This is a genomic window from Pseudomonas sp. GM_Psu_1 (assembly GCF_026544185.1).
Lineage (GTDB): Bacteria > Pseudomonadota > Gammaproteobacteria > Pseudomonadales > Pseudomonadaceae > Chryseomonas > Chryseomonas oryzihabitans.
On sequence record NZ_JALNUX010000012.1, the window covers coordinates 56,474 to 113,314 of the forward strand.

51 protein-coding genes (2 of these 51 only partly in view) are annotated in these 56,841 nt (G+C 62.3%); 34 read left to right on the forward strand and 17 right to left on the reverse strand.

What is annotated here, in order from left to right; genetic code table 11:
* The 19 genes from OXS31_RS18690 to OXS31_RS18780 all read left to right on the forward strand — a co-directional run.
* On the forward strand, positions 1–1,371 hold the 3' portion of the coding sequence (locus OXS31_RS18690) for an amidase family protein (protein WP_267401313.1). The gene continues 60 nt to the left of window position 1, outside the view; the window shows 1,371 of its 1,431 coding nt (coding positions 61–1,431); the start codon falls outside the window, past its left edge; its stop codon occupies positions 1,369–1,371.
* A gap of 234 nt (positions 1,372–1,605) precedes the next feature.
* Positions 1,606–2,364 (forward strand): DeoR/GlpR family DNA-binding transcription regulator, encoded by a 759-nt coding sequence (locus OXS31_RS18695; protein WP_074585150.1) that lies wholly within the window; start codon positions 1,606–1,608, stop codon positions 2,362–2,364.
* Positions 2,342–3,622: a Zn-dependent hydrolase gene (locus tag OXS31_RS18700; protein WP_074585151.1), complete on the forward strand. Its 1,281-nt coding sequence runs from the start codon at positions 2,342–2,344 to the stop codon at positions 3,620–3,622. The genes OXS31_RS18695 and OXS31_RS18700 overlap by 23 nt, the downstream gene beginning before the upstream one ends.
* An 11-nt stretch (positions 3,623–3,633) precedes the next feature.
* Positions 3,634–4,575: an aminoglycoside phosphotransferase family protein gene (locus OXS31_RS18705; RefSeq protein ID WP_267401314.1), complete on the forward strand. Its 942-nt coding sequence runs from the start codon at positions 3,634–3,636 to the stop codon at positions 4,573–4,575.
* 5 nt (positions 4,576–4,580) lie between these two features.
* Positions 4,581–5,516 carry a choline kinase family protein gene (locus OXS31_RS18710; RefSeq protein ID WP_267401315.1) on the forward strand — a complete coding sequence of 312 codons (936 nt, stop codon included), beginning with the start codon at positions 4,581–4,583 and terminating at the stop codon, positions 5,514–5,516.
* Positions 5,517–5,742: 226 nt separating this feature from the next.
* The gene (locus tag OXS31_RS18715; RefSeq protein WP_017638722.1) at positions 5,743–5,988 is read left to right on the forward strand and encodes a hypothetical protein; all 246 of its coding nucleotides are present in this window, start codon (positions 5,743–5,745) and stop codon (positions 5,986–5,988) included.
* Positions 5,985–7,523 carry a sodium:solute symporter gene (locus OXS31_RS18720; protein WP_017638721.1) on the forward strand — a complete coding sequence of 513 codons (1,539 nt, stop codon included), beginning with the start codon at positions 5,985–5,987 and terminating at the stop codon, positions 7,521–7,523. The genes OXS31_RS18715 and OXS31_RS18720 overlap by 4 nt, the downstream gene beginning before the upstream one ends.
* Positions 7,524–7,589: 66 nt before the next feature.
* A complete protein-coding gene (locus OXS31_RS18725) occupies positions 7,590–8,249 on the forward strand; it encodes an HAD family hydrolase (RefSeq protein ID WP_115946955.1) in 660 nt (219 codons plus the stop codon).
* Between the two features lie 345 nt (positions 8,250–8,594).
* On the forward strand, positions 8,595–10,220 hold the full coding sequence (locus tag OXS31_RS18730) for a methyl-accepting chemotaxis protein (RefSeq protein WP_267401316.1): 1,626 nt from the start codon (positions 8,595–8,597) through the stop codon (positions 10,218–10,220).
* A 447-nt stretch (positions 10,221–10,667) separates the two neighbouring features.
* Entirely contained in the window at positions 10,668–12,455 is a 1,788-nt protein-coding gene (gene atzF / locus OXS31_RS18735) for an allophanate hydrolase (RefSeq protein WP_267401317.1), read from the forward strand.
* A gap of 26 nt (positions 12,456–12,481) precedes the next feature.
* On the forward strand, positions 12,482–13,591 hold the full coding sequence (locus tag OXS31_RS18740; protein ID WP_267401318.1) for a BMP family ABC transporter substrate-binding protein: 1,110 nt from the start codon (positions 12,482–12,484) through the stop codon (positions 13,589–13,591).
* Between the two features lie 7 nt (positions 13,592–13,598).
* On the forward strand, positions 13,599–14,711 hold the full coding sequence (locus OXS31_RS18745; RefSeq protein WP_267401320.1) for an ABC transporter permease: 1,113 nt from the start codon (positions 13,599–13,601) through the stop codon (positions 14,709–14,711).
* Positions 14,704–15,624 (forward strand): ABC transporter permease, encoded by a 921-nt coding sequence (locus tag OXS31_RS18750; protein WP_007162800.1) that lies wholly within the window; start codon positions 14,704–14,706, stop codon positions 15,622–15,624. The genes OXS31_RS18745 and OXS31_RS18750 overlap by 8 nt, the downstream gene beginning before the upstream one ends.
* Positions 15,625–15,636: 12 nt before the next feature.
* Positions 15,637–16,644 carry a formamidase gene (locus OXS31_RS18755; RefSeq protein WP_267401324.1) on the forward strand — a complete coding sequence of 336 codons (1,008 nt, stop codon included), beginning with the start codon at positions 15,637–15,639 and terminating at the stop codon, positions 16,642–16,644.
* Between the two features lie 3 nt (positions 16,645–16,647).
* Positions 16,648–17,337, forward strand: a complete 690-nt coding sequence (locus OXS31_RS18760) for an isochorismatase family cysteine hydrolase (RefSeq protein WP_267401325.1) — start codon at positions 16,648–16,650, stop codon at positions 17,335–17,337.
* 3 nt (positions 17,338–17,340) lie between these two features.
* A complete protein-coding gene (locus OXS31_RS18765) occupies positions 17,341–18,873 on the forward strand; it encodes an ATP-binding cassette domain-containing protein (RefSeq protein WP_267401326.1) in 1,533 nt (510 codons plus the stop codon).
* The gene (locus OXS31_RS18770) at positions 18,870–19,544 is read left to right on the forward strand and encodes an isochorismatase family cysteine hydrolase (RefSeq protein ID WP_267401327.1); all 675 of its coding nucleotides are present in this window, start codon (positions 18,870–18,872) and stop codon (positions 19,542–19,544) included. The genes OXS31_RS18765 and OXS31_RS18770 overlap by 4 nt, the downstream gene beginning before the upstream one ends.
* Positions 19,541–19,948 carry an oxalurate catabolism protein HpxZ gene (gene hpxZ, locus OXS31_RS18775; protein ID WP_108576163.1) on the forward strand — a complete coding sequence of 136 codons (408 nt, stop codon included), beginning with the start codon at positions 19,541–19,543 and terminating at the stop codon, positions 19,946–19,948. The genes OXS31_RS18770 and hpxZ overlap by 4 nt, the downstream gene beginning before the upstream one ends.
* 3 nt (positions 19,949–19,951) lie before the next feature.
* Positions 19,952–20,656 (forward strand): GntR family transcriptional regulator, encoded by a 705-nt coding sequence (locus OXS31_RS18780; protein ID WP_267401329.1) that lies wholly within the window; start codon positions 19,952–19,954, stop codon positions 20,654–20,656.
* A gap of 990 nt (positions 20,657–21,646) precedes the next feature.
* On the opposite strand, the gene OXS31_RS18785 is transcribed toward OXS31_RS18780, so the two are convergent.
* Positions 21,647–22,228, reverse strand: a complete 582-nt coding sequence (locus tag OXS31_RS18785) for a hypothetical protein (protein ID WP_267401330.1) — start codon at positions 22,226–22,228, stop codon at positions 21,647–21,649.
* Between the two features lie 333 nt (positions 22,229–22,561).
* On the opposite strand from OXS31_RS18785, the gene OXS31_RS18790 reads away from it, so the two are divergent.
* Both OXS31_RS18790 and OXS31_RS18795 read left to right on the forward strand, forming a co-directional pair.
* Positions 22,562–23,692 (forward strand): serine hydrolase domain-containing protein, encoded by a 1,131-nt coding sequence (locus OXS31_RS18790; protein ID WP_267401331.1) that lies wholly within the window; start codon positions 22,562–22,564, stop codon positions 23,690–23,692.
* 293 nt (positions 23,693–23,985) lie between these two features.
* Complete coding sequence (locus OXS31_RS18795) at positions 23,986–24,627, forward strand: TetR/AcrR family transcriptional regulator (protein ID WP_267401332.1); 642 nt, start codon at positions 23,986–23,988, stop codon at positions 24,625–24,627.
* Between the two features lie 6 nt (positions 24,628–24,633).
* Here the strand turns inward: OXS31_RS18795 and OXS31_RS18800 are convergent, their stop codons facing one another.
* The 4 genes from OXS31_RS18800 to OXS31_RS18815 all read right to left on the reverse strand — a co-directional run bounded on the left by OXS31_RS18800 (position 24,634) and on the right by OXS31_RS18815 (position 30,437).
* Complete coding sequence (locus OXS31_RS18800) at positions 24,634–28,197, reverse strand: molybdopterin cofactor-binding domain-containing protein (protein WP_267401333.1); 3,564 nt, start codon at positions 28,195–28,197, stop codon at positions 24,634–24,636.
* Positions 28,190–28,699: a (2Fe-2S)-binding protein gene (locus OXS31_RS18805; RefSeq protein WP_115946969.1), complete on the reverse strand. Its 510-nt coding sequence runs from the start codon at positions 28,697–28,699 to the stop codon at positions 28,190–28,192. The genes OXS31_RS18800 and OXS31_RS18805 overlap by 8 nt, the downstream gene beginning before the upstream one ends.
* A 129-nt stretch (positions 28,700–28,828) precedes the next feature.
* Positions 28,829–29,281 carry a MarR family winged helix-turn-helix transcriptional regulator gene (locus tag OXS31_RS18810; protein ID WP_115946970.1) on the reverse strand — a complete coding sequence of 151 codons (453 nt, stop codon included), beginning with the start codon at positions 29,279–29,281 and terminating at the stop codon, positions 28,829–28,831.
* Between the two features lie 103 nt (positions 29,282–29,384).
* Positions 29,385–30,437, reverse strand: coding sequence for a 2,5-dihydroxypyridine 5,6-dioxygenase (locus OXS31_RS18815; RefSeq protein ID WP_267401335.1), 1,053 nt, complete (start codon positions 30,435–30,437; stop codon positions 29,385–29,387).
* A gap of 313 nt (positions 30,438–30,750) precedes the next feature.
* On the opposite strand from OXS31_RS18815, the gene OXS31_RS18820 reads away from it, so the two are divergent.
* The 6 genes from OXS31_RS18820 (at position 30,751) to OXS31_RS18845 (ending at position 35,982) form a co-directional block, all read left to right on the forward strand.
* Positions 30,751–31,899, forward strand: coding sequence for an FAD-dependent monooxygenase (locus tag OXS31_RS18820; protein WP_267401337.1), 1,149 nt, complete (start codon positions 30,751–30,753; stop codon positions 31,897–31,899).
* Positions 31,896–32,705 carry an alpha/beta hydrolase gene (locus OXS31_RS18825; RefSeq protein ID WP_267401338.1) on the forward strand — a complete coding sequence of 270 codons (810 nt, stop codon included), beginning with the start codon at positions 31,896–31,898 and terminating at the stop codon, positions 32,703–32,705. Before OXS31_RS18820 ends, OXS31_RS18825 begins: the two co-directional genes overlap by 4 nt.
* A 15-nt stretch (positions 32,706–32,720) precedes the next feature.
* On the forward strand, positions 32,721–33,473 hold the full coding sequence (locus tag OXS31_RS18830) for an Asp/Glu racemase (protein ID WP_267401339.1): 753 nt from the start codon (positions 32,721–32,723) through the stop codon (positions 33,471–33,473).
* Between the two features lie 10 nt (positions 33,474–33,483).
* Positions 33,484–34,110, forward strand: a complete 627-nt coding sequence (locus OXS31_RS18835; RefSeq protein ID WP_267401340.1) for an N-carbamoylsarcosine amidohydrolase — start codon at positions 33,484–33,486, stop codon at positions 34,108–34,110.
* A gap of 144 nt (positions 34,111–34,254) precedes the next feature.
* Positions 34,255–35,532 (forward strand): MFS transporter, encoded by a 1,278-nt coding sequence (locus OXS31_RS18840; RefSeq protein ID WP_267401384.1) that lies wholly within the window; start codon positions 34,255–34,257, stop codon positions 35,530–35,532.
* Positions 35,533–35,805: 273 nt separating this feature from the next.
* On the forward strand, positions 35,806–35,982 hold the full coding sequence (locus OXS31_RS18845; RefSeq protein ID WP_267401341.1) for a hypothetical protein: 177 nt from the start codon (positions 35,806–35,808) through the stop codon (positions 35,980–35,982).
* A gap of 147 nt (positions 35,983–36,129) precedes the next feature.
* On the opposite strand, the gene OXS31_RS18850 is transcribed toward OXS31_RS18845, so the two are convergent.
* The 4 genes from OXS31_RS18850 to OXS31_RS18865 form a co-directional block, all read right to left on the reverse strand.
* Entirely contained in the window at positions 36,130–37,059 is a 930-nt protein-coding gene (locus OXS31_RS18850) for a PfkB family carbohydrate kinase (protein WP_267401342.1), read from the reverse strand.
* Positions 37,049–38,515, reverse strand: a complete 1,467-nt coding sequence (locus tag OXS31_RS18855) for a cytosine permease (protein WP_267401343.1) — start codon at positions 38,513–38,515, stop codon at positions 37,049–37,051. The genes OXS31_RS18850 and OXS31_RS18855 overlap by 11 nt, the downstream gene beginning before the upstream one ends.
* 68 nt (positions 38,516–38,583) lie before the next feature.
* A complete protein-coding gene (locus tag OXS31_RS18860; RefSeq protein ID WP_267401344.1) occupies positions 38,584–39,624 on the reverse strand; it encodes an ADP-ribosylglycohydrolase family protein in 1,041 nt (346 codons plus the stop codon).
* A complete protein-coding gene (locus OXS31_RS18865; protein WP_267401345.1) occupies positions 39,621–40,334 on the reverse strand; it encodes a GntR family transcriptional regulator in 714 nt (237 codons plus the stop codon). The genes OXS31_RS18860 and OXS31_RS18865 overlap by 4 nt, the downstream gene beginning before the upstream one ends.
* Positions 40,335–40,865: 531 nt before the next feature.
* Here OXS31_RS18865 and OXS31_RS18870 point away from each other — a divergent pair.
* A complete protein-coding gene (locus OXS31_RS18870) occupies positions 40,866–41,234 on the forward strand; it encodes a hypothetical protein (protein ID WP_267401346.1) in 369 nt (122 codons plus the stop codon).
* Between the two features lie 1,207 nt (positions 41,235–42,441).
* Here OXS31_RS18870 and OXS31_RS18875 read toward each other — a convergent pair.
* Entirely contained in the window at positions 42,442–42,819 is a 378-nt protein-coding gene (locus tag OXS31_RS18875) for a histone-like nucleoid-structuring protein, MvaT/MvaU family (protein ID WP_267401347.1), read from the reverse strand.
* Between the two features lie 509 nt (positions 42,820–43,328).
* On the opposite strand from OXS31_RS18875, the gene OXS31_RS18880 reads away from it, so the two are divergent.
* The 3 genes from OXS31_RS18880 (at position 43,329) to OXS31_RS18890 (ending at position 45,695) form a co-directional block, all read left to right on the forward strand.
* Entirely contained in the window at positions 43,329–43,469 is a 141-nt protein-coding gene (locus OXS31_RS18880; protein ID WP_267401348.1) for a hypothetical protein, read from the forward strand.
* Positions 43,470–44,542: 1,073 nt separating this feature from the next.
* Entirely contained in the window at positions 44,543–45,271 is a 729-nt protein-coding gene (locus OXS31_RS18885) for a hypothetical protein (RefSeq protein ID WP_267401350.1), read from the forward strand.
* Positions 45,272–45,278: 7 nt separating this feature from the next.
* A complete protein-coding gene (locus tag OXS31_RS18890; RefSeq protein WP_064306999.1) occupies positions 45,279–45,695 on the forward strand; it encodes a hypothetical protein in 417 nt (138 codons plus the stop codon).
* A gap of 147 nt (positions 45,696–45,842) precedes the next feature.
* On the opposite strand, the gene OXS31_RS18895 is transcribed toward OXS31_RS18890, so the two are convergent.
* Both OXS31_RS18895 and OXS31_RS18900 read right to left on the reverse strand, forming a co-directional pair.
* Positions 45,843–47,492, reverse strand: a complete 1,650-nt coding sequence (locus tag OXS31_RS18895; RefSeq protein ID WP_267401353.1) for a J domain-containing protein — start codon at positions 47,490–47,492, stop codon at positions 45,843–45,845.
* A gap of 8 nt (positions 47,493–47,500) precedes the next feature.
* Positions 47,501–49,192, reverse strand: coding sequence for a molecular chaperone HscC (locus tag OXS31_RS18900; RefSeq protein WP_267401354.1), 1,692 nt, complete (start codon positions 49,190–49,192; stop codon positions 47,501–47,503).
* Positions 49,193–49,453: 261 nt separating this feature from the next.
* On the opposite strand from OXS31_RS18900, the gene OXS31_RS18905 reads away from it, so the two are divergent.
* Together OXS31_RS18905 and OXS31_RS18910 are read left to right on the forward strand one after the other, a co-directional pair.
* A complete protein-coding gene (locus tag OXS31_RS18905) occupies positions 49,454–50,086 on the forward strand; it encodes an SOS response-associated peptidase family protein (RefSeq protein ID WP_267401355.1) in 633 nt (210 codons plus the stop codon).
* A gap of 547 nt (positions 50,087–50,633) precedes the next feature.
* On the forward strand, positions 50,634–51,143 hold the full coding sequence (locus tag OXS31_RS18910; RefSeq protein WP_267401356.1) for a GNAT family N-acetyltransferase: 510 nt from the start codon (positions 50,634–50,636) through the stop codon (positions 51,141–51,143).
* Here OXS31_RS18910 and OXS31_RS18915 read toward each other — a convergent pair.
* A complete protein-coding gene (locus OXS31_RS18915; protein WP_267401358.1) occupies positions 51,126–52,532 on the reverse strand; it encodes an ISNCY family transposase in 1,407 nt (468 codons plus the stop codon). The genes OXS31_RS18910 and OXS31_RS18915 overlap by 18 nt on opposite strands.
* A gap of 1,454 nt (positions 52,533–53,986) precedes the next feature.
* Here OXS31_RS18915 and OXS31_RS18920 point away from each other — a divergent pair.
* The gene (locus tag OXS31_RS18920) at positions 53,987–54,139 is read left to right on the forward strand and encodes a hypothetical protein (RefSeq protein ID WP_267401359.1); all 153 of its coding nucleotides are present in this window, start codon (positions 53,987–53,989) and stop codon (positions 54,137–54,139) included.
* Positions 54,140–54,148: 9 nt separating this feature from the next.
* Here OXS31_RS18920 and OXS31_RS18925 read toward each other — a convergent pair whose 3' ends face one another.
* The 4 genes from OXS31_RS18925 to OXS31_RS18940 form a co-directional block, all read right to left on the reverse strand.
* Positions 54,149–54,385, reverse strand: coding sequence for a hypothetical protein (locus OXS31_RS18925; RefSeq protein ID WP_267401360.1), 237 nt, complete (start codon positions 54,383–54,385; stop codon positions 54,149–54,151).
* 140 nt (positions 54,386–54,525) lie between these two features.
* Positions 54,526–55,383: a PfkB family carbohydrate kinase gene (locus OXS31_RS18930; protein ID WP_267401361.1), complete on the reverse strand. Its 858-nt coding sequence runs from the start codon at positions 55,381–55,383 to the stop codon at positions 54,526–54,528.
* Positions 55,384–55,385: 2 nt separating this feature from the next.
* Positions 55,386–56,243, reverse strand: coding sequence for a MurR/RpiR family transcriptional regulator (locus tag OXS31_RS18935; RefSeq protein ID WP_267401362.1), 858 nt, complete (start codon positions 56,241–56,243; stop codon positions 55,386–55,388).
* On the reverse strand, positions 56,243–56,841 hold the 3' portion of the coding sequence (locus tag OXS31_RS18940; RefSeq protein WP_267401363.1) for an ABC transporter permease. The gene runs 373 nt beyond the window's last position; 599 of the gene's 972 nt are visible here — the last part of the coding sequence; its start codon lies beyond the right edge, outside the window — the gene reads right to left on this strand; it ends in the stop codon at positions 56,243–56,245. The genes OXS31_RS18935 and OXS31_RS18940 overlap by 1 nt, the downstream gene beginning before the upstream one ends.

A 56,841-nucleotide genomic window follows, 5' to 3' on the forward strand; every position in this document is an offset into this window, starting at 1 on the left:
CGCGAAGGTCAACTGACGTCGGTCACGCTTGTGCAGGCCTGCATGAAGTCCATAAAAGCCACCAATCCAACGCTTAGGGCTTTTGGAGACGTCTACGTTGATCATGCGTTGAACCAGGCACAGCTGCTAGATGCCGAGGCGCGTGAAGGACGCTTCCGCGGCCCGCTGCATGGCGTGCCTTTCGGCATCAAGGACCTGTTCCACACCGCTGGCCTGCGGACGACCCGGGGGTCGCTCACGGCGCTCGACTATGTACCGACCCAGGATGCTCCTATCATCCAGCGCCTCAAGGCGGCGGGTGGGATAGTGCTGGGCAAGACGGCGACCACCGAATTCGGCTGGACCGGCGCCAGCACCTCGCGGGTATTTGGCGACGGCTGCACGCCGTGGAATACAAGTTTGACCAGCGGTGGTTCGAGTTCCGGCTCCGCCATCGCCACGGCGGCGTTCATGGTGCCGGCGGCCCTGGGCTCGGATGGGGGTGGTTCGGTCCGGATCCCCAGCTCCTTTTGCGGCACCTTCGCCCTGAAAGGCTCTCTCGGCCGCATTCCTACCTGGCCGTGGTCGGCGACGGAAACGCTCAGCCACGCGGGGCCCATCACCCGTACCGTGCGGGACAGCGCCTTGCTGTTCGATGTGTTGTCCGGGCCGGATGCGCTCGATCACCAGGCGCTTCCGGCGCCGACGGAGTCCTACCTGGCGCGCTGTGATCAGCCATTATCCCCGCTGCGCGTAGCCTATTGTCCGACGCTGTTCGAGACCCCCGTCCATCCAGAGGTGGCCGCTGGCGTGGACGCGGCAGTGGACACCCTGGCACGCCAACTACCGCTCGAGGTCGAGCGTCTGACCCTGGACTGGCGCGATCCGCTGGCGACCTTCGAGACGCTCTGGGTAGCAGGGCGCGGCATCGCCTATGGCAAGACCCTGGGCGGCCGACTGGGCGAGCTCGATCCCGGCTTCGCCACCTTGATCGAGAAGGCGCGTCAGTACGATCTCGCCGACTATCTTGCGGCTTCCCAGCAGCGAGCGATGTTTGCCAACCAAGTCCACGCGTTGTTCGAGTCCTACGATCTATTGCTGCTGCCGACCTTGCCGATTTTGCCTTTTCCCGCCCACCTGACCGGGCCGGAGGAGGGCTTCGAGGCAGCTGGCAGCGGCACCCCTTGGGCGCGCTGGACCCCCTTTACCTATCCCTTCAACCTGTCGGGAAATCCTGCGGCGAGCCTGCCCTGTGCCTGGAGTGCCGACGAGTTGCCCATTGGCCTGCAGGTGGTGGGGCCCCGGCATGCGGATGCCGCGGTCCTGCAGTTCTGCGCCGCCGTCGAGGCCCTGCTGCCTTGGGCTCATAGAGTACCACCCCTGCTGCGTTGACCTGATACACACGGCGCTCGCCCGCTAAAGAGGCTGGCCCGTTGCACCACCTTTCCAACCTGCCTTTCACCGCTCCATCCGTGAAAGGAACGTTCCATGGCTTCACCCGTCCCGCTATCGCCTCGCCTGTTCTCGCCGCCCAAGGTCGCGGCGAGGCTGCACGCACGCCGCGCGAAATCAGCCGGAGCAGCCCGTTACACTGAGCGCTTCTCTCTGTTGCGGACGACTCCTGCCATGCTGAACCAGCCTCGCCTTGACGAAATCTTGCGTCTCATCAACCTGCAGCAGCGCGTCAAGGCCGCAGACCTGGCGCAAGCCATGCAGGTATCGGAAGAGACGATCCGGCGTGATCTCAAGCACCTTGAGGAGGCCGGCAAGCTGCGTCGGATCCATGGCGGTGCGGTGCTGCCCAAGCCCAACGAAGAGCAACCCCTGCAGGTGCGTAGCCGCATCCAGACGCGCGCCAAGACCCGTCTGGCGGCCTGTGCGGCGGAACTGGTCCAGGACGGCATGGCGCTGTTCCTGGACACCGGTACGACGACCCTGGCGCTCGCGCAGCAGCTCACCCGGTTCAAAGCCCTGCGGGTGGTGACCAACTCCCTGGATATTGGCCTGCTGCTCACACAGCACAGCGCCAATCAGGTGCTGATGACCCCTGGGGATATCCGCCGCAACGATAACGCCCTGATCGGCCCGCATACCCTGGCGTTCGCCGCGGGCTTTCACTACGACATCGCCTTCATGGGGATCGGCGCGGTGGATGCCGAGCTGGGGCTCATGGACTACGAGGAACCCGAGGCGCATCTGCGTCGCACGCTGACGGTGAACTGTCGCCGCAGCGTCATCCTGGCGGACGACGCCAAGTTCGGTCACCGCACCTTCATCAACACCCTGCCGCTCTCGGCGGTGGATACGCTGGTCAGCAACCGGCCGCCATCCGCCGAGTTCGTGCGCTGTCTGGAGTCAGCCGATGTCGAGCTCGTTTACCCGTGACTTTCCCGTTGCCGACGCGGCGGACCTCGATGCCTTCGATGCGTTGTTCGCGCAGAGTTCGGCCATCGGTGCCACCGCCAACGGCGGCCTGCAGCGCCTGGCCGCATCCGCAGAGGATGGCGCCATGCGCGATGTTTTCAGCACCTGGCTCCGCGCCCATGGTTTCACGGTGCAGGTCGACGCCGTCGGTAACCAGTTTGGCCTGATGACCTTCGACCCTGCAGCGCCCTATGTGCTCTGCGGCTCCCATCTGGATACCCAACCCAAGGCCGGTCGTTTCGATGGTGTCTATGGCGTGCTCGCCGGTGCGGTCGCCATCGCCAGCGTGGCTCGCCAGCTCGAGGCGCGCGGTGAAGCGCCGGTCTTCAATCTCGCCGTGGTGAACTGGACGAACGAGGAGGGCGCGCGCTTTCAGCCCAGTCTCATCGGCAGCAGCGCCTTCATCGGGAGTCTCTCGGTCGACGAGGCCTGGGCCAGCCGCGACGGCGCCGGGGTGACGCTGGGGGAAGCCCTCGCGCAGATCGGCTATCGCGGTGAGGCGATGCTGGACCTGCCCGTCGCCGCCTACCTGGAAATGCATGTCGAGCAGGGCGTTCAGTTGGAAAGCCAGGGTCTTGCCATTGGTGTGGTACGGCGCACCTGGGCCGCCTTGAAATGGCGGGTTCGTTTCGACGGCGAGCAGAACCACACCGGTCCGGCGCCCATGGCGGTGCGTCGCGATGCCCTCCTGGCGGCGGCCGAGGCGATCGTGGCTGTCAGGGCCGAAGCCGAGCGGCATGGCCTGGACATGCACACCTCGGTAGGCCGCCTGGAACTCGAGCCCAACTCCCCCAACGTGGTGCCGGCATTGACGCGGCTGTGGGTGGAGTTTCGTTCGCCGTCCATGGCGCTGCTGGTGGAGGCCGAAGAGCGCTTCCGTGCCAGCCTCGATTCGATCGCCGCCCGTACCGGCACCACCTTCACGCTCGAAAGCGAGCAACTGCGCCAACCCAGCCACCTGCACGAAGGACTGGCTGACCTGGCGCGACTGACCTGCGCGGCGCTGGGGGTGCCCGCCGGCGATAGCGCCACCGTCGCCGGGCACGACGCCATCAGCCTGGGGCGTCGCTATCCCGCGGCGCTGTTGTTCGTACCCAGCCAGGGCGGACTGTCGCACAACGAAGCGGAATTCTCGGCTACCTCCGATCTGCACCAGGGATTACGCATTCTCACGGCCTTGCTGTATCGCACCTGTTGCCAACCTGAGCTGTACCTCTGAGGTCCTGCGCCATGACGTCCACCCTTGAATTCGATCGTTTGCAACATGCGTTGGCCGCAGCAGGCCTGACCGCCCTGCAGATCACACCGGGCATCCCGGGCGTGGCCTCGCCAATCCGTTTGGCCTGTGAGTGGGCGGGTTTCCACGTGCACAGTGACCAGGGCGCCTTCTATGCCAAGGTGCTGTACGACGACATGCGGCCACTCATCGATTTCGCCCAGAGCGTCGAGGCGACCCGCTGCGCGGCCGCGGCCGGGGTCACGCCGGCGGTGCGGCTCGCGGATGCCGACGAGGGTGTCATGCTGCTCGAGCGCCTGGCGCCAGAGGACTGGCATTGGGCACGCCTCGACCGACTGCAGCCGGAGCTCAGCCTGGAGGTTCTCTGGCGGCTCAAGCGAGCGGTGCAGGAGGGGCCGGCACCGGCCTTCGAGCGATCGCCCTGGGCCGATCTCGAAAAGCTCCGCACGCTCTGCCGCCAGCAGGGAGTGGCCTTGCCCGCCGACCATGCCTGGATCGATGACTGTGTCGACCAGGCGTGGCACGCCCTGCGCCAGCATCCCGGCGAGGCGCGCCCGCTGCACGGCGATGGCCTCGCCGGCAATGTAATGGTCAATGCTGCAGGCAAATTCCGGCTGCTGGATTTCGATCGGGGCGGTTGCTTCGATCCCTGGTACGACGTCGCCGTCACCCTCAATGAGCTCTATCCCTTCGAGCCGCAATGGCGCGCCGGTATCGCTCGTTGGAGTGCGACGGCGAGCGACGGGGACTACGCCCGCTGCCGCCTCTACGGTCTGCTCGATGACTGGTACTGGACGCTGTGGGGCCTGTGGGCCGGCGTCGCCTCGGCGCGGCCGCTGGAGTTCTCCAAGGTCGGCCAGTGGACCCTGTTGCGCTGCCGCATGACGATTCAGGAGTCGCGCTTCGAAAGCTGGCTCCGTCAGGTACGAGGATGAGCGAGATGAAGCGACTAGGCGAAGCGAGTACTCAGGCGGAGCGGCAGCTCGAGAAGGCGATTCTCGCTCATGAGCCCTGGGCCGGCTGCACGGCCTACTATGCCCCGGTCAGTGGCGGCATTTCCAACACCAACTGGCGGGTGCAGATCGAGGGGGCGCCGACGGCGTTCTTCCTCAAGGTACCGGGGCAGGGCACGGAGCTCTTCATCGACCGGCGTACCGCCCACGATGCCAGCCTCAAGGCCGCGGCCACCGGTTATGGCGCCCCGGTGGTGGCCTTTCTCGAGGCACACGGCGTGGAGGTCTTCGAGTTCATGGATGGCTGGCGCGCCTCGTCCAATCGTGACTTCCTCGATCGCGACGTCCGCCACCGGGCGCTGCGTGCACTCAAGGCCTTCAACGACCAGCCGTTGCTGATCCAGACCAAGACGGCCTTCGACATGATCGACGAGCACCAGCGCCAGGTGCATGAGCTGGGCGGGCAATGGCCCGATGACCATGCCTGGCTCGACCGCCAGTATCGCCGTGCCCGGCAGGCACTGGAGGCGTCCGGGGTCGATCTGGCGCCCTGCATGAACGACACCCTGGCCGGTAATTTCATGCTCAACGCCGCGGCCGAGGTGCGGCTGGTGGACTTCGAATATGCCTCCAACAATGATCGTCACTATGAACTGGCGCTCTGGTTCGGCGAGATGTTCTTCGCCCCGGACATGGAATTGGCCTTGCTCGAAGACTATTTCGGCGCCGTGACCCCTCAGACGCTGGCGCGGGTGTACGTCAACAAGGCGCTGGCCGACCTCAAGTGGTCCACCTGGGCCATGGTGCAGCACGCCGTCTCGCAGATCGACTTCGACTTCTATAAATACGGCGCGCTCAAGCACAGCCGCGCCCGCAGCGTCATCCACGATTCTCGCTGGGAGACCTGGCTCAGGCAGGTCTGACGGATCCCCGAGCCACTTCGCAGAAGGTGGCCGACAACGATAGGAAACACCGGCGTTTCCCTGCAGATGACCTCTTCATCGCGCAGGCGCGCCCCTCGACTGCCTCGCGAAGCCTCTTTCGATCAACCGTCGGCCTGCCACAGGAGCCAGCCCTCGTGAACAGTCTCATTTCCCCTCGTGTACCTTCCGCAGCGCTGCTCTGCGGCGTCCGTAAGGGGGTGTCATCATGACGTCCTCCCGTCCTTTCTCGCTCAAAACCTGCGGTTTCGGTCTGTACTTCTGCGCACTGCTGCTGATGGCGGTCTTCCCGCCGTTCTATCTCAGCGTGAGCGGCAGCACTCAAGTGGTACTGGGCATTCCCTTGCCGATCTTCTACTGGATCCTCATCGCCGTACTGCTCGGCGTCGGCGTAGCGGCGCTCTATCTCGTCGAATCCGCCAATGGCGACATCCCCAAGGAGACCCAGCCATGATCCCTGCCGGTAGCTCCTTCGACATGCTCATCAGCTTCGGCGTCATCGGCCTGTTCCTGGCCGGGATGATCGCCGTGCTCTATCTCACCAACAAGCAGAGCCATGACTTCGCCGACTACGCGGTCGGCGGTCGTTCCTACGGGCCCTGGTACATCGCCATGTGCTACACCAACTCCTGGTGGCCGGGCGCGACCTTCACGGCGTTCTTCTCGTTGTCGGTGGGCGGGGCCCTCGGCTTCTACGGCATGGTCTATTCGACCCTCGGCGTGACCGCCATGTACCTCATGGCCAATCGCGCCTGGACCTGGGGCCAGAGATTCAACCTCACCACCCAGCCCGACCTGCTGGGCATGAGATTCGACAGCCCGGCGGTTAAGCGACTGGCCTCCATCATCGGCATCATCTCGGTATTCCCCTGGGTGGTCATGGGCATCCAGGCACTGGCCATGCTGTTCCAGTTCGCCAGCTTCGGCAGCTGGGGCATCACCGCCTGCCTGACCGCGGGCGTGCTGGTGGTGCTGATCCGCCAATACTGGACGGTGAGCATGGGCATGCGTGGCCTGATCATGACCGACATGTACCAGGGCCTGATCGCCTACGTCCTGGCCGCGGCGCTCTGCGTCTTCCTGCTGGGGGGCAGTGAAAACGCCTCCTTCGCCAACCTGGCCGAACTACCGGCCAAGATGCTGCTGATTCCCGGAGACACCGGCACCGGCTATGGCGCCTGGTACATGTTCAGCCTGATCTTCACCGGGGTGATCGGCTCCATGTGCTGGCCCATGAGCTTCCAGCGCATCTACACCGCCAGCGGCGTCCGCTCGGTAAAGAAGGGCACGGTCTATACCATCCTGCTGGTGGGCGGCTTCTACGGCATCCTCATGCTGTTCGCCGCCGCGGTCAGCCAGGACCCGAACGTGGCGGCCCATCCGCAGCAGGGCTGGTTCCTGTCCCTGTTCGATATCGGCGGGCCGTGGCTGTTGGCGCTGGCCATCGCCATCGTCCTGGCCGCGAGCATCGGTCACGTCGACGGCTGCGTGCAGGTCTGCGGTGTGCAGTTCGCCAATGATCTCGCGACCTGGACCACGCCCCGGACCGACCGCCAGCTCACCGCGCTGGCCAAGGGCGGAATGATCGTCTTCATCGCCGCCGCCGCCGTGGTGGCCTACCTGACGTTCAACTACTCGCGCCTGCAGCTGCTGGCCCAGATTTCCTACCAGGGGATCATCCAGCTGGCCGTGCCGCTGTTCTTCGGCATCTTCACCCGCTGGGGCAACAAGCAGGGCGCCATCCTGGGGATGCTCACCGGCATTCTCATCGCCATCGTCCTGACGGTGCTCTACCCGGACGACATCGCGGCGCTGGGTTCGCTTACCAGCGGCATCGTCGGCGTGATCTTCAATGCCCTGGTGTTCGTGGGTTGCGCCCTGGCCATCAAGCCCAGCGAGGCGGAAAGCCGGCGGGTCGCCGATCTGTTCGAGCTCGGCGTGGCCCCGCGTCCGGCCGCCAAAGGTGCGGTAGCGCCGGCAATGGGCTGAGCTGTCCCTCCCGGCCGCCAGCGCGCCGTTGGCGGCCGCGTCTCTTCAACACGCTGGAAAATTCCCATGGCTCTTGCTTTGTTCGACCTCGACGAAACCCTCATCCACGGCGATTGCGCCAGCCTCTGGAGTGCCTGGATGGCACGCATCGGCTGGGTAGACGCCGAGGACTTCCCGCGCCGCGACCAGGCGCTCATGGCCCTGTACGGCCAGGGGCAACTGGCCATGGAAGACTACATGTCGTTCAGTCTTGAACCGCTGGTTGGCCGGACGCCCGCGGAGGTGGCCGAGGTGGTGCACGGTTACCTCGATACTGTCATCGCACCGCGCTTCTATCCCGGTGCCCGCAGCACAGTGGAGGCCCACCGCCAGGCGGGCGACCGTCTGCTGGTAATTTCGGCCTCGGCGGCCTTCCTGGTCCAACCCATCGCGGCCCGCCTCGGTATCGAGGAGGTGCTGGCGATAGACCTGGAGGTGGTCGCAGGTCGGTATACGGGGCGCACCTCGGGCGTGCTCACCTACCGTGAGGGTAAGGTGATCCGTCTCGAGCAGTGGCTTCAGGAGCAGCACGAGTCCCTGGCGGGCGCCAGTTTCTACTCAGACTCCCGTAACGACCTGCCCCTGTTGAGCAAGGTCGAGCACCCAGTGGCGGTCAACCCCGACGAGGTACTGCTGGCTCAAGCCCAGGCCGCAGGATGGAAGGTGCTCGACTGGCGGATCGCCTGAACCTTAGCGGCTCGGCAGCCTGCGGCATAACGTCACGCTCCAGGGCGCTTTGACTCCGGCCGCGGCGCGGCAGAGTTACACGGCGACCTGCTGGAACCGGTGGACACGCCCTGGTCATCAGCGTGGCTCAAGCTGTGCGGGGCCAGGCGTCGCGTCTCGTCGAGCGCCGCTGCCGACCGTTCGTTAAAGCCTGAACTGACGGAGCGGTGCGGCCCTCTCGTGCGTGCTGTCGTCGATAGTCAGTGGCCGCCTCCGGCAATCGAAAGCGGCACGCCAGACAGGTTCTGCTCAAGTAATCGCGGTTTCAGCCGCTTCGCTTGCCTCTCTCATCATGGGTTCTTCGCTATGTCTTTTCGCTTATTCAGCATCGCTCACCGCAGTCTCTTCTGTTTCGGCCTTATGGCTATCCTGGTCGCGGGCCTGGGCATCTTCAGCGTTCTGGAAATGACCCAGATCCGGCGGCAGAGTCTGGTGATAGAGACCAGGAGTGTTCCCGGTATCCTCGAGGCGGACAATCTGGCGGTCCAGGTGGCCCGTACGCGAATCGAAGTCTTGCGCCTGCTGGCCGTACCTGAGGCCGCTTCGGTCGCGGCGACGCGGAAGAAGATCGAAGCCATCAGCGGCGAGGTCTCGACGGGCTTCGGTCGCTATGAGCGACAGGGCATGTCCGATCGTGAACGCCAATCCTTCGAGGTACTGCGGGATACCTACCGGGATTATCTGGCCAACGCCTACCGGGTGGCCGACTTGGTACTGGCGGGAAAGATGGATGAGGGGCGCTCCCTCGTGCAAGCCGCCATGACGCAGCAGGGCAATCAGATGAACGAGCGCACCGAGGCCTTGCGGAAGATCAACCAGGAAGACATCCAGACCGCGGCGGATGCTTCCAGCGCCACCTATGGCCAGGCGAAGTCGGTCACCTGGATCGCCATTGCCCTGGCCTTGAGCCTTACGCTGCTGTTGGCCTGGCGGCTGACGGTCAGCATGACTCGGCCTATCGCGGCAGCGGTCGCGGCGGCCAAGACCATCGCGAGTGGCGACCTGACGCAGGTCCTGGACACACAGGGGCGCGACGAGGCGGCCCAATTGCTGCAAGCCATGCGTCAGATGCAGGCGAACCTGCGTGACACCCTGGGGCACCTCGGGCATTCCGCGACGCAGCTGGCGTCGGCGGCGGAAGAAATGTCGGCGGTTACTCAACAAAGCGCCCAGATGCTCCAGCAGCAGAACAGCGAAATCGAGATGGCCGCCACCGCCGTTACCGAAATGAGCCAGGCGGTAGAAGAGGTGGCGGGTAACGCCACTTCGACCTCTGCCGAGTCACGCCAGGTGGCCGAGACGGCGCGCCAAGGCCAGCAGCAGCTGGGCGATACGCTCAGCGCGATCCAGAGGCTCACCGATAACGTCATAGGCGCGAGCGAACGGGCACGGGAACTGGCAGACCAGACCCGCAACATCAGCCAGGTGCTGGATGTCATTCGCTCGGTCGCGGACCAGACCAACCTCTTGGCTCTCAACGCCGCGATCGAGGCGGCACGCGCTGGCGATGCGGGGCGTGGCTTTGCGGTCGTGGCCGATGAGGTTCGGGCGCTCGCGCATCGCACCGGGGAAAGCACGCGGGAAATCGAAGGCATGATCGGCAGCATCCAGCAGGGCACCGGCCAGACCGTGGACGCCTTGCTGACCAGTGCCGACCAGGCACGGCAGACCCGTGACCGGGCGGAGTCGGCCAATGCCGCACTGGTCGCCATCGCCCAATCGGTATCCGGCATCGACGAGCGGAATCTGGTGATCGCCAGCGCCGCCGAGGAGCAGGCGCAGGTGGCGCGGGAAGTCGACCGCAACCTGGTGCAAATCCGGGACCTGTCGGTGCAGACCGCCACCGGCGCCAGCCAGACCCGTGCGGCGAGCCGGCAGCTGTCGGACCTGGCGATTTCGCTCTCGGGACAGGTCGGTCGCTTCCAGTTGTAAGACGAGGTCGGGCGCGCCCCCTAGGGCCGTCAACTTGCGGCAGGCGGATTCAGCCAGCAGGGGAGCTGCCTGATGCGGGAGGGGGCAGAGTCCCTCGCGGCCTTGGTCGGACTTCGGCGGCCTCACGGTGAGGATGGGCAAGGGTCAGGGTCGCGCTGATCCCCGGTTTCACCGGGCGCGCTGCCAGGATGACGAGCGGCACGCCCTAACCGGGAGGGCGGCCGTGTGAGGCGGTGGTGGGACAGGAAGGTTTCCCCGTGGTGGTGCGCCAGGGTTCTCGCTGCACGCTACTGGTGCGCAGATTGATCACCGACCGGGACGCTGGTTGGTCATTCGAGCGTGCGGGGCTTGAGATAGACGGTGACGGCAGTCCTGGGCTGCTTAGGGGCAGGTTGGCACAGAGCATGCAAATCTTGAATTCACACTTGTATACAAGAATGAATGCTCATGAATCTGTACCCCATCAGTACCCTGACCCAGCGCTATGCCGCAGGTGATCTGACGCCCAGCCAGACCGTACAGATCTTGCTAGAGACGCTAGAGCTCAGTGATCGACCAGAGGTATGGATTCACCGTCTACCGCAAGAGGCCTTGCAGGCGCGGGCCCGGGAGTTGGAGCAGCAGGCCAACGAGCTCGGCGGCGCGCTGCAGGAGCGGTTTCCGCTCTATGGCATTCCCTTCGCGGTCAAGGACAACATCGATGTGGCAGGACTCCCCACCACGGTGGCCTGTCCAGAGTTCGCCTACGTGGCCCGGGAAAACGCCTACGTCGTCCAGCGTCTGCTGGATGCCGGCGCCATCCTGGTGGGCAAGACCAACCTCGATCAGTTCGCCACCGGCCTGGTGGGCGTCCGCTCGCCCTATGGCGCCGTGCGCAACGCGGTCGATGAGCGCTACGTGTCCGGCGGCTCCAGCTCCGGCTCGGCCGTCGCCGTCGCCCTGGGCTATGTCGCCTTCGCCTTGGGGACGGATACGGCCGGCTCCGGGCGGGTGCCCGCCGGATTGAATGGGATCGTCGGGCTCAAGCCGAGCCTGGGACTGCTGAGCAGCCGCGGCGTCGTGCCGGCCTGCCGGAGCGTCGATACCCTGTCCATCTTCGCCGCGGATGCCGCCAGTGCCTGGCAGGTCATGCAGGTGGCGGCCCACTACGATGCCGAGGACGCCTATGCGCGCCAACCCCTGACCCGGCCCGTGCAGCGCCGGCAGTGTAGGGTGGCGGTACCGGCGCAGCCGGAATTCTTCGGCGACGGCCAGGCCGCGCAAGCCTACGCGCAGAGCCTGGCGCGGTTGCGCCAGGATCCCAGCGTCACGATCGACGAAATACCCTATGCCGTCCTGGCCGAAGCAGCCGCACTGCTTTATCAGGGACCCTGGGTGGCCGAAAGACGGGCGGCCGTAGGGCAGTTCTATGCTGAACGACCGGCTGCCATCCATCCCGTGGTCAAGGGCATCCTGGCTGGCGCGGATCGTTTCAGCGCGGTCGATACTTTTGAGGCGCACTACCGGCTGCAAGCCCTGACCCGGGACGCCGAGCGACTGCTGGCGGGCTTCGACCTGCTGGTGGTGCCCACGGCGCCGTGCATGCCCACCATCGCTGAGGTCATGGCGGATCCCGTCCAGAGCAATGCGCGCCTGGGTCACTACACCAATTTCGTCAATTTGATGAACATGGCGGCCTTCGCTTTGCCAGGGGTACCCCGGGCCGATGGTCTGCCGGCAGGTATCACCCTGATCGGCCGGGCTGGTTCGGACCATTACCTGGCCGAGACGGCCGCCCGCTGGCAGTCGCTGTTCGAGGGCGAAGACCAAGGCGACGCTATCGCCCTCGCGCCCCTGGACGCGAGTGAACCCCAGGTGGAAGTGGCCGTCGTCGGTGCACATCTCTGGGGCCAGCCTCTGAACTGGCAACTGCTCGAAAGCGGTGCCCGCCGCCTGGCGAGCACCACCACCAGTCACCACTACCGCCTCTATGCCCTGGCCAATACCCAGCCGGCCAAGCCTGGCCTGGTCAGGGTAGCGGAGGAGGGTGCGGCGATCGACCTCGAGGTGTGGGCTATGCCGCTGCGCCTCTTCGGCGCCTTCGTCGCCGCGATTCCCGCGCCGCTCGGCATCGGCTCGGTTGAGTTGGCTGATGGACGCTGGGTCAAGGGCTTCATCTGCGAGCCTGCCGGCCTCGATGGCGCGCAAGACATCACCCGCTTTGGGGGCTGGCGCGCCTATCGCGCTTCGCTCTGATCCCGACACCCACCGAGGACCTTGACATGAATCCTATCGACCGTCGCAATTTCATCAAGCTGGCAGGGCTGATCGGCGCCAGTGCCGCGCTGCCGTTCAGCCTGGCCCGGGCTGCCGACAAGCCCCTCATCGTCGGCTTCATCTATGTCGGCGCCCGTGACGATTTCGGCTACAACCAGGCCCATGCGCAGGCTGCCGCGATCATCAAGACGCTGCCCAACGTCAAGGTGATCGAAGAGGAGAATGTCCCGGAGACGGTGGCGGTACAGAAGTCCATGGAGGCGATGATCCGCCAGGATGGCGCCGCCCTGATCTTCCCCACCTCCTTTGGCTACTTTGACCCCCATGTGCTCAAGGTGGCGAAGAAGTACCCGGATGTCCGCTTTGCCCACTGCGGTGGCCTCTGGCAGGAGGGCAAGGATCCGCTGAATGTGGGCAGTTTCTTCGGCTACATCGATGAGGGTCAGTACCTCAACGGCGTGGTGGCGGGCCATATGAGCCAGTCGAAGAAGCTCGGCTTTATCGCGGCCAAGCCGGTGCCCCAGGTGCTGCGCAACCTCAATGCCTTCACCCTCGGTGCGCGCTCGGTCGATCCGAGCATCACCGTCACGGTGATCTTCACCGGTGACTGGTCGCTGCCGGTCAAGGAAGCCGAGGCGGCCAACAGCCTGATCGACCGCGGCTGCGACGTCCTGACCTGTCACGTGGATGGTCCCAAGGTGATCGTCGAAACCGCCGAAAAGCGGGGCGTCATGACCTGCGGCTACCACGCCAGCCAGGCCGCCCTGGCGCCCAAGGGCTATCTCACCGGTGCCGAGTGGAATTGGGAAACCCCTTATCGCGCCCATGTCGAGGCCGCCCAGGCCGGCAAGCCGATGATCAACTTCATGCGTGGCGGGCTCAAGGACGGCTTCGTGAAGACCTCGGCCTACGGCCCGAAGGTGAGCGACGCGGCCAAGCAGCAGGCCGACGCCATCAAGGCCCAGATGCTCGCGGGCAGCTTCGTCATCTTCAAAGGCCCGATCAAGGACAACAAGGGCACTGTCGTCATCGCGGAAGGTACCAGCCAGCCGCAGACCGACGTGGTGCTGGAGCGGATGAACTACCTGGTCGAAGGCGTCCAGGGCCAGATCTGAGGGTGGCATGAATAGCCTCGAACACAAGCTGCAACGGCTGGCGGCCAGGGCGCTGCCCGGACTGCCCACGCTGCTCGCCGTGCTGTCCTCGGGCGCGCTGTTTCTGCTCTTCCTCGCCGTGCAGAACAAGCCAGCGCTGGCGGCGGGCGCATTGGTCTTCGAAGGCGCCTTCAGCTCTGCCTTCGCCTGGGAAAATACCCTTCAGCGCGCCGCGCCCCTGATGCTGACCGCACTGTGCGTCGCACTGCCAGCTCGGGCCGGGCTGATCATCATCGGTGGGGAAGGGGCCCTGGTACTGGGCGGTCTGGCCGCCGCGGTGCTGCCCCTGTGGCTACCCGCGTTTCCCGGGCCTTTGATGCTGGTACTGATGGGCCTGGCGGCCATGCTGGTCGGCGGCCTGTGGATCGGGCTGTCGGGCTGGATGCGGCAGAGTCGCGGCCTCAACGAGACGATCGGCAGCCTGCTGCTCTCCTACATCGGCATCGCGCTGTTCCGCCAACTGGTCGAAGGCCCGCTGCGCGATCCGGCGAGTCTGAACAAGCCCTCGACCGTACCGCTCGAGGATACCTATCTCATCGGTACCGTGAGCGACGCCTTTGCCGTGCACTGGGGATTGGTGGCGGGCGTCATCGCCTGCCTGCTGGCCTATGTCCTGTTGCGCCATAGTGTCAGTGGCTTCGCCCTGGGCATCGTCGGCGGCAACGTGCGAACCGCGCGGATGCTGGGACTTTCCGTCAATCGCTTGGTACTGATGACCTGTCTGCTCGGCGGGGCAGCGGCGGGGCTCGCCGGGATGTTCGAGGTCGCAGCGGTGCAGGGCAGTGCGAACGCGGCACTGATCGCCGGCTATGGCACCAGCGGTATTCTGGTGGCCTTCGCCGCCCGGCATAACCCCCTGGCCATCATCCTCTGCGCGACGCTGCTGGGTGGGGTCGAGGCCAGCGGCAGCCTGTTACAACGACGCCTGGATCTGCCCGATGCGACGACGCTGATTCTCGAGGGCATCCTGTTCACCAATCTGCTGGCCTGGGAAGCCCTGAGCCCGCGTATCACGGCCTGGCGTCTGCGGCTGTTGGCGAAGGCGGCAACCCCGGTCGGAGGCGTTCCCGAACATGGCTAACCTCGATTGGCTGACCTTCTTCCTGGCGCTGCTGGCCGGCGCGGTGCGGGTGGGTACGCCCTTTCTGTTCGTCAGTCTGGGCGAGTGCCTCACCGAGAAAGGCGGACGCATCAACCTGGGCCTGGAAGGCATCCTGGTCGCGGGGGCCATGACCGGCTATGCCGCGTCCTACCTGTCCGGCTCACCCTGGCTGGGCGTGCTCGCGGCAGGCTGTACCGGCCTGCTGTTGGGGTTGCTGCATGGCATCGTCTGCTCGCTACCCAAGGTCAACGACATCGCCTTCGGTATCGCCCTGATCCTGCTGGGAACGGGCCTGGCCTTCTTTCTCGGCAAGGCCTTCATCCAGCCGCAGGCACCCATGCTGCCGTCGTTTTCGCTGGGGCACTGGTCCGCGGATGAGCGGGTGCGCTCGGCACTGAACATCAATGTGCTGTTCTTCCTGGGTGTGGCCCTGGCCATCCTGCTGCACTGGGGGCTGCGCAGCACCCGCTGGGGCCTGATGCTGCGCCTGGTCGGTGATCATGCCGAATCGGCCCAGGCCCTGGGCTATCACCCGATTAGGGTACGCATCTGGGCGACGTCGGTCGGCGGCTTTCTCGCCGGCGTCGGCGGCGCCTACCTGTCGCTGTACTACCCCGGCAGTTGGAACGAGGGGCTTTCCAGTGGCCAGGGGTTGATGGCCGTGGCCCTGGTGATCTTCGCGCGCTGGCAGCCGCTGAACTGCCTGTGGGCCTCCCTGCTGTTCGGCGCGGCCGGTGCCATCGGCCCCGCCCTGCAGGCGGTGGGTATCAGCACGGGTTACTACCTGTTCGCCGCCGCGCCCTATGCCCTGACGCTGCTGGTGATGTTCGTCACCTGCCGGCCGAATCGAACCCTGACTGGTGCTCCCGGCGAGCTCAGTCTTACCCGCTAGAGGTATAAGCTCATGTCCAGTGGTCTTGGTGGTTTGAACAAGTCGCCCAATGGCGTCGTTATCGGTCTGGCGCAGCTGTCGCTGCCGGATCCCCATACCCGGGAGGCTCTGTGGGCGCAGACCCAACGGGTGGTGGAGATGGTCGGCAAGGCCCGGCGGGGCATGCCCAGCCTGGACCTGATCGTCTTCCCGGAGTACTCGCTGCACGGGCTGTCCATGGATACCTCGCCGGAGATCCTCTGCTCCCTGGACGGGCCGGAAGTGGCGGCGCTGCGCCAGGCCTGCGTCGATAACGGCATCTGGGGTTGCTTCTCCATCATGGAGGCCAATCCCCATGGCAATCCTTTCAACAGTGGCCTCATCGTCGACGACACCGGCGAGATCCGCCTGTACTACCGCAAGATGCATCCCTGGGTGCCGGTCGAGCCCTGGGAGCCGGGCGACCAGGGCATTCCGGTCTGTGACGGTCCGCGCGGCAGCAAACTGGCACTGATCATCTGCCACGACGGCATGTTCCCGGAAATGGCGCGCGAGTGTGCCTACAAGGGCGCCGAGATCATGATCCGCACGGCGGGTTACACCGCCCCGATCCGCCAGGCCTGGCAAATCACCAATCAGGCCAACGCCTTCTGCAATTTGATGCAGACCGCCAGCGTCTGCATGTGCGGCTCCGATGGCACCTTCGATTCGATGGGCGAAGCCATGTTCGTCGATTTCGACGGTAGCGTGATGAACCAGGGCGGAGGGCGTGCTGACGAGATCGTCTGCTGCGAAATGCGTCCGGATCTGGTGCGTGAAGCGCGGGTGCACTGGGGCGTGGAGAACAACATCTACCAGTTCGGCCATCGTGGTTATTCCGCCGTCAAGGGCGGCGCCCAGGACTGCCCCTACACCTACATGCATGACCTGGCGGCGGGCCGCTATCGGCTGCCGTGGGAGGACCAGGTGGTCCACACCGATGGCACCTCTTGCGGAATGCCCGCACCGGAGCGCCTGTTCAAGCCCTCAGCTCAGGAGTGACCCATGAGTCCACGTCAGCTCGCCTCAGCGCCTTACCCTTGGCCCTATGACGGTCGCCTCGATCCGGCCAACACCGCCCTGGTCATCATCGACATGCAGACCGACTTCTGTGGCGTCGGCGGCTATGTCGATGCCATGGGCTACGACCTGTCGCTGACCCGCGCGCCCATCAAGCCCATAAGGACGGTGCTTGAGGTCATGCGGGCCCAGGGATTTCCCATCATCCATACCCGGGAGGGCCATCGCCCCGACCTGTCCGACTTACCAGCCAACAAGCGCTGGCGCTCGCGGAACATCGGCGCCGGCATTGGCGACGACGGGCCCTGCGGTCGCATCCTGATCCGGGGTGAGCCGGGGTGGGAGATCATTCCGGAGCTGGCGCCGCTACCCGGCGAGATCGTCATCGACAAGCCCGGCAAGGGGTCGTTCTATGCGACGGATCTTGAGCTCATCCTGCGCACCCGCGGCATCGCCAACCTGATCCTCACCGGGATCACCACGGATGTCTGTGTCCATACCACCATGCGCGAGGGCAACGACCGCGGCTTCGAATGCATCCTGCTCGAAGACTGCTGCGGCGCCACGGACCACGGCAACCACCTGGCCGCACTCAACATGGTCAAGATGCAGGGTGGGGTCTTTGGTGCGGTGGGCGACTCGTCCATGCTGCTCGCCGTGTTGGCAGGGGGCTGAGCCATGCGCGCCCTGGACCTAGAGATCATCGGTGCCGGCAAGACCTTCGGCAGTTTTCGCGCCCTGGCTGAGGTCTCCCTGAAGGTCAGGGCCGGCACCGTGCACGCCCTGTTGGGCGAAAACGGCGCGGGCAAGAGCACCCTGGTCAAGGGCATCGTCGGCTATGGCCCGCTCGACGAAGGGGCGATCCTGGTGAACGACCGAGAGCGACAGATCCGCACGCCAAGGGATGCCCACGCCCTCGGGATCGGCATGGTCTATCAGCACTTCACCGTGGCTCCGGGGCTCAGCGTCGCGGAAAACCTGGTGCTGTCGCGCGGCGACCTGGGCTGGCGTATCGACTGGTCGCGAGAGCGCGAGCGGCTGGTCGCTTTCATGGCGGGCATGCCGTTCCGCCTGGACCTAGAGCGTCCCGTGAGCAGCCTGGCGGCGGGTGAAAAACAGAAGCTCGAGATCCTCAAGCAGCTGTACCTGGAAAGGCACCTCATCATCCTCGATGAGCCGACCTCGGTCCTGACGCCCCAGGAGGCCGATGAAGTCTTGGGATTGATGCAGCAGATGGCCCATCGAGGAGACATCTCGGTGCTGATGATCACCCATAAGTTTCGTGAAGTGACCGCCTTCGCCGACGACGTCACGGTCCTGCGCAAGGGCCGGCTGGTAGGTAGCACGCCCGTTGCGGACACCTCGCCCGAATTCCTGGCCAGCTGGATGATGGGCGAGGCGGGCGCCGCCGCGGCCAAGCTCGAGCGGTCCGGCGTGATCGAGGCGGCACCTCGCCTGGAGGTGGTTAAGCTGGATGTGCCAGGCGCAAAGGGGACGCTGGCGGTCAGCGGGCTGTCGCTCGCCGTACGCCCCGGCGAGATCGTGGGTATCGCCGGGATTTCCGGTAACGGCCAGCGTGAGCTCACCGAGGCCCTGCTGGGGCAGCGCAAGGCCAGTGCCGGCGAGATCCGGGTGAACGGCCAGCGCTATCACGCCACCCGCCGCGAGATGCAGGACCTGCGCCTCTACAGCCTGCCGGAGGAGCCGCTGCGCAATGCCTGCATCGCCAGCCTGAGCGTGGCGGAGAACCTGGCCTTGAGAAATTTCGACCAGGCACCGCTGTGCCGCCAGGGCTGGCGTCTTGACCGCCGCGCCATCCGTGCCCAGGCGCAGGCGCTCATCGCGCGCTTCCAGGTGACGCCGGCCGATCCGGAACGGCCCATCGGCACCCTGTCGGGAGGTAACGTCCAGCGCGCCGTCCTGGCGCGGGAGTTGACCGAGGGGGTCGCGGTGCTGATCGTCTCCAATCCGGTGTTCGGACTGGACTTCGCGTCGGCGGCGCTCATTCACCAACGGATCGTCGCGGCCAGGAATGCCGGTGCGGCGGTGCTGCTGCTGAGCGAAGACCTGGACGAGCTGCTGGAACTGGCCGACCGCATCCTGGTGATGCACGACGGCCATATTGGCTTCGAGACCACCAGCGCCCAGGGCGACCGGGCCGTGCTGGGTCATCACATGGCCGGCGGTGCGACGCAGGCGGAGGCAGTATGATCCAGGTGAACGCCCATCCCGACGCCTTCACCTTCGAGCCGGCCAGCACCGCGCTGGTGGTGATCGACATGCAGCGGGACTTCATCGAGCCGGGCGGCTTCGGCGCGGCGCTGGGCAACGACGTGACGCCGCTGAAGGCCATCGTTCCGGCGGTGCAGCGGCTGCTGGCGTTGGCCCGTCAACACCGCGTGGTGGTGGTCCATACCCGCGAATCCCATCTTCCCGACCTGTCAGATTGCCCGGCGGCCAAGCACGCCCATGGCCTGCCTGGACTGCGTATCGGCGACCCCGGGCCGATGGGTCGCATCCTGATCCGTGGCGAACCCGGCAACCAGATCATCGCCGAGGTCGCGCCGGTCGAGGGCGAGTGGGTGATCGACAAACCGGGCAAGGGCATGTTCCATGCGACCGGTCTGCACGAGCGATTGCAAGCCCGGGGTATCAGTCACCTGGTGTTCGCCGGGGTGACCACCGAGGTCTGCGTGCAGACCAGCATGCGCGAAGCCAATGACCGCGGCTATCGCTGTCTGCTGATCGAGGAGGCCACGGAAAGCTATTTCCCGGCGTTCAAACGCGCGACACTGGACATGATCGTCGCCCAGGGCGGCATCGTCGGCCGGACGGCCTCTTTGGCGGCCCTGGAGGCCGCTCTGTACAAGGACACACCATGACATCGGTTTCCGCGATCAATCTTCCCGAGGTAGTGGCCGCGGTCACCGCGGCCTTTCGCGATTACGAGCGGGCGCTGATCGCCAACGAGCTGGAAACGCTCGACGGGTACTTCTGGTCGTCGCCCCACACGGTGCGCTTCGGGGTGGCGGAAAATCTCTATGGCAGCGAGGCCATCGCCGCGTATCGACGGCTCTGCCAACCGGTCGGGGCGGGCAGACGTTTGCACCACACGGTGATCACCACCTTCGGCGAGGACTGCGCCACCGTCAGCACCGAATTCAGCGATGGCGTTACCGCACGGGTCGGACGCCAGATGCAGACCTGGCTGTGTCTGGAAGGGGAGTGGAAGGTCGTCGCCGCCCACGTCAGTATCGACCTGGACACCTTGGACGCCCGGGGATAACCCATGACCCAGTTCCAGACCAACGCCCTGGGCGAGCAGATCTACCTGAGAATCAAGCAGGAAATCTTCGATTTCTATCTGCTGCCCCATGATCGCTTCACCGAGACGCAGATCGCCGAGCGCTACCAGGTGTCGCGCACGCCGGTCCGCGACGCCCTGTACCGTCTGCAGCGTGAAGGCTATCTGGAGGTGGAGTTCCGCCGCGGCTGGATGGTCAAGCCGCTCGACTTCGCCCGTATCGATGAGCTCTACGACCTGCGCATCGTGCTCGAATCTGCCGCCGTGGATCGGCTCTGCGGACTGGTTGACTTGCCGGAAATGCTGGAAGCCCTGTGCCAGGTCTGGATCGTGCCGCAAGACCAGCGCCACACCGACATGCAGACGGTCGCCGAACTGGACGAAGCCTTTCACAGTGGGCTGGTGGCCGCCACGGGCAACCGGGAAATGCTGCGCGTGCACCGCGAGGTGACGGAGCACATTCGCATCGTCCGACGCCTGGATTTCTCCCAGCGCGCCCGCATCGAGGAGACCTACAACGAGCACGTGAGCATCCTCAAGGCACTGCTCCTGCGCAAGCGCGAGGACACCCTGCTGATGCTGAGGGCTCATATCGAGCAGAGCAAGATCGAGGTCCGCAAGCTCAGCCTCTCGATGCTGTCCGAGGCGCGGCGCCGGTTCGAGCGTTCTCCGGCGGCGTCCAACGTGTAAAGGACGTACGCGCTCATCTACGACGTCTGCCAGCATTGCGATGTACACCGTCTAGATAGCCCTGGTGCATGCGGGCAAGTGCTTAAGTGCGTAAGCGCTTACGTAAGCAAGTATAGGCTTGAGGGCTGTTAAGCGTTGGCCGGGTTGCCAAGGTGACTTGCTCTGGTACTGCTGCTATTGATAGGCGGCTGGTATAGCAGCGTTTCGGAGCACGGCAAGCCAATGGAAGGCTTCCATCGCGGCATTACGAAAGCTCGGCCGTGCGATGCGAAATCAGATAGTAGGTAAAGGTGCGGCGTCGGACAGAGTTTATACCTGTGCTCCCGGCAGCTACAGCGGTACCGACACTAAGACGGCTGCTTATGATTTGTCGTATGCATACGACAAAGGAGAGTCAGCTCTGCTCCAGCACCGGTACTGGCCCTGCGTACCTAGTTTGTCGTATGCATACGACAAATGGATTGCCGCATGAATCATCTCGCCTTGCAGCCCGTTGCTTCTTCTGCGACTGGTCTGAATAGCGACTAGCCGAAACCAGGTCCGCCTCACCGGACAGTGCTCCACTCTCAAGATCGCACATGTAGCCACCGATTCACCATCGCAAAGACCGTGAGTAACGCAGCACCAAATCCCTCCCTTTCACGGGTCTGGGCACCGTCAACTGGCGGGAGGTCTGCCAGCTGTTGGCGTCATGGGACGAGCCGGAGAGGCTGTGGCTCGCGTTAAAGAAAAACGCCGAGCGACTGCGCGCGCTGCCTGACCAGCTGCAGCTGGTGCTGCCGCAGGTACCTGGGAGCACACCCGGATCCCTTTACGATGGCTAGAGCGTTACACGCAGAACGCAGACCTGCGATAGCGAAACGCGGCACCGCACGGTGGTAGGGAGGATGCGAGACAACTCGCCAGGCGCCGGCGAGATTGGTATCCAAGAGGGTAGGCCCCTACGAGAAGGGCCTTGGTGAAGGCGGATGCTGTAGTCAGCTAGGAAGGCTAGCTGGCGAAAGCCGCGGCCAGGGCTTTGGCGCGAGCTGACACCCTTAAATGCCGCAGCTCGGCGTCTTCGATGGCGAGAGCGCTGATGAGCTCCTCAGCCAGCTGGTCGGCAGTGCTCAGATCTGCCTGGTCGAAGTCCAACTCCAGCTCCTTGTACTTGCTGTAGGCGGTGACCTTCGAGGCAATCGCCTGGATGGCGAGAGGCCCGTATGCATCCGGATCCTCGTGATAGAAGGCGAAGTCGCCGACGGCAAGGTCGCCCGCTTGGCTGTGCGCGCCATAGGCCTCGCCCAAAGTACGCGCGTAGGCCGCCAACTGGTCAGCGTTCGCCGGTATTGCCGCTTGGCCGACGAGATCGATGATGACGCCGGCTAGCTGCGCAGCGGTGAGAAGCGCCTCCGGCTCAAACGGCAGGATCTGCTGTTGCTTCATCGACAGGCCCTTTACCAGGCCATCCTGGCTCATTACTTCGATGGCACCGAAGCGGGCGGGCTCTTCGCGATGAAAGACCAGGCGGCCCGGTACGACAGTACCTGGTGCTGTAGCGGTGGTAGGGGAGGGGAGGATTTCGGTGGTCATGGTGAGGCTCCTGGTTGATATCTGCTGCTCACCCTGACACAGCTTTTCAGAACGCAAGGTGGCAGCTCCCCCGCAGGCCTTGCCTCAATTTCCGAAATTGGTGCGGCATTCCGGACATACCTAAGCCGGACCAGCCAATGGCAGCAATCGACCCATAGCTGCCCTTCGCAGAGGACCGCAATCGGCCAAAAGCAGCCATTCGTAGCGGATAACGAAGCCATAAAACTTTGATGGCTTGTAGGATCTGTGCTCGACTGCTTAGTAGCACCTAGGGTTTAGGCGACGCACCCTGCGAAGGTACGGTAATATCGCTTATTTGTTAGGGGCCAAGCGATGACTAGCAATCTTAGACTTCAAGCGTTGATTGACGAAATTGCTCCAGCATTAGTCCCGGGCATGGCGATGGCCATTGGAAATAGTCGTGGCCTAGTGTGGCAGGGAGCCGCAGGTTATACCGACTTTGAACGACAGACATTGGCATGTCCCGAATGCGTTTTTGGAGTGGGTAGCATCACCAAAGTGTTCGTGGCGGTCGTCATATTGCAGCTTGTCGAGGAACAACGAATATCGCTCGATCATACCTTGGGCCAGCACCTTTCTCTGGACGTGCTGTACCGAATTCCAAACGCTGAGGCGACGACAATCCGCGAGCTGCTAAGTCATTACAGCGGTATCCCTAGTTGGGAGGATGACCCACGTTGGATTCGAAATGGTAGAGGCCAATGCATTACTCCTGGCAAACGCTGGGCGAGCGCAGAGCCATTGGAGTACGTCCGAGGGGCGAGACCAATATTAGAGGCGGGGAAGGGCTTCCATTATTCCAATACCCATTACACACTGTTAGGCTTACTAGTAGAAAAAGTGACCGGCCAACCGCTTGAAGACGTCTTGGAGCAGCGCATCCTCAAACCATTAGGGATGGATGCCACTGAGCTAGAAGGCGTTGCAAAAAAGCGCCCTCAGAGCATGTCGAGGCGTTACCATTGGGCTACACCTCCTTTTTTTAAAACAGCTGGTATTGCATCTTCGTACAAAGCTGTAGCACCGGGATTACTGGACGTTTCTTCCAGTAATTTGTCTGTTGAGTGGGCTGCAGGAGGCATTGTATCTACAGCCTCAGACATCATTAAGTTCATGACAGCATTAAAGTTTGGGCGGCTGCTTGGATCTGAGGTGAATCAGCAGATGCTTACGTGGCTTCCCGCCCATTCGGGCAAGCAAATGGGCCTGGGTATTTTCCGTGCGACTACGGCCTATGGCTCCATTATCGGTCACGGCGGAAATGTGCTGGGGTTTAGCTCGACAACTTGGTGGTTTGAGGAAGCGGATTGCGTACTGGCCCTCCTAACTAATGTGGGTTCGATGCACTCAGGTACTGATGTATGGTGCGCGTCCAAAATACTCGAATCCACAACTCTTGGTTTGGAAGCGCAGAAGCTGTGCCGACTCCGCCAGACCGGGTGATAGCAGCAGCGCAAAGTAGCAAACGAAGTCCATAGCCCTGAGCCGGTAATGACACCTTTAGGGCGGTTGCTCCCGCCACAGGCCGCTATTGCCCTCTAGCTGCCCTATGCCAACGGCAGCTTTGGGTCGGTAGCGGTCGCTTGTCGACGTTCGCTTCTGGCCGTAGGGCCCCTTAGGTTCGTCCAGTTACACCACTTCCAAGAACACAATCCTACCCAACTGGTCTGGGTACGTCTGATCCAATCACCCCGCATGGCGTACAATCGCCAAGCACATTCAGCCACCGGACCTCCATGGCCACTCCTAACTCCGGGCTGCGCAGCCAACAAGCCGAGGAAACCCGCGCGCGAATTCTCAAGGCCGCCACCAGGGTGTTTAGCCAAGATGGCTATTCCGGCGGGCGCATCGAGAAGATCTCGCGGCTAGCCAACTCCAACGACCGGATGATCTATTACTACTTCAAGAGCAAGGAGCAGCTGTTTATCCGTGTGCTTGAGGGCGTCTATGCCGACTTCAACGAGGCCGAAAGCCGCCAGCGCTTCGACCTCGAGCAGCCGGTCGCTGCACTGCAGCAATTAGTAGGTTTCGTGTGGCATTACTACGGTTGCCATCCCGAGTTCATCAGCATCCTTAACAGTGAAAACCTGCACAAGGGCAAGCACTCGCGCAAGTCGTCCCACCTGCTCGCGCTTTCAGGCGCGGCGCTCAATACCCTGGCGCCAATCATTCAGGCTGGCCAGGCCAAGGGGCTGTTTCGCGCCGATGTAGACGTGGTCCATACCTATTTGCTGATCTCCTCGCTGTGCTACTTCTACAACTCCAATCTGCATACCCTGACGGCGTTCCTCGGCGCAGACCTAGACAACAAGGGCGCCCGCGAGAGCTGGCTAGACTACGTCTGCGACCAGGTGCTGCGCGGCCTGGCCGCCGGCTGATGTAGCTCAGTGGCTGCCTGGGTTGGCACGTAGCCAGGCGACTTGCTTGACCAGCGGCGGCCATGGCGCCTTGTCGGCAGCGAAGGTGCTGCGCAAGTAGGACGCCAAGTCGCTGACCTGGGTATCGGAGAGGCTGTCCTTGAACGCCGGCATGTAACCCAGATCGCTGACCGCCGGATTCCCGATGCCTTGCAGGATGACCTTGATCAAATTGTCGGGCCGATCGCTGTGCACGTTGGTGTTGGCAGCCATGGACGGACTCACGCCGAACAGTTCGGGGCCTCCGTTCAAGGCGCTGTGGCAACCGGCGCAGGCGCCTTCGAACACTCGCCGACCGTTGGCCAGGTCGGCCGGCGCTGGCACATTAACCGCGGTAATTTGCCTTTGCGCGGTGGGCTCGCCGTCAAGGCTACCAAGGTAGTTGGCGATCGCCCGCAAATCATCATCCGGCAACGTCGACAACTCGCTGACCACCGGCCCCATGGGTCCGGCCGCCACGCCATGCTCGGCGCTGAACCCGGTGCGCATATAGGCGAACAGCTGATCTTCGGTCCAGGGCGTCGGCGCTTTTGACAGCCCGTTCAGCGCTGGCGCCTCCCAGCCATCGACCATCGCCCCAGACAGGAACTTCGCCCCGCCTTGCTCCGCGCCCAGCACATTACGTGGTGAGTGACAGGCGGCGCAGTGGCCCAGGCCATTGACTAGGTAGTTGCCGCGGTTCCACTGGGCACTACGGGCCGGATTGTCCTGATACTCACCCTGCTTGAGGAACAGGGTGTTCCAGCCGGCCATTAGCGATCGCACGTTGAACGGGAAGCGCATCTGGTTGGCTGGCGGCGTACTTGGCACTGCGGGCTGCGACATCAGGTAGGCGTACAGCGCCTGCATGTCGGCTTCCTTGATATTGCGAAAGGCTGTGTAGGGAAATGCCGGATACAGATGCCGACCATCGCGGCTGATGCCTTGGCGCATGGCACGGTCGAAGGCGGCGAATGACCAGTTGCCGATGCCGGTTTGGACATCCGGGGTGATGTTGGTGCTGTACAGAGTGCCGAATGGCGTATCCATGGACAGGCCGCCGGCGTTGGTCACGCCGTCATGGGCTGTATGGCACACGGCGCAGTCACCGGCGGCAGCCAGTTGCCGGCCGCGCTCTAAGGTGGCAACGCTCCAGGTACCGGCTGGTGGCGGCGTAACTGCGGCGATCTCGGCGCGCCAGGGCATGGCGCTGATGCCCAGGCCTACTGCAGTGCCGAACAGCCCTGCTAAGCCGCCGAACAGCCATTTGCTTTTCTTGCTCTTGATCGGTGCGGCATAGGGTAGCCCGATCGGGTCCTTTGGTTCGGCGGCCTTGAGCGCCGCAAGCACCCGCTCGGCGGTAATCGGCAGCTCGCGAAAACGAATGCCGGTGGCATCGAACACCGCATTGGCGATAGCTGCGGCGCTGGGCACCGAAGCCGACTCGCCCGCGCCGAGTGGCGGCTCGCTCTGGCGCGGCATCATCATCACGTCGACTTCGGGCACTTGCGGGAAGGTCAGGATCGGGTACCCACCCCACTCCTTGCTTGCCACCCGCGACTCTTCGAAGGTCACTCGTTCCTTGAGCACACGGCTGGTGGACTGCATCACGTTGCCGTGGATCTGATGCTGCACGCCCGCCGGGTTGATCATCATGCCGGCGTCATGGCCGACCACCACGCGAGTCACGGTGATGTCGCCGGTGGCCTTGTCGATGGCCACGTCGGCTACCCAGGCAGCCCAAGCGGCGCCGAAGCCGGGAAATTTGCTATGGATGTAGCGCGCGTAGGCAAAGCCACGACCGCGCAGCACACCGTCTTCGCTGGAGGTTTGCGCTGGCTGGGTGCGAGGCGTCCATTGCGCACGCTCGGCGGTGGCGCGCACCAGTTCGGCGGCGCGTTCGTCCGGTAGGTAACGCAGGCGGTATTCCACCGGGTCGACGCCGGCCTCGTAGGCCAATTCGTCGATATAGGATTCGTGGGCGAACACGTTAGGTAGCGCCGACACGCCGCGCAGCCATGAAGCGCGCACGATGGGCGCCATGTCTTCGATGCTGACGCGTAACTCGGGATACCGGTAATGGGGTACGGCGGTGCGATCACCCATTTCGTAAGCCACCGGCACCGGCTCTACCCTACCTGTTAGCAGCAGCGCCAGGGTCGGTGCGCCATTGGACGGGTAGTGGGTACGGAAGTCATAAACGGCCAAGTCGCCGGCGGAGTCGATGCCGCCGTCGACCTCCATCAACTGCGCGGTACCTTTGGGCTCCCAGGCGTGCTCCTGCTCACGGGTCAGCTGTACGCGCACCGGCTTGCCGACCGCGCGGGACAGCAGCACGGCGTCAGCGCACACGTCGTCGGCGCAGTTGCGGCCGTAGCAGCCGGCGGCTTCCATACGGATAATTTCGATGCCGGCTTCATCGCATTCCAGCAGCCAGGCCAGATCGGCGCGTAGGGCGTGAGGATTTTGCGTGCCGGACCAGATGCGTATGCCGGAAGGCTGGAAATCGGCCACCGCGCAGGCCGGGCCGATGGAAGCGTGCAGCTGGTACGGCCACAGGTAGCGACGGGTCAGTCGTGTGGCGACGCCGGCCAGTGCCGCGTCGACGCCGCCTGTATCGTGCACCACTCGTTCTATGGATGGGTTGTCGCGTAGCGCCTGTTCGATATTGTCGAGGTTGGGCAGGTGCTGCTGCCAGGGCTTCCAATGCACCTTAAGCTCACGGGCGGCCTTGATTGCCTGCTCCTCGCGCTCGGCGACAACGCCGATAAAGTCGCCGAGCACCACCACGCGGACGATGCCGGGAAGATGCGCGATAGAGCTTTCATCCACGCTGAGCAGACTGGTACCGACAAACACGCCGGTGTCGTAGCCGTCGTAGGGTGGACGCACCACGCGGCCATGAAGCATGTCAGGCACGCGCATGTCGTGCACGAAGGTCAGCTCGCCAGTTGCCTTGGCTGGGATATCGACACGCGCCGAGCTTTGGCCCACCAATTTGTAGTCGGTCAACGGTTTCAAGGGGGCATCGCCGCTAATGGTCAGCACGATGCGCCGGCCCTGGATCAATTCAGCGAAGCTTAGCGCCTGGTCGGCGCGCCCATGCACCACGCCGGCTTCGATGCGCAGATCCGCAGTGCCGAAGCGCTCGGCGGCGGCCATCAGCAGCCACCGGCGTGCTTCGGCCGCGGCGTTGCGCAGCGGCACTGCGGAGATCTGCAACGTAGCGCTGGCGATGGTGGCGCCCTGGTTCGGTGCTCGAGCAGTGTCGCCAAGCACCATGCGCAGCTGGTCTAGGCGCAGGTCCAGTTCTTCGGCAACGATTTGCCCGAGTGAGGTCTGGATGCCGGTGCCAAGGTCGACGTGGCCGTTGAAAGCGTAGTATTCGCCACTGTCGCACAAGGCGATGAACAGGCCCATTTCTTTGGGCTTGAGCACCGGAGTCTGGCCCTTGGGCACCAGGCCGGAAGGCGGCTGGATCTCGGCGATCACCAACAGCACGCCATTGCGCTCCAGCAGTTCGGCCTGGGTAGGTAGGGTGCGGTCATTCATTGCAGTGGCTCTCACGGTAAAGCTGGGAGGCACGGCGCACCGCAGCTAGGATCTCCAGGTGCGTGCCGCAACGGCACAGGTTGGCCGACAGCGCGCGGCGAATCTGCGCCTCGCTGGGGTCGGGGTTGCGATCAAGCAAGGCTTTGGCGGTCATGATCATGCCGTTCAGGCAATAGCCACACTGGGCTGCCTGGGCCTCAATGAAGGCTTGCTGCACCGGATGCGGGTGGTGACGGTCTCCGAGGCCTTCAAGAGTGGTGACGTTACGATTCGCTACCCCGCTCAGCGGCAGTACACAGGAGCGGGCGGCCTTTCCGTCGACAATCACTGTGCACGCCCCGCATTCGCCCAACCCGCAGCCGAACTTGGGGCCATTGAGGTGAAGGTCGTTGCGCAGCACCAACAGCAAGGGCGTGTCGGCCATGGCGTTGCAGATCACGGGCAGGCCGTTGACGGTGCAACCGACGCTGGCCGTGGCGGTGGACGAAAGAGGTTTGTTCATGCCGCTCTCTAATTTCGTGTAGTACTTACTACATCAAAAGGCAAAAACAGTACCAACTAGATAGCAGAGCGGGGTATGCCGAAGATTGGAGCGTCGCCGGGACAGTGCCGGCGCTCATCGTGCGCGCGATCAGCCAGGCTGGTCCGCCGGATCGGCGACCATCTTGCGCAGCAGGAACAGCATTGCAACCCGTTCGACAGGGTTGAGATTGCTCATGGTTAGCTCGCTGATCTCCTGAGCTGCGGGCACGGTCCGCTCGACCGCCAGGCGACCCGCAGCGGATAGATGCACGATGACCTTGCGCCGGTCCCGCGGATCATGGCCCAGATCAACCAGCTCGCGGGCCTTTAGGCGCTCTACGATACCGCGGATGGTGGCCTGGTCCACGGCAGTCAGCGCAACCAGCTCGGTCAGCGAGCTGGGGCCGTTGTCGCGCACGGCGCAGAGGGTGATGAACTGCATCGCGGTGAGCTGCGACTCACCGACATTCTGCTGAAAGATCGCCACGTGGCGCTGATAAGCCTTGCGCAGCAAGTGCCCCACCTGTTCGGCGAAAGCGTAGGAGGAATCGGGGGAACTCATAGGCAAGACAGGTCCGGGGCAGCTGGAAATCGCCTAACGATAACTCAAACCCCGTCACCGCCGCGCGTCCTGACCTCGCGTCACGGACGCCTGCGGCTCTAGGTCAGCGAGCGATGGAAGCTGCCGGGGCGACCACGTCGCCGGCCAATACCACGGCCTTATCATCCAGGTAGACGTCGCAGTTGCGCAGCGGGATGTCCATGTGGCACGGCGTCTTGCGCTTGCCACCCACTTCGGTGTTGGGGCCGGTGGAGAACAAGAAATTGCCGTAGAACGCGCGGGCGTCCATGCACATGCCGTCGTTCTTGTCGTGCAGGCCCATGGCGGTCCACTGCGCACGAGGCTGCAGACCCCAGCCGATATGGGAGATGCCATACACCTCGGGGTCATTGAAGTACTTCATGTAATCGCGCAGGTACTCGGCCTCGAATCCCCCGTGGATGCGGGTGATGAAGCCCTTTTCGATCTCCAGGGTGACGCGCTCGCGGCAGTAGGTCTTGAACGGCAGCATGATATCGCCAACGTCCAGCACCAGGGTGCCCTCCGCGGTTTCCTCGTTTGGCCAGGTAAACAGGAAGCCGCTCGGCCAGTGGTCCCAGCGGCCCGGGGCGTCGGCGTAACCATATTCGGTCACGGCCGGGTATTGCCCCAGCGCGGCGCAAAAGTCAGTGCCGGCGCGGGAGCGCACGGTCATGCTGCGGGCCTGCTTGAGTACCGCTTCGGCGGCCATCACCCGGGCTTTGTCGGCCTCGTTAGGTAACATGCGCGCCAGCACTTCCGGGGGCTCCACCGCCAGCAGTATGCGCGTACCGGTCTTGAGGATCTGCTCCTGCTCGGGCGAGTGCAGCAGCATCATGGTGTCGATGATTAGGTCGGCTGCCTCCAGCGCCCGCTGGGCCGCGAGATTGCCGGTCAGAGCGGTATCGCCGCAATAAGCGGTCATGTCGTTGCCCATGGCAACCGGCGCATTGAACGCCGGCAATTCCACAGCGTAGGTTTTGGCACCCAGACGCTGGGCTGCTTCCATCGCCGCGCGTACGGTGCGCGGGTTCGAGTAATGGGCCTTGAGAATGGCCACGCTCTGGGTGGCATCTACTTTCGAAAGCTTGAGCACGTGCTCGAACATCTGGGTCAGTTCACCGTCGCTGACAGCCATAGCATTTTCTCCTGAACCGGTGGGCGGGATATGCACCACGAAGGCACGGCGCGCTCTTTGATGGTGCAGATATGTAACGTATACGCTATTTAATGCCTGGGGCGTAAGGTATTGAGCTGCATCTGCAAAGCGCAAGCCAATTGGTCTTGATGGCTAAAATGCCCTCTTCACCTAGCAATACAGGCGTTACTGAGACCTGAACCGTTTTTCTGACCATCCTCAAAAATCTCTTCCCAGAAAAAAATAATGATGCATACACTGTAAATGCGTTCCGATCCCGCGCTTTGAGATCGGCTTTCGAGGAGAGACGCCCATGGGGGCTAAACACCGAATCGCTATCGTCGGCGCCGGCCTGGGCGGCGCTGCAGCAGCCGCCTCGTTGCAGCAAGCAGGCTTCGAAGTCGATATCTACGAACAGGCGTCGCACTTTGCGCGGCTAGGCGCCGGGATCCATATGGGTCCCAACGTGCTAAAGATCTTCCGCCGTCAGGGCATCGAGAAGCAGCTTGAAGCCATGGGTTCGCACCCGGAGTTCTGGTTTAGCCGCGACCAGGACGGCGAGTACCTGTCGCGCATCCCGCTGGGCGACTTCGCCCGCAAGGAATACGGCGCCGCCTACCTCACCGTGCACCGCGGCGACCTGCATGCCCTGCAGATGACTGTCCTCAAGCCCGGCTCGGTGCACTTCAACAAGCACCTGGCCAGCCTTGATGAGAGCGGCAGTGACGTGCTGCTGACATTTGCCGACGGCACCCAGGCCCGAGCCGACATCGTAATCGGCGCCGACGGCATCAACTCGCGTGTTCGTGAGCACCTGCTAGGCGTCGAAGCACCCACCTACAGCGGTTGGGTCGGCCACCGCGCGTTGATCCCCGCACACAAGCTGGCCAAGTACGATTTCAACTTCGAAGACTGCGTGAAGTGGTGGTCGGCCGACCGCCATTTGATGGTCTACTACACCACCGCCAAGCGCGACGAGTACTACTTCGTCAGCGGCGTGCCCCAAGCCGAGTGGGAAGGCGGCAACGCGAGCTTCGTCGACTGCGACCGAGCGGCCATGTTTGATGCGTTCAAGGGCTACCACCCAAGCGTGCAGGCGCTGATCGAGAACGCTGAAAGCATCACCAAATGGCCCCTACTTAATCGCCAGCCGCTCCCTGTGTGGAGCAAGGGCCGCATGGTGCTGCTGGGCGACGCCTGCCACCCGATGAAACCGCACATGGCCCAGGGCGCAGCCATGGCCATCGAAGACGGCGCTATGCTCGCCCGTTGCCTGATGGAAACCGGTCTGCGCGACTACGCCACGGGCTTCCGGCTGTACGAGGCCAACCGTAAGGAACGCGCCTCTCGCGTGCAGGCGGTATCCAACGCCAATACTTGGCTACGTACCCAGGAAGACCCTTCATGGGTATTCGGCTACGAGCTGTTCGACCATCCGCTCAAATCGGAGAGCGCGGCATGAGCCGCCTTCTCTACGGCGCTAACGTGCAGGCCAACGGTATCCGCCAGCACTACCTACGCTATGGCGGCCAGGGCCAGCCACTGCTGCTGATTCCGGGCATCACCAGCCCGGCGATCACCTGGGGCTTCGTTGCCGAGCGCCTGGCCGAGCACTTCGATACCTACGTGCTAGACGCCCGCGGCCGCGGCCTGTCGGCGACCGGCCCGGAACTGGACTATGGCACCGACGCCTGCGCCGACGACATCGCCGCCTTCGCGGAGGCGCTGGAACTGCAGGATTGCCTATTAGTGGGCCATTCGATGGGCGCGCGCTTCATCCTGCGTGCAGCCACGCGCCATCCCGAGGCGCCGTTCAGCCGCCTGGCGCTGATCGACCCGCCAGTGTCCGGCCCAGGCCGCCGCGAATACCCCGGCAAACTCCCCTGGTACATGGACTCCATCGCCCAGGCGTCTCAAGGCATGGACGCCGCCGACATGCTTGCCTTCTGCCCGACCTGGAGCGAGGAGCAACGGGCCCTGCGTGCCGAATGGCTGCACACCTGCTATGCCCCGGCGATTCTCAAGGCCTATGAAGACTTCCACGAAGTGGACATCCACCAAGACTTCCCGCGCAACACGCTGCCCACCCTGCTGATGATCGCGGGTAAGGGCGGCGTGATTGGCGCCGAAGACGAAGCCGAGATTCTCAAGCTGCAGCCATCGATCCAAACCGTGAAGGTGGAAAACGCCGGGCACATGATTCCCTGGGACGATTTCGAAGGCTTTTTTATCGCCTTCGGCACCTTTCTTGGCCACCCCCTGAGCTGATTTCGGAGAGACACCATGACCAAGGTCTACCGCATCGGCCAGATCGTGCCGAGTTCGAACACCACCATGGAAACCGAGATTCCGGCGATGCTTACCGCGCGCCAGTTGATCCGCCCCGAGCGCTTCACCTACCACTCGGCGCGCATGCGCATGAAACACGTGAAGAAGGAAGAACTGGCGGCCATGGACGCCCAGTCCGACCGCTGCGCCCTGGAACTGTCCGATGCCCGCGTCGACGTGCTGGGCTACGCCTGCCTAGTGGCGATCATGGCCATGGGACGCGGCTACCACCGTGAATCCCAGCAGCGTCTGGGGCAGGTGGTGATGGACAATGACTCCCAGGCCAAGGTGATTACCAGCGCTGGTGCCCTAGTCGAGGGTCTCAAGGTGCTCGGCGCCAAGCGCATCGCCTTGGTGGCGCCGTACATGAAGCCGCTGACCGAGTTGGTGGTGGACTACATCCAACACGAAGGCATCGAGGTGAAGGTGTGGCGTGCCCTGGAGATTCCAGACAACCTTGAAGTCGCCCGCCATGATCCGGCCAAACTGCCCAGCATCGTTGCCGGACTGGACCTGACCGAAGTGGACGTCATCGTGCTCTCCGCGTGCGTGCAGATGCCCTCGCTGGGCTCAGTCGCTAAGGTCGAGGCGCAAACCGGCAAGCCGGTGCTCACCGCCGCCATCGCCACTACCTACGCCATGCTCAAGGCCTTGCAGCTGGAGCGCATTGTGCCCGGCGCCGGTGCCTTGTTGTCTGGCGCTTACTGAGAGGCCCACCATGAGCACCGTAGAAGACAACTATGCCGGCGTCTGGGGCAACCGTGTCGGCTTCGGGCAGAGGCCCGCGCTGCTCCTGATCGACTTCATGCAGGGCTACACCACGCCTGGAGCGCCTTTGTTCGCACCAGGCGTGGTCGAGGCTGTGGCCCATAGCGTTGCGCTGTTGGCGGCCGCGCGGGCCCGGGGCATTCCGGTGATCCACACCAATATCCGGTACCACCCCGGGCATTTCGCCGACGGCGGCATGTGGGTCAAGAAAGCGCCGGTAATGCAGGACATGGTCGAGGGCAACCCCTTGGCCTCGTTCTGCCCCGAAGTCCAGCCGCTGCCCAGCGAAGTAGTGTTGACCAAGCAGTATGCCAGCGCCTTTTTCGGTACCAGCCTGGCGCCCATGCTGCACGCGATGGGCGTGGACACGTTGATCATGCTCGGCTGCTCCACCAGCGGCTGCGTGCGCGCCACCGCAGTGGATGCCGTGCAGTACGGCTATCGCGGCATCGTGGTGCGCGAGTGCGTGGGTGATCGCCACCAGGCGCCTCACGAGGCCAACCTGTTCGACATCGATAATAAATACGGAGATGTGGTTTCCCGCGCTGCGGCGCTGGACTACCTCGCCATCCAATAAGCGGCCACCGGGTAAGCGTCCGTATAAGAGCCGCTCCTGACCCCATTGCTTCCTGTCTATCAGCGAACTCAGCCCGTAGCACCGCGAAAAGCGGCCGAATCAGGAGGCACGACCATGTCACTCAGCGAAACCAGAGCCCTCGAAATGCCGCGTGCCGGGGAGTACGACAGCTATCGCAAGGTCATCTGGAGGATAATCCCTTTCCTGTGCTTCTGTTACTTGGCTGCTTACCTGGATCGCATCAATGTCGGTTTCGCCAAGTTGCAGATGCTCGACAGCCTGCACCTCAGCGAAACCGCGTACGGCCTAGGAGCGGGCTTGTTTTTCGTCGGCTACATCCTGTTCGAAGTCCCAAGCAACTTGGTGCTGGAAAAGGTCGGCGCGCGCTTTTGGATCGCCCGCATCATGATCAGTTGGGGCCTGCTCTCAGGACTAACCATGTTCGTCTCCACGGAGTGGCAGTTCTATACCCTGCGCTTCCTGCTGGGCGCGGCTGAAGCGGGCTTTCTACCGGGGGTGCTGTACTACCTCAGCCAGTGGTTCCCCTCGTACCGCCGCAGTCGCATCATCGCCCTGTTCATGATCGGCCTGCCGCTGTCGAGTCTGATAGGCAGCCCGCTCTCGGGCTGGATCATGGGCAGTTTCGGTGGCGTCGGCGGCTTGGCTGCGTGGCAGTGGCTATTCCTGCTGGAAGCAGTACCAACCGTGGTACTGGGCTTCCTGTGCTTCGCAGTGCTACCGAACGGAATTGCCGACGCGAAATGGCTCAGCAGCTCTGAAAAGGCTGAACTCAGCGCGGTGTTAGCCAAGGATGAAAGCGAGAACCTCGGCGGACATTCGTTCCGCGACGGCTTCTTCAACATCAAGGTGTGGATGCTCGGCGGCATCGACTTCTCGATCCTGCTCAGCGCCTACGCAATGGGCTTCTGGCTTCCGACCTTTATCAAGAATGCCGGGGTCTCAAACCCCGCCGATATCGGCTTGCTGGTGGCCATTCCGAGCCTGGCCGGATTGATCGGCATGCTTGCCATCGGAGCCAGTTCGGACAAGCATCGCGAGCGCCGCTGGCACATCATTGTGCCCTTCATTATCGGCGCGGCGGCAATGTTCCTAAGCACCTTCTTCACCCAGAACGTGATTGTTACCGTAGCGCTGTTTTCCCTGGCTTCAATGACCATCATCGGCGCCGTGCCGGTGTTCTTCAGCCTGCCAGCAACCTTCCTCAAGGGCACCGCGGCGGCGACCGGCTTCGCTCTGGCCTGCTCGGTGGCGAACATCGCTGGGCTGGTAAGCAACTCGTTGATGGGCGTGGTGATGGACCACTTCCATAGCGCCCAGGTGGCAATGTGGATTTTCGCGGCCTGCCTGTTGCTGAGCTCATTGCTGGTCGTCGCGTTGCCGGCGAAGACGGTCAACCGCTAGGCGGGGTAAAAGCAGCGTCGCTGGCGCTGCTTATGTCGAGTAAAGGCGCTGCTGCCGCGGGGCGATTAGCAAATTTGCGCCTGAGCATTGTATGCGTTCAAGGTGCATGATAAGCGAAGTCAAAAGCCTCGGTCGGTAGAGCCGGAAAAGACTTCCCCATGCGATTCTCTTAGGCCCAAACATCGTCGTAGGTTCGATAACGGCCGAGGGAATTCAGGACACCTTGATAGCCTTCAAGCCGGCGCTGGTCGAGCGCGTACTGGGGAGCGGAGCTTGGCCATCATCTGGCCGATTTACCTGGCGCTGCGCGCCCGCAAGGCTCCAAGAAACAGCGGAGCGGCACTCGGGGAACTTGGGGCAAGCGGCATACGACGATTGCAGCCGCAGAAGCATCGAGGCCCAGATTTCGCAATCCGCTTCTTTGTGTTCCTCAGCCAAGGCTGCGAATGACTGAAAGGCTGCGATGGATTAGTTTGCGATCCGGTATGAAGAGCGCATCACGACGCCAACCTGGCGATTTCAATGTCCGCCAGGTGGCGGGCGTTAACCGCCCGCACACGAAATCTGACAATCGCTGGCCGGGCTGCAGTGCTTTTGTTATGTATCCTTCTCCTGCATGAATGCCTCTAACTCCGCCCTCGCCGGGCAGGTCGCCGGCCCCCGCCGAGTGACGGCGACTGCCGCGGCCGCGTTCGCTAGGCGGGCGGCTTGCACCTTGCCCAGACCACGCGCCAAGCCCGCCAGCAGCACACCAGCATGGGCATCACCCGCGCCGTTGCTGTCGATAGCCTTTACCGCGAAACCCTCGACCCTCTGGCGCCAATCGCCTTGAGCCAGCCAGCAGCCGGCGGGACCATCGCGAACAACTACCAGGGCATCGCCCGGTAACCGCTCAACTAGTCTCTGCAGGGCGTCTTCCGTATTGTCTGAGGCGGTGAAGCGCAAGGCTTCATCGCGGTTGCTGCTCCACAAGCTGACCCATGGTAATAGGCGCGCCATCGACGGCCCGTCCGGTCCAGTCACCAAGGGCCCCGGATCGAACGCTAGCGAGCAGCGGCCGGCCTGCTGCGCCAACCAATCCAGCAGCCCCTCGGCCTTGCCTGGGTGCAACAGGCTGTAGCCGCTGACCATGATCCAGTCTTCAGCCGTGGGCACCAGCCCGGCAAGGTCGGCGGCGGCCAACCCGCCCTCAGCGCCAACATGGGAAATAAACGAGCGCTCTGCGCTGGCATCCGTCAGCGCCACCGACAGACCGGTGTCCGCGCCTGTGCTGATCGGGAGGAGAACCGTGATCCCTTCCTCGATCATGGCCTGGCGCGCCAGCTCGCCAAAGCGGCCACTGCCGTGGCGCCCCAGGTAGCAGGTCGCCAGCCCATTGCGCGCGGCGGCAGCCATCACGTTGAAACCGCCGCCGGTTTCGAAGCTCGCGCAGCTGGCTAGCACGTCCTGGCCGGCGGTGGGTAAGGCGTCCACCGCCATCACCAGGTCGATAATCACCTGGCCGGTATAGAGCAATCTAGCGGGCATGGAGGTTCTCTTGCATCAGGGTAGAAGGCTGGCGGTCACGGCAGCCGCCGAGCAGGGCATAGAGGCCCCCGGCAATTACGAAGGTGACAATCCAGCCCAGGCCGTTCTGACCGAACCAGGAGTCTGCCAGCCAGCCGTGAAACAGCACGTTGGTGGCAGTAGTCTTGACCGTGGTGAAGCTGAAGCCGAGCACGATGGCCACTGCCCAGGCACCCAGCGCGCGCCATTCAACGCCGCCCTGGTACCAGTAGGCACTGGTGGGGCCGACGTTCATCAGATCTGCTGGCACGTAACGATGGCGATGCAGCAGGTCGACCAGGAAGATGCCCACCCAGGCGGTGATCGGCACTGCCAGTAGGGAGATGAAGGTGATGAAGGGGCCGTAGAAGCTGTCGGCAAACAGCATGAAGTAGATTGAGCCAGCAAAGATGACGATCACGTCGACCACAACGGCGTGCACGCGCTTCACTCGTAGGCCGAGGGTCAAGGTAGTGAGGCCCGCCGAATACACCGACAGGTTGTTAGACAGCAGCAAGCCACCGAAGGCGGTGATCAGGTACGGCACCGCCATCCAGGCCGGCAGCAGTTCGCGGATCGCCACGATCGGGTCGGCAGCTGAGGCCAAGTGGTTGTTGCCAACCGAAATCAGGCCGCCGAGGGTGATCAGCAGCACCAAGGGAATACCCGCGCCAAAGGCCGCCGAAGCCACTAGGGCACCGGCCTTTACGCTTTTATGCTGATAGCGCGACATGTCCGCGCCGGCGTTGGCCCAGCCGATACCGGTGCCCGCAGCCATGGTCCCGACACCGATCAACACGGCCGACAGCGGCGCGGGGGTTGCGGCCCACACGGCAGTCCAATCGATATGCAGCGCCAGGAAACCGCCCACGATCAGGTTCAGCGCGCCGAACACCCAGGTCGCCCATTTCTGAATTACCAGCAAGGTGGCGTGACCTAAGCCCGAGACGCACAGGGTCAACAGAACGAACACTAAGATGAACAGCAGGGTCAGCAACGGCGCCGACTTAGCCTCTACCGGCGTGCCCTGGATGATCGAGACCAGTGACAGCAGCACGAAGGCTGCGGTGGTGGTGTTGACCGTTTCCCAGCCCAGTCGCGAGCCTAGCGACACAAGGGTAGGGCCAATATTGCCACGCATTCCGAAGATCGCCCGCGACAACGTCAGGCTCGGCGCGCGGCCGCGGCGGCCGGCGATGGACAGCAGACCCACCACGGCGAACGAACCGCCGGCACCCAATACCGCGACAATGAATGCCTGCCCGATCGACAAGCCCTGAAAGGCAACCAGGGTCGCCCCCAGTGGTAAACCTAAGATACTGATGTTAGCGGCGAACCACACCCAAAAAAGCTGCAAGGGGTGGCCGCTGCACTCCTGTTCCGGCACCGGTTCAATGCCGCGTGTTTCCAGTTGTCCCGCATTGTTGGAGGTACTCATGGATGACTCCTGCGATTACTTGTTGTGGTTGGGGCAGGTAGAAACAGCGATAAAGCAGTGAATTCTTATTAGGGTCGGGCGGCGGCGGCGGCGCCTGCGCTGCGTAGGGCCAGCAATTGTTCGGTGAGGGATTCGAGATCAAGCGCATTGACGGCCTTGATCTGGGCGATGGCCTCCAGCGGCCACACTTCGACTCCATGGGTGGCGCCGAGCATCGCGCCGAGCATTGCGGCGATAGTGTCGGTGTCACCGCCTAGGCTGGCGGCCACGCCTAGTGCCGGATAGGCCTCGAGCTGGCCCTCGGCGACCGCATGGGCCAAGGCGAAGGCGGCGACCACGGATTCCTGAGAGGCAACCGAGGTACCGATGACGTCGTAGATCACGTCGGGCAGGCTGTCGGCGTTGCAACTGGCGCAAACCGCCCGCGACCAAAGAATGCGGGCAGCGATGTTGCCGCCTGCTACCCAGTGACCGCGGCTGTGGCCTGAGCGGGCGGCTTTGATGCCGAATTCAAGAGCGGCCGGCAAATCGGCACCCTGCACGCCGGCCGAAACCACGGCGGCCACGGCGGCGGCGCTGGCGATGCCCAGGCCGGTGTTATGCGTCACCTGGCAGGCTTGCACCACCTGGCCCATGAAGTACTCGGGATCGTCGATAGCAGTGGCGATGCCGATCGGCGCGATGCGCATGGCCGCGCCGTTAGTGGTGCCGAATCGCCCTGCTTGCTCGGGGCTGGCGCCACTCAGGATCATTTCTATGGCGCGCTTCGTCGAAGGCCCGAGCAGGTCCTGGGAGCCTTTGGCGCGCATCTCCGCTTCCCAGTCGATTAGGTCCTGGGCCAAGGCAGCGGGCTCGATGTGGCCGTGGCCGGCGAGTAGGCGTCGGGCGACGAGAATGGCTTGCTCGGTGTCATCGGTGATGGCCCCGGCCGGCATGTTCGGTGCAATCGGCTGATCGCCGTCGGCGGCCTGCAGGGCTGTGATACGGCAGTAACGGTCGCGGATCTGCTCGCGGGACAGGGACTGGGTCGGCATGCCCAGCGCGTCACCCAAGGCCAGGCCGTAGAAAGCGCCGAGGGCACGAGCCCGTGTCTGTTCGAGACTGATCATTGTGGGCTTCCGAAATTCAAATGCAGTTGAAAGTGCGCAGGGTCAAGCAGGCTTTCTACCTGTTCCATGAAGCGGCCCCGGGTGTCGAAGGTTTCACGTACCACCTTGAGAAATACCGTGCCCAGCGGGCGCTGCAGGAGTTCGGCGGCACCGGAGTCGAGGGGTTCGGCGCCAATCCATTGCTTTCCGTAGTGGCCCTCGTAGCCGTGGGCGGCCATGGAGGCGGTCAGCGAGCCGTCTTTCAGACCGCTCAACGGCAACTGTTCAAGACCGTCCACTGCTGGAATCAACGAGCGTTCTAGCGACACCACACTGCCATCGGCGGCACGGCGACGGCGCTCCACCAGCACGAACTGCTCGGTACCCGCCATCAGCGCAAGCTCCTCTCGCTGCACGCGGCTGATGCCCAGCAATTCGGTGCTCATCTGTACTGCCCCGGCCGCCAAGGCGCGAGCCCAGCCGGCACTCTGGTCAAGGGGCACACCATCGTAGGTGACGATGGACCCAACCCCGGTCTGGGTAGCGATGTAGTTGCGCCGCTTCAGCTCCGACAGGGCTTCGCGCAGGGTGCCGCGGCTGACATCGAATTCGGCGGCTAACTCATGCTCGCCAGGCAAGCGCTCGCCAGAGCCCAGCTCACCTCGCTCGATACGCTCAACGATGGCTTGGACCACACGAGATTTCTTATCAAATCGAACCTGTTCAGACATGTATAATTTACTACCGTATTAAGGAGGACCTGGCAAAAAAAATTTAAGTTTTTCTTGGGAAAGCGATCGTTCAGTCAATGGAAAGAGACATGCATCGCTAGCGAGCGCGAGGCCTGCAAGGCGAAGGCGGGCTCGGTAGACTACCACTAAGGTCGTCGTAGTCACGTTGCAGGTACACAGGAACATGATGCCGCGCGCGTCCATGCCTTGGGTGTCTCCAACCCGACTGTCATTGATGTCGTCTAGGAGTGCCGCAGCATATCGGCAGGCCGGGCAATGCGCCTGGAAGCCGCGCCGGGGCCTTCGGCAGGGCGCTGGAAGAGCCTGCAGGCGATCTGAGAATTGCACAAAGCTGAGACTGAAAAGGGCTAGGCGATCCGCGCACAGGTCCCTCGACCGCCAATGGCTTAGCGAGTGGCCTGTCGGGTTGGTCTAGGGAGGCTCGTCGGCTTGTCGCGCTGCTTATAAGGCAGGCCGGGGCGGGTTCATTGAGCATAGTCGGTTGGCGTTTCGAAATATACCCGTGGTCGTTTGGGTAAATACGCGCTCGAGCACAGGGGCGGTCGCACCCTGCCAGTAGATCCGGCCATTTATCTCAAGGCCATCAAGGCCCGTTTGGCATGCGCCCAGGCGCAAGGTGCCAGAAGCATCTGGATCGACCACCTCGATGGGCTGTGGCATGGCAAGGCGACCCACACCGCGCTGATCAGCGCGCTGGAGCAGCTCGCTGCAGAAGGGTACGGACTGAGTTGGGACGAGATGCGCGGCATCCAGGTGCTGCGGTTGGATGTCGATCCGAAAGCGTCCCTGGCGCCGGCGGCCGTCCGCAGCGCGCTGGGCCTGGTCGACCCTGGGGCACCACTCCCTTTAAAGCCCCGGAGCCAGTGGCTTCGCCGGTGAGCCATGGCAGCCAGATGGGCGACTACCTCCTTTTCCTCGCGCTGATTGCATCCCTGGCCGGCGCCCCCTTCGGATTGGCACGTATGCTCGACGCGCCTACACCGGGCCCCTGGCTACTCGCCTTCTAATACGGGGTGTTTGGACAGACCCTCTACACCTGGGGCTCGGTTCTGGTGAAGGGCTTCCTGGCTGCGGGCCGTTCGCGCCGGCACACGCCGCCGGCCTGATACGCCACCGGCGCCTGGCGATGGCCCCTGGTGCTGGCGGCTGGCTAGATGTCCTCTTGACGCCGCGTGCTACCGGAATGACAGTCAGCGGCCCACGTTTCGGAGGGTGAACATGACTCAACCTCGTGCACGGGCACCGGGCCCGCCAATCGATGGGCCAGCGCGCGCTCGGTCGGCGCCAGCGGCGGATCACGATGCGCACGCGTTGGCCCGGCAGCTCCTGGCAGAGCTCACCGGCACGCCGGGTGAGCTCCAAGCCGAGCTCGATGCAGCATCTCGGGCAAACCCCGACTCCCCTACCAAGAAGGGCGTGAATCGCCGCTTGCGCTGAGGGCGGCAGCTGCACACTAGGCCGACCGCCTGGGTCGATGCCTTTGCTGCCAAGTGGGAAAGCGCGTTGATCTGGGACGGACCACTTCTATCGAGGACGGCCCCATGCTCGACCTGTACGACATGATCGGTGTACTGATCCCCTCGGCTGGCCCCACCAAGGCCCATCCAGATGACGCTTACCGTGAAGGCTGCGCCGCTCCAGCGCGATGACGAGGCGCTCCAGTTACGTTGAACGCGCCGGCGATCAGTGTAGAAATATGTCGTTGGGCAGGTTCAGGACCTGGATCGATGCATTTATAGCAGTGACCGCGTTATGGACGTATGAAGCCGGAGGCGCATAGGCAATCGATACGAGCGCGACAATTCGGTCAAGGATCAGCTAGGTGATCTGCAACCGAGCGCAGCGTAAGAATCTTACAGAGGAGAAGTGGGTCCAGAAGAGCCTGCTCCGAAGAGGGTGCTGTAAAGCACATGAGGGCATCTAAGGCACGGGCTTTTGATCAAGAGTGCCGATGAGGACAGCACCGGCGGTGTCGCACAATGTGCGCCGGCGTTGCGCGAGACGACTACTCGCCCACAGGACGAAAGCATCGATAGTGACAGCCCTGGCAGGCCTACATGAGTCCCGCCAGCGCCGATTGGGACGGTTACTCGTCTTGGAGCCAGCCTTCGACCGTCTCAGCGCCGTGCTCAGACTTCCATGCTTTCAGTAGCTTGTGATTGCCACCCTTTGTTTCAATGATTTCACCGGTTTCCGGGTGCTTATAGCGCTTTACAGCGCGCTGCCGACGCTGCTGCGGGGCCGGGGCGGAATTGCTTTTGCGGCCCGTATTTGTGCTGCGCTCCGGATCTAGGATGGCGATTACGTCACGCAGGGACTTATTGTGTTCACCCAACAGAGCACGCAGACGTTCTTCAAATTCAAGTTCTTTCTGAAGGCGTTCATCACCGTTTAATTGTTCAAGACGCTGCTTCAACTCTTCAATTGCGGCTTCGGTCTGACGGTATTCTTGGATTAGGGACATCGCGATCTCCTCAAGACTAGGCAATGGTCGCTGTTATAGCCTTTTCATTTGAGGTTGACTAGAGAAATTTGAAATAATTCGTCGGAATGCACCGGGATTATCAAGGTAATCAAATCTGCCCGTTGATAGCTCATTACGTGTCTTGTGAAGCGTGACTCCATGGATAGGATAAATGCCGTATCGTCTAGATAAGGATCACTCGGCCAGCAATACGGCTATAGAACCAGCTATTGCCGGGAATCGCCGGGTCGAAGCCGCCACTTCTTTCCTTCCTCGTTACGCTACACCTTAAGGCATGGGATGACGAAACCCCGAGCCAAAGCTTGCGAACGCATGACCGTCGCGCTTGTCGGGGGGAGTCTATGGTAGCTATACGATGCTTACAGGGGTTGATAGATCCCCTGTTTTGACAGTGATAGAATCGACAGTGAAAAGCCTGCAAGAATCCACTGCAATGGGCTCGTAGGCTGTACTCAAGCCTCCTACAGGTGCATTAGAGGGAAACCGCTATGGATGACTTTATTCGTGGCTTCAAACGTGGTGCCAGGGAGACCCTGTATGGCTACTGGGCGCCTGCTGTGGCGGTCTGGCGCTTGCTGTCAGACACGACGGACGATCTGATTCGTAAAGCGAATGAAGCAAAGAAGTAGAGCTTTTTCCGTGCGCAGCGGCGATGGTCACGGCTAGCTGTGGCCGCTGCGTCCGTTCACCCCTGGTGGAGCGTAGCCTTTGATGAATGGGCGCAGTTGGTTTGGGCTAATTGATCCGAAGCCATTTTGCGAATGTAGCTTTCGCAGAGCTTTTTCAACCCGGCCAATGTTAGCCGCGACCTTAGGTAGCTGATCAATAACCGCCACTAAAACGCACGTTCAAACCCTTTGTGATGTTGCAAACCCGAGCGTATGCTCAGGGCATGTATACACGAGTAGCTAAGCATGGTCCGCCGTCATCTAGTACGTTTTTTCAGAATTTTTGCTGCTGAGTTTGTCAGTGCTGCGAAGGAGGCCCCTGCTATCTATTTTGCACCGCTACGGGGCGCGATCGAAGCGGTAAAGGTGCAAGCGCGCAAGTCTTGGCCCTAAACCCGGCCAGCCTTTTGGCGATTGCGCTTTCGCTAATAAACGTATCAGCCGGCCGAGAGACCTTCTGCTACAGATGAAAGTGTGATGAATCGTAAGCAGGAAGTGCTCCCTGGCACAGATCGTTGATTTTGTAAGCACCGATATCGATCTACATTTTTAAACTGATTGCTTTAGCGATGCTCCATCCATGGATTGGGGATTTTCCCCCGTTCTCCAAGGCAGGGCTCTCGTGCTGAGGCAGCTGATGTACTCAGCTTCGGCCTATTGTTCTGACCGGCCAACTCATCAGCGTTGCGAGCTTTCTTCCCGCTAAGGTCAAAGTCTGTCCTTACCATCAGATGGTCCGCCGGTTTGAGACGCATGGCTACCGCTTTGAAGACGTATAACTGTCCCTCTGCTACTGCCTTTGTGATGGCACGATTTTTCATTGGTACGCTCGATATCGAAACGCTTATGCCGCACCAGCTACGGGATGTCACTTAAAGGTTCGGAGCATCGTCGTGTTTTGATTAGCTACCGACGGCAAATTTTGGCTGTCTGCTTTGCCGGCAAGTTCGAGCCAGAGTCGCCCTAGAATCGACGTTTGCAATTTTGGAAAGGCATGGAGACTGGATTCTAGTTACCTGCCGAGATCCAAAACGATGACCTATAAAGTTTGCAAAGTGAGCACCGCGGCCACGGACGTGCCAGGCGTCTATAACGTCCTGTTCAATGGCGACGACCGCTTCTTCCGCCGGATCGAGATCCACCTGAGCCGAGACCTGGGCGACAACGTGCTCGATTTCATCGAGCTCTACGGCCTGTGGTGCGCCCTAGTGCAATTCGAGCTGGCCGGGCACCAACGTACCTGCAGAAATCTGAAGCTCGTGGTATCGCGCGGCGCGGTGAAGCGCCTATTGCTCTCGGACAGCTCGAAGGGCGAGCTCTACGAGACGTCGAATGCGCTGCGCACCCAGTTCTTCGGCCTGAGCGGTATCAGCGTTGAGAAAAACAAGCCCTGGACCCGCGAGGAGCATCAGGCCTTCTGCATCAAGTGGGACGGAACGCCCCCTCCGCAACCGTCGGTAGAGAACCCCGTCTTCGGCAAGATCTATCTGACCCATCACACCCTGGTCGAGTACCTGGACGAGACGAAGGGTGAGTGCAAGCCGGAGAACGTCTTCCCGCGGCTGGCGCGGGTGGTCAGGGATCTGAACCGCGAGGTGGCGCTGCCGGCTGACGTTATGCGGCACAAGCAACGTCGGCACGCGGGTGACCAGGACGGCGTACGTTACCTGGGCAGCATGGCGGGCTGGCAGCTCGTGACGAGACCCGCGCTGGACCAGACGGGTCTGCTAGCGATCACCGTATACCAAAGGCAGGGGTACTGAAGGATCCATGGAAGCAGGGCTAAAGCGATACCTTTCCAAGCTACGGCCGGAGCTGCTCGCGATGGTGCGCGCCGTCGAGCCGGCGCTGTGGGAAACGATTCGCGACGCTTCGGAAGAGGAGCAGGTCGCCGCGCTGGCCAACTCCTACGCGGTCATGCAGGGCATTAGCCACCAGGCCCTCGGGCAAGCAGGCTTTGAGCAAGGCAGCCTGATCCAGCGGCGGGGGGAGCAGCGTATCTACCGCCTGCAGATCATCAAGATCGACTGGGACGCTCGCGGTAGGCCCGAAAGAATCTTTTTCTACGGGCACGACTCCAGCAAGGGCAATGCTCAGATGGATCTGCTTGGCAAAAGCAGTGAGTTCACCAGCATGCGTACTGGGCTGTGCATCGACGGACCTGACCTGCTGAGGTTCATCAGGTAACGGCAGGGCGGCGTCGGGCGATCGCCAGCTCGTACTGAGATGTCACCCAGCGAGGCCCGCCTGAATGGAGGGCCCGCGCGTCAGCGGAGCGATCGAATCTGGTTGAGCTTGAGCGAGCGCTCAGGACGCGGCATGTGCTGCAGCCGCTCAGCCAATGAACAGCCGTGCCGCGACCATAAGCGCCAATCCGACGCCCAGGGCGAGCACCTGCTTCGCTCGACGGCGATTCTGCAGCAGCTGATGCAAGCCCCGTTCGAGCCAGGCAACTGGCGAGGCGCCTCGGGTGACGACGTTGGCAAACTGCATAGCGCCCAGGACGGTGGCCAACGCCATCACCGGACCTAGCATGGGTACCGCACGTCCCCACATCCAGACAAGCCCCGCGGGCAGCAGGCTGGGAAAGACATGGCGCAGCACTAAAACGCCACTGCCTCTTCGCGTCAGGCGCCGGGGCAGCATCCTGGCGCTCAATGCCACATCTGCTGGCGCGATGGGACGTGAGAGGTCCGTCCACAGGCGCATGAGCCAGGTGGCGGGCAGCACAAACGCCAGGGGCACGACCGCTAACGGTGCTACGAGCAGTATCCCGAGGCTGTCGCCGAGGGTCTTTTCCGGGTTAGCGATCAGCATGATGGTCAGCGCTAGGGACAGCATCGCCCACAGGTAGACGTAGCCCCAGCGCCAGTAGCCGCGCGGCATCCAGGACCTCCAATCCGCGAAGTAGGGTCGCTGTAGAGCGGCCGGTATCTGGGAGAAGGACGCGATGTCCTCCTCCAACGCTATGCAGGCCTGCCAGTCTTCTGCCGTGAAGCTATCTGCCCACTGTCGCCGGCGGCGGTCGTCCAGGTCACCGAGCAGGAACCACGCTGCCCGTTGCCCGGCTGTTCTCGCCGGCGCGGCCAACTGGTCGCGCAAGCTCGCCTCCAGTGCGTAAGCATGGCAACGCCCCATCACCACGGCCCAGCGCTTTACGCTGCAGGACAGGTGGCCACGCTCTTCGCTCCAGGCATTGAGTGCGCAGACACGATAAAAGAACGCCGGCGTCCAGTGGCCGTCGTTCTCCAATAGCTCGAACACGTCGGCCTGGAACCGGGTCCGGCGGTCGAGTGGTTGCGACCAGTCGCTGTCCAGGGCCGCACGAAGCTGCTTATAAGCCTGAGTCTCGAGGCCCTGCGCGAGTGCCTGCCGCATCTGCACAAGCACCTGGTTGGCTAACTGGTTGGCCAACACAGCTTCCTCACGCGGACCCAGGTAGTCGGGCTGGGCCAGGGTCAGCCAGTGGAGATTGGCTTGCGCCCAGGCCAGGGCTCGCAGGTCAGCGCTGTTCACGCACCGTTGCAGGAGCTGCCGCTGAAAAGCAGCCTCTAGGCCTTCGCGCCTGGCTATCTCCCAGGCTAGAGTGAGATCACCCTCGAGAAGCTTGGCGAGACGACTGGAGTCGTCCGGAAGCAGCTGCTCGGATAGGCGCTGGATGGAAGGCTCTGTGGGCGGTCGTTCTGCTTCGCGCTGGACGGGCTGGACCGGTGCGCCAAGCGGCTTCCCGTCCATCGTAGGCACTGGTTCGATCAGCGTCGCGCCCGCGGAGGAGGGTGAGTACACCCATTGGGTGGCCCGAGGCTCTTCGTCCAAGCTTACCGGCCGACTGAGGTCCGCCAACGCGCGTTCGTAGGCTTGCCGCAGCCGTTGAAAGGCCTCTGGGTCCGTATCGGGTCGGTGAACCTTCAGGAGGCGCGCATAGGCGCGTTTGAGATCCCTCTCGGTGGCCGCTTGGGAGAGCTCCAACAGGTCAAGTTTCATGCCTTGCCTCAGAGACGTCGTTCGAGACGATCCAACCGCTCCGCCAGCGATTTGCGGGCATCGCGGATGACGCGCTCATCCTGGCTGTCGAGCGCTCGCTGGAAATCCTGCGCCAGGCTGCCGGCCCGCTCCCGGAGGTCACCCAGGCTTTCTTGATACAGGCGCTCCAGCCGGGCCATCAGCACGCTGTTCACCTGCTGATCGCGAGGATGCACCTTGAGGGCGGAAAGCGCTTCCAGGCGCTGCGCAATCTCCTCCGGGCTGAGGACGCCCGGGTTGTTCTCGATGACCAGGCTAAGCCTTGCGCCCGTCATCGGCACGTGTGCCTCCGCCTCCAGCAGCCCGTTGTTGTCATAGGTAAAGCGCACCTCGATTCGCACCTCACCCGCCCGGCGCGGTGGCACCGGTACCTCAAGCTCGCCCAGATAGATGTTGTGCTTCACCAGCCGGCTCTCGCCCTGGAAGATGCAGAGCTTCACCGCGGTCTGATTATCATCGAGCGTTGATACGGTCTTGACCCGGCTGACCGGGACCACACTGTTGCGCTCGATGATGGGGAGGTACATCCCATAATCCCGCCGGAGGTCATCGCCCGACGTCGTCTCGATGCCGAGCGTGTAGGGACAGACATCGGTCAGCACCACCTCGTCCAAGGAGGCGTGCCTGACCTTGAGTGCGGCTTGGATTGCCGCGCCCTGGGCCACGACCTCGTCTGGGTTGAGCTGCATCGACGGAAAGCGACCGAATAAGCCGGCCACCAGGCGGCGCACTAAGGGCATGCGAGTGGTGCCGCCCACCAGCAGTACCTCATCCAGGTCGGCAGCGTTGATGCGTGCATCCCGCAGTGCGCGCTCGATCGGTGCGCGCATGCGATCGAGCAGCGGCTGGTAGAGGGCCATTACCTCGTCCTGAGTGATCTCCAGGCTCCACTCACGGCCGTGCTCGTGGATAGCAAACTGCGCCCGGGGCTGCTGTCCGAGCTGGTGCCGCACACGCTGGGCCTCACGGCGCAGGCGCTGCGCCAGCGCGCCAGTGGTGGCGTCAGGCAGGCCTGCGGCCGTCGGCGCCGCCAGGAAGTGCGCCACCAGGACATCGTCGAAGTCTTCACCGCCGAGGAAGTTGTCGCCGGCGCTGGCGCGGACCTCCATTACCCCTTCGAACAGCTCGAGGACCGACACGTCAAAGGTACCGCCACCCAGGTCGAAGACCAGGAACGTCGTTTCCTCCTTGTGGTGCAGACCATAGGCGAGGGCGGCGGCCGTGGGCTCGTTGATGAGCTTCTCGACCTTCAGCCCGGCCAGCTCGCCGGCAATACGGGTGGCCTTACGCTGCGCGTCGCTGAAGTAGGCCGGGACGCTAATCACCGCTTCGGTGACTGGCTCGCCCAGGAAGCGCTCCGCATCTTCCTTGAGGCTTCGCAGGACCAGCGCAGAGAGTTCGTCTGCGCGGTACGGCCGGTGCCCCAGCAGCGTTTCCTGCGCGCTGCCCATGTAGCGTTTGAATAGGGCGGTTGTCATCTGCGGGTGTGTCTGCAGGCGCTCACGGGCAATGTCGCCGACCACCAGTTGGCCATTGTCGTCCAGGCCAACCACGCTAGGGGTCAGCACCTTGCCCAGGGCGTTGGGGATCAGCTGCGCGATCTCGCCGCTCCAGACGGCGACCAGGCTGTTAGTGGTACCCAGGTCTATGCCGATGATCATGCTCGCTCCTTGCGCTGTGCGGACCCGCTGGGGTGCCTTCAAAGGGCGTTATTAGAACGGCTACCACCTGGGGGGTAAAGAATCAGCTGACCGCGCGTTCCGAGCGCGGCGTCAGCGGCTGGCCGGCGAGGATGGTAGCTGCGCCTAGGCCACCAGCCCGGCCGCGGTCCTTCTGAAACACATCGCTGTGGTCAGGGCAAAGAGTGCGGGGCGGTAGAAAGGCCAGCGGCACCAGGTGTGATTTCGCGGAGGCGACAAGGCATGTGCAGTCACTATGAAGCGCCGACACCGGCGCGGTTGAAAAGCGCGTTCGGCGCGCCCGTTGATGAGCAATACCAGGGCGAGCTCTGGCCGCTCTACATCGGTCCCTTCGTCCGGTTGAACTCAGCCGAGGCGCAGGAGGATGGGGCACCTGAGTACGACATCTCGGTAGGCCAGTTCGGCTTGCTGCCTGGTTGGGCAAAGGACAGAAAGCTCGGGCGCAGCACCTACAACTGCCGTTCGGAAACGGCCGCCACGAAGAACTCCTTCCGCACCGCCTGGAAGAGAGCGCAGCACTGCATCATTCCAGCGGCGGCGATCTACGAGCCAGACTGGCGCAGCGGAAAAGCGGTGCCGACCCGCATTGAGCGGGCCGACGGCAGCCTGATGGCGATTGCCGGGCTGTGGGAAGAATGGAGTGATCATGACGGCAAGGGGCGCTTTAGCTTCACCATGCTGACCGTTAACGCTGACGATCACCCCTTCATGAAGAACTACCATCGGCCTGAAGACGAGAAGCGCATGCTGGCCATACTGCCGAATGGCTCGATCAAGGACTGGTTGATGGCGCCGGCCGAAGCCTCGACTGGCTTCCTGCGCCAGTATCCCCCGGACCGCCTTCGGGCGGCTTGAGCGCTCTCAGCCTCTCGTGTCCGCCGGCACTGCGAACGATGCCGTGCCGGTTGGCCTGAGAAGCGGTAGCATTGTTCCGAGTGGGTAGCTGAGTCAGCGAGATTTGATCATGAGCGAGAGAGAGAACTTGGAGCTCGAGTCCCGGCGTCTTCAGGTAGAGATGCAGCGGATGATTGTCCAATCTATGAGGGATACGGCCGAGATAAACCGGAAGAACCTAGAGATGCTCTCCAAACCAGTCTGGCGGTCCTTTGAGCATTTCTGGGTTCCAATCTTCATAGGGTGTGCTCTCGTTTCCACGCCGGCGGCGATTGTGTTTTTGCTACACAAGCTGTCCTAGCGCCGAGCCAACCTACATGTGTTCACCACCTTGTCGCCGACAAGCTGTCGAGGCGATTTTATGTCAAGGCTAAGTAGAGATGTCGCTCTGCTGGCCAAGTAAAAATGTCACCACTCGGGATGGAAGCAGGTGATAGCTTTTGTAAAGCTGTTTTTATTGAATCATTGCGTAGAGAAGGTAGTATTCTCGACACACGGAGGAGATTTAATGAAAAACAGTATATCGATAGTAAAACTCCAAGATTCCTCGCATCTAATGGGCACTGTCGCGGATCGTATCTGGAACGAATGGTCTAGATCTCGTGGAAAACCTTTGAGCGAGGTTATAAAAAAGCTTTCTAAGATAGTTAATTCAAAAAGCGAATTTATCTTGGTTGCTGTCCAGGGCAGTAATTTTGCGGGCACTGTATCTTTTGTAGAATCCGACCTGGCTGTCAGGACGTCCATTACCCCATGGATTGCAGCAGTCTATGTTGAGCCAAGTTTTCGAGGCAAAGGCATAGGTTCAAAGTTAATCAGGGCTGCGGAGTGCCTTGCTTGGAGTCAAGGGGCTGATAAGATTTTTCTACATTGCTCTTTCGATATGAGAGGCTTTTACTCTAATCTGGGATATTGCGAGGTCGAAGAAAAAGTTGGAGAGTATGAATCCTATATTTTCAGTAAATCTTGCGATTCTAGATGTGATCGTGCGGAGAATCTTTTAGCGCCGAACAACTGACGCATGGCAGCTCCGCTTCGGTAGTGGGCTTTGCTTCAGAGCAGCTAGGATATCTTCCGGCATGAACTCTTTGGCCTTCTTCTTCTGCGGCTCATGGCGTTGCGCTTTGGTCGGCTTCGGGTTGCCCGGTACCGCCTGGGAACGACGGCTATCGCGCTGCTCTTGCATCCGCTGCGCGACCTGAAGGACGTGCCCCAGCCGCTTGTTATCGACGATAGCGCCCTGGTTAACCTCCGGCAGCTGATCGAAAACGCTAAAGGGCAGGGGAACGCCTTCCGATCTGATTTCTATGCGCCCGCATGGATAATGATAGATGTCCACGTAGTGGCCAGCCAGGCCTCTTGTCTGTGGGGTGTCATCAATCAGGTAAAGGCGTTTGTCGTATTGTAGGGTTAGTCTTTTCGAGACGCGGCGGGGCTCGCGCCAGGTGAGGATCAATGATAGATCTTCATCGTCACGTACTGGGCGGTGGGCATCAAAGTCCGAGCGGGCCGGTTTGCCGAAGCGACGATTGTAATCGGCCATAAAGAGCGGCAGATAAGCATTGGCGGCTTCGACCGTGCTGATGTTGCGCAGGCGCAGTTCCTTGACCAGACGGTCCTGCAAGGTGAGATGGGCTCGCTCGACACGCCCTTTGGCCTGGCTGGAATTAGCGCAGAAGGTATCGATGTTCAGCTCGAACATGGCCCTGGCGAACTGCGTGTGGCCCTCGCCACCCTGAGCATCTTTGCTGTTGACTCGGAACACACTGGCCTTGTCGCTGTAGAGCGCCAAGGGCTTACCGTGGCGCTCCAAGTAGGCCCGAGTAGCCTGAAAGTAGCTGAAGGTTGATTCGCTGCGAGCGAATGCCAGATGCATCAGGCGGCTGGTGGCATCGTCAATGTAGACCAGCAGCGTACAGGCCGGTGCTCGGTCCTCGAACCAGCGGTGATCGCTGCCATCGATCTGGATCAGCTCGCCCAGGCAGGCCCGACGATTACGGGGCTGGTACACCTTAGGCGGTCGCTGCCGACGCGGCGTCCATAAGCCGGCATCCATCATGATGCGCCGAACCGTTTCCTTGGCCAGACGCAAGCCGTGGCACTCGGCCAGTTTCTCAGCTGCAAGCGTGGGACCGAAATCCTGGTAGTGCTGCCGGATCAGCGCGGCAGCGCGCTGCTCTAGGCCTGGCCGCAGCTGGTGATTGCTAGGCTGGCCACGCTTACGTGAGGTTAGGCCTGAAACGCCGGCGTCCCGGTAACGCTGCACCAGGCGGTGAACCTGCCGGGTACTCAGCTGCAGGCGCTGGGCAGCGCGGGTGGGCGTGAGGAAACCCTCGGTCACCGCCTGGATGACCTTGAGGCGATCGACTTCGCGTAGGCTCATCGTGATCCGCTCGTAGGCTGACATCCTGATTGCTCCGCATCGGCTGCAAAACCGGTAGGCTAGCCGCCACACGTGATCGGGACATTTCTATCTGGCTGGATCACGACATTACTATCTAGCCGTAACATTTTAACTTCGCATAATCATAATTATGTTAAATTTGAAGTGAATTCGACTGTTTCTTAAGAATTCTTAGCCTCTAATTTTCCTCATCCGGTCATTGCGTGCAGCTGCTTGCACAAGAAGATGATGCGCCAGCCTTGCCTGTCCTTTTCCTGTTCATCTTTGCGTGCGTATCTAATGCCGGTCTCGATGCCGGGCGGCCTAACGCGCGCTGCCAGTGCCAGCGGTGGAAGACTGGCAAGAGCGGTAGCCTTGAATGTCTTAGCAGCGCGACATTGCTATGTCTCTACTCCATTTCGTTCACATCGCAAAACGATGACATCGAGCTATTGTTCTCTTACGTATAGGTAGGTACACCTGTATCAGGTGTCACAACCCCCTACCGCGTCTTCGAGATCGCCTCTTCACCAACCAAATGCCTGTTTCAGCGCTAAAAGTCCTATATTTCGATAGCTAGCGTGTGGTTTACAGAGTTCACTAAAGATGTCGGCTGCTTCCGAGATCGACGTTGCGCAGGGCCGAGACCTTCGGCTCGGCCTTGCCGGCGAGCACGAACACCGGCAGGATGGCCTTGATGATGGCATCCCATGCTCGACGCGCTCACCGAACCAGAGCGTGCAGCGTGGATGTGGCGCCACGGCCTGGTGCTTGATCCTCACCTGGTCGTCTGCCAGGTTCGCGATGGTGCGCAGATCCTGGTGCTTGAACGACTGCTCGATCGGCATTCCCTGGTGCTGCGCCCTACTCTCAGCCTCCGCCTGCAGCTGCTTACTCTCGGTGGCCACCTGTACCCTCTGGTTGCTGGTGGTGTGGCCAGCTCAGGTGAACGAGATCCGCCGCGGTGCGCCGTCGAAGGCGTGGATGGTGTGCTGCGACGGCGTCCAGGGCGCTCTCGCGTGATTCGAGCTCGTCTATCGTGCGCTGTTTGGTTGCCTGATGGTCAACACGCCTTGCAGCGCCTTCGCCTGCAGGCGGAAGTAGCCCAGCTGGCGCATGACGGTGTCGGCGGCATAGCCATCAGATACACACAGCCAGGCGCACCGCCGCTTCAGCTACTTTGTTCGATCGTCGGGTGGACGGTGCGGTCGATGGGCAGCCAGGTCCTCAGGGAGGGTACGCTTCGCTAGCGGAGCGCTTGCCTGTCAAGCGGCGCCTCGAGAAACGTTCGGATCTTCGATGGAAGCCTATCTGCGGCAGAGCTATTCGCTGTCGCTGGTGCGTGGGAGCCGCAAAAGGATTCCAGTGTGCTGACGAATCAAGAGATCAAATGGGCCGCGCTGCTCCTAGTGGTCGTGAGCGTTGCGAGGGCGCAGTTGCGAAAGCGGTAGCCTGATCAGGTGCGACGATGGGAGCACTTGGTCGATCTGTCGATCTCGGTGACGGTGATCTTTCTGATGATGGCAGCCCTTACCAACCTAGGCAGGGAGCCGGGCCGACCGATGCCCGCAGGGCCGACCAGGATTGCCTCCGTGGAGCTGACGGATATCTCGCTCGAGCGCCACAGCTGAGCGCAGGCGCTAGGCCGGTGACTCGTAGGTGATGTCGCCCAGCCGATACGTCGAAGGCGTCTTGAGCGGTACCCGATCACCCTCCTCCACATCTGACCGCTGGCCACCGGTAGGTAGGTAGAGGTTGCGCTCCGCCCAGACCTCTGCCCGCGCTTTCACATCGCCGCGCTGGCGGCCGCGGGCCGCACGATCGAAGTCGCGTAGCGCCGAGACCTTGGGCTCGGCTTCGCCGGCGAGCACAAGCACCGGCAGGTTGGCCTTGATGATGGCGTCCCACTTCTCGCTGCGCTCACCGGACCAGAGCGTGCAGCGCGGATGAGGATCGACGACAATGACGATTTTATATAGCCAAGAACACGTTAAAGAAAGCTTAGCTGCGTTAGCTCTTACAATGACCGCGACACATGAATAGCCGCTGAGCGGTTTGCGATTGCTACGGCTGTAGCTAAGTCCGCGCCATTTGTAAGCGCTTGACTAAGCACACCTACGAAACAGTCCCCCGCGCCGTGGGTGCTGACCAACTCGACCTTTATGGCCGGCAATACCGAGCTCTGCCCTTTTTCGCAAAAGGCAACGCCATGCTCACCCGCAGTCACCACCACCCGCGCGAAGGTCGCAGACAGAGCTTCCGCCGCCGCCTGGGCGGTAATGAGATCTACGACTTGGATCCCGCTCATATCGCGCGCTTCTACAGAGTTGACGACGAGCAGCTCAATACAGGCAGTGAGCTCATGCTGCAGCACACGCGCTGGTGCTGCATTGAGGCATACCGGAATACCTCGGGCGTGTGCGGCCTGCGCTATCTCCAGGTTGACTGCGCTCGGTACCTCGTTCTGCAATACAAGTAGCGCTACGTCATCCCAAAAATCGGGTCCTTGATCACGAGCTGGCTTGATGTGCAGATTGGCATTGGAGACCACGACTGCGCCATAGTCCCCGTCCGCATCGGTGATTGCTACGCTCATTCCCGAGGGGATGCCTTGCACCACCTGTACGGCGGACGCATCGACACCCGCTTCTTCGAGATGCCGAATCAAAAAGCGGCCCTGATCATCCTCCCCTACGGCGCCGATAAATTTGACCTGTGCACCGGCCTGGGCTGCCGCAACCGCCTGGTTGCCGCCCTTGCCACCAAATTTGTAATCACAGGCCGTGCCCATGACCGTTTCACCTTTCTCCGGGCGATGGTGGGCATCCAGCATGATGTCGTAGTGCAGACTGCCGGTAACCAGAATGTTCTTCATTTTTAGAGTTCTCGCAGGTCCTGGACCGCACGCTGGGTTTTCATCAGGTTCTTCTCTGCCCGCTGCAAATCCTTCTTCGCGATGGCGACGAAGAGCGCATCAAGAATGTTGAGTTGCGCAATGCGCGAGGCAGCGTTTTCACCTAAAAGGTGCGATCCTTGGGATGTAGAATTGAGCACCACGTGGGCATGGCGCGCGATGGGTGACTCGGCGTAGTTCGTTATGGCGATCACCCGAGCACCATTACGAGCTGCCAATACCACGGGTTCGTTTACTGCCCGCGTCGCCCCGGAGTGACTGATCGCGATGACCACGTCGTCATCGGACAGTACCGCGGCGGACATCAGCATGATGTGGGCGTCATCGTAAGCCGTGGACTTGATTCCAATCTTGAGCATCTTGTGGGAAAGGTCACGCGCAACTGCAGAGGAACCGCCGACGGCATAGAGGTCGATGTGGCGCGCCTTGAAAACGATATCCGCAGCCCTGTTGAATTCCGAGATATCCAGAATCGACATTGTTTCTTCGATAGCCTGGATGGACGTTCTGAATACTTTGGCAAGCAGTTGTTCCGATGAGTCACCTGGTTCAATTTCCGCATGCAAGCCTGCTACTTCAGAAGCGTTGTAGTAAAGCAAACCGCTTCTAAAATCTCGATACCCTGTAAAGCCGAGTTTTTTTGTGATTTTTACAATCATTGCTTCGGAGACGCCATTTTCTTGCGCGATCTCTTTGAGCGATGTCTGCTCGCTAATGTCGGGACGGGCAATAATTGCCTCTATGACGCGCCGCTCGAGCGGCGTCAGTTGGGGCAGACGCATACGGATTTGAGCACCAATGGCTCGTGGGTCTTGCTTCATTATTTGCCTCGAGTGGCCCGATCTATCAACATCGCTAAGATAATAATAAGACCAATCGCAAGCAACTGATAAAAGGCCTGGATATTGAGGAGCGTGAGGCCATTGCGTAAAGCGCCGAGGATAATGACGCCGATGAGGGTCCCGAAGATGCTGCCCTTGCCACCCATCAACGAGGCGCCACCAATGGCAGCAGCGGCAATCGCGTCGAGTTCCCAAAGGTTGCCGATGGTCGGCTCGGCAGCGCCAAGGCGGCCGATCAGGATCAGAGATGCTAGCGAAGCCAGCACTCCTGAAATCACATAGACGATTACCTTAGTCCGCTTTACCGGCACACCTGCAACCCGGGCAGCTTCTTCGTTGCCTCCGATAGCCAGGATGTATTCTCCTAGAGGTGTTTTGTTCATTACGGTCCACAGTACCAAGGCGATTACCGCCACCACCAAAATAGGCACGGGGATTCCAAGCAGCGTAGTGTTGACGAGGCTACGGAATTCCAGCGGAATGCCGAACACTGGATTACCATCGGTATAGATCAGGGCAAGTGCGCGAAACAGCGAAAGACCGCCTAGGGTGACGATAAATGGCTGCAAGCCGGCGT

Excerpts from the sequence above, each read along its gene's own strand:
- OXS31_RS18770 (WP_267401327.1), top strand. The coding sequence starts at position 18,870 with ATGATCCAGGTGAACGCCCATCCCGACGCCTTCACCTTCGAGCCGGCC.
- OXS31_RS18815 (WP_267401335.1), bottom strand. The coding sequence starts at position 30,437 with ATGGCTGTCAGCGACGGTGAACTGACCCAGATGTTCGAGCACGTGCTC.
- OXS31_RS18910 (WP_267401356.1), top strand. The coding sequence starts at position 50,634 with ATGAAAAACAGTATATCGATAGTAAAACTCCAAGATTCCTCGCATCTA.
- OXS31_RS18900 (WP_267401354.1), bottom strand. The coding sequence starts at position 49,192 with ATGATCATCGGCATAGACCTGGGTACCACTAACAGCCTGGTCGCCGTC.
- OXS31_RS18765 (WP_267401326.1), top strand. The coding sequence starts at position 17,341 with ATGCGCGCCCTGGACCTAGAGATCATCGGTGCCGGCAAGACCTTCGGC.
- OXS31_RS18820 (WP_267401337.1), top strand. The coding sequence starts at position 30,751 with ATGGGGGCTAAACACCGAATCGCTATCGTCGGCGCCGGCCTGGGCGGC.
- OXS31_RS18720 (WP_017638721.1), top strand. The coding sequence starts at position 5,985 with ATGATCCCTGCCGGTAGCTCCTTCGACATGCTCATCAGCTTCGGCGTC.
- OXS31_RS18710 (WP_267401315.1), top strand. The coding sequence starts at position 4,581 with ATGAAGCGACTAGGCGAAGCGAGTACTCAGGCGGAGCGGCAGCTCGAG.
- OXS31_RS18755 (WP_267401324.1), top strand. The coding sequence starts at position 15,637 with ATGTCCAGTGGTCTTGGTGGTTTGAACAAGTCGCCCAATGGCGTCGTT.
- OXS31_RS18830 (WP_267401339.1), top strand. The coding sequence starts at position 32,721 with ATGACCAAGGTCTACCGCATCGGCCAGATCGTGCCGAGTTCGAACACC.
- OXS31_RS18760 (WP_267401325.1), top strand. The coding sequence starts at position 16,648 with ATGAGTCCACGTCAGCTCGCCTCAGCGCCTTACCCTTGGCCCTATGAC.
- OXS31_RS18715 (WP_017638722.1), top strand. The coding sequence starts at position 5,743 with ATGACGTCCTCCCGTCCTTTCTCGCTCAAAACCTGCGGTTTCGGTCTG.
- OXS31_RS18800 (WP_267401333.1), bottom strand. The coding sequence starts at position 28,197 with ATGAATGACCGCACCCTACCTACCCAGGCCGAACTGCTGGAGCGCAAT.
- OXS31_RS18740 (WP_267401318.1), top strand. The coding sequence starts at position 12,482 with ATGAATCCTATCGACCGTCGCAATTTCATCAAGCTGGCAGGGCTGATC.
- OXS31_RS18795 (WP_267401332.1), top strand. The coding sequence starts at position 23,986 with ATGGCCACTCCTAACTCCGGGCTGCGCAGCCAACAAGCCGAGGAAACC.
- OXS31_RS18780 (WP_267401329.1), top strand. The coding sequence starts at position 19,952 with ATGACCCAGTTCCAGACCAACGCCCTGGGCGAGCAGATCTACCTGAGA.
- OXS31_RS18935 (WP_267401362.1), bottom strand. The coding sequence starts at position 56,243 with ATGAAGCAAGACCCACGAGCCATTGGTGCTCAAATCCGTATGCGTCTG.
- OXS31_RS18905 (WP_267401355.1), top strand. The coding sequence starts at position 49,454 with ATGTGCAGTCACTATGAAGCGCCGACACCGGCGCGGTTGAAAAGCGCG.
- OXS31_RS18855 (WP_267401343.1), bottom strand. The coding sequence starts at position 38,515 with ATGAGTACCTCCAACAATGCGGGACAACTGGAAACACGCGGCATTGAA.
- hpxZ (WP_108576163.1), top strand. The coding sequence starts at position 19,541 with ATGACATCGGTTTCCGCGATCAATCTTCCCGAGGTAGTGGCCGCGGTC.
- OXS31_RS18885 (WP_267401350.1), top strand. The coding sequence starts at position 44,543 with ATGACCTATAAAGTTTGCAAAGTGAGCACCGCGGCCACGGACGTGCCA.
- OXS31_RS18725 (WP_115946955.1), top strand. The coding sequence starts at position 7,590 with ATGGCTCTTGCTTTGTTCGACCTCGACGAAACCCTCATCCACGGCGAT.
- OXS31_RS18730 (WP_267401316.1), top strand. The coding sequence starts at position 8,595 with ATGTCTTTTCGCTTATTCAGCATCGCTCACCGCAGTCTCTTCTGTTTC.
- OXS31_RS18880 (WP_267401348.1), top strand. The coding sequence starts at position 43,329 with ATGGATGACTTTATTCGTGGCTTCAAACGTGGTGCCAGGGAGACCCTG.
- OXS31_RS18850 (WP_267401342.1), bottom strand. The coding sequence starts at position 37,059 with ATGCCCGCTAGATTGCTCTATACCGGCCAGGTGATTATCGACCTGGTG.
- OXS31_RS18785 (WP_267401330.1), bottom strand. The coding sequence starts at position 22,228 with ATGACCACCGAAATCCTCCCCTCCCCTACCACCGCTACAGCACCAGGT.
- OXS31_RS18790 (WP_267401331.1), top strand. The coding sequence starts at position 22,562 with ATGACTAGCAATCTTAGACTTCAAGCGTTGATTGACGAAATTGCTCCA.
- atzF (WP_267401317.1), top strand. The coding sequence starts at position 10,668 with ATGAATCTGTACCCCATCAGTACCCTGACCCAGCGCTATGCCGCAGGT.
- OXS31_RS18750 (WP_007162800.1), top strand. The coding sequence starts at position 14,704 with ATGGCTAACCTCGATTGGCTGACCTTCTTCCTGGCGCTGCTGGCCGGC.
- OXS31_RS18700 (WP_074585151.1), top strand. The coding sequence starts at position 2,342 with ATGTCGAGCTCGTTTACCCGTGACTTTCCCGTTGCCGACGCGGCGGAC.
- OXS31_RS18695 (WP_074585150.1), top strand. The coding sequence starts at position 1,606 with ATGCTGAACCAGCCTCGCCTTGACGAAATCTTGCGTCTCATCAACCTG.
- OXS31_RS18705 (WP_267401314.1), top strand. The coding sequence starts at position 3,634 with ATGACGTCCACCCTTGAATTCGATCGTTTGCAACATGCGTTGGCCGCA.
- OXS31_RS18890 (WP_064306999.1), top strand. The coding sequence starts at position 45,279 with ATGGAAGCAGGGCTAAAGCGATACCTTTCCAAGCTACGGCCGGAGCTG.
- OXS31_RS18805 (WP_115946969.1), bottom strand. The coding sequence starts at position 28,699 with ATGAACAAACCTCTTTCGTCCACCGCCACGGCCAGCGTCGGTTGCACC.
- OXS31_RS18930 (WP_267401361.1), bottom strand. The coding sequence starts at position 55,383 with ATGAAGAACATTCTGGTTACCGGCAGTCTGCACTACGACATCATGCTG.
- OXS31_RS18810 (WP_115946970.1), bottom strand. The coding sequence starts at position 29,281 with ATGAGTTCCCCCGATTCCTCCTACGCTTTCGCCGAACAGGTGGGGCAC.
- OXS31_RS18915 (WP_267401358.1), bottom strand. The coding sequence starts at position 52,532 with ATGTCAGCCTACGAGCGGATCACGATGAGCCTACGCGAAGTCGATCGC.
- OXS31_RS18745 (WP_267401320.1), top strand. The coding sequence starts at position 13,599 with ATGAATAGCCTCGAACACAAGCTGCAACGGCTGGCGGCCAGGGCGCTG.
- OXS31_RS18875 (WP_267401347.1), bottom strand. The coding sequence starts at position 42,819 with ATGTCCCTAATCCAAGAATACCGTCAGACCGAAGCCGCAATTGAAGAG.
- OXS31_RS18825 (WP_267401338.1), top strand. The coding sequence starts at position 31,896 with ATGAGCCGCCTTCTCTACGGCGCTAACGTGCAGGCCAACGGTATCCGC.
- OXS31_RS18835 (WP_267401340.1), top strand. The coding sequence starts at position 33,484 with ATGAGCACCGTAGAAGACAACTATGCCGGCGTCTGGGGCAACCGTGTC.
- OXS31_RS18895 (WP_267401353.1), bottom strand. The coding sequence starts at position 47,492 with ATGAAACTTGACCTGTTGGAGCTCTCCCAAGCGGCCACCGAGAGGGAT.
- OXS31_RS18860 (WP_267401344.1), bottom strand. The coding sequence starts at position 39,624 with ATGATCAGTCTCGAACAGACACGGGCTCGTGCCCTCGGCGCTTTCTAC.
- OXS31_RS18840 (WP_267401384.1), top strand. The coding sequence starts at position 34,255 with ATGCCGCGTGCCGGGGAGTACGACAGCTATCGCAAGGTCATCTGGAGG.
- OXS31_RS18865 (WP_267401345.1), bottom strand. The coding sequence starts at position 40,334 with ATGTCTGAACAGGTTCGATTTGATAAGAAATCTCGTGTGGTCCAAGCC.